Annotated in this window: 50 protein-coding genes, 1 tRNA gene and 2 pseudogenes (2 of these 53 running past the window's edge); 18 read left to right on the forward strand and 35 right to left on the reverse strand. The window is 65.1% G+C overall.

Annotation, left to right across the window (positions count from 1 at the left end):
- Nucleotides 1-2,191: the 3' portion of an alpha-mannosidase gene (locus tag ACQ651_RS12265; protein ID WP_430449422.1), read on the forward strand. It extends 947 nt beyond the left edge of the window; 2,191 of the gene's 3,138 nt are visible here — the last part of the coding sequence; its start codon lies beyond the left edge, outside the window; the stop codon is at nt 2,189-2,191.
- Between the two features lie 1,203 nt (nt 2,192-3,394).
- Here ACQ651_RS12265 and ACQ651_RS12270 read toward each other — a convergent pair.
- Nucleotides 3,395-4,414, reverse strand: coding sequence for an IS110 family transposase (locus ACQ651_RS12270; protein WP_430449423.1), 1,020 nt, complete (start codon nt 4,412-4,414; stop codon nt 3,395-3,397).
- A 276-nt stretch (nt 4,415-4,690) separates the two neighbouring features.
- Here ACQ651_RS12270 and ACQ651_RS12275 point away from each other — a divergent pair, with 276 nt between their 5' ends.
- A complete protein-coding gene (locus ACQ651_RS12275) occupies nt 4,691-5,719 on the forward strand; it encodes an NAD-dependent epimerase/dehydratase family protein (protein WP_430449424.1) in 1,029 nt (342 codons plus the stop codon).
- 76 nt (nt 5,720-5,795) lie between these two features.
- On the opposite strand, the gene ACQ651_RS12280 is transcribed toward ACQ651_RS12275, so the two are convergent.
- The 9 genes from ACQ651_RS12280 to betI all read right to left on the reverse strand — a co-directional run bounded on the left by ACQ651_RS12280 (nt 5,796) and on the right by betI (nt 19,055).
- Nucleotides 5,796-7,106 carry an NAD(P)/FAD-dependent oxidoreductase gene (locus tag ACQ651_RS12280; protein WP_430449425.1) on the reverse strand — a complete coding sequence of 437 codons (1,311 nt, stop codon included), beginning with the start codon at nt 7,104-7,106 and terminating at the stop codon, nt 5,796-5,798.
- Entirely contained in the window at nt 7,103-7,777 is a 675-nt protein-coding gene (locus ACQ651_RS12285; protein WP_375551616.1) for a TetR/AcrR family transcriptional regulator, read from the reverse strand. The genes ACQ651_RS12280 and ACQ651_RS12285 overlap by 4 nt, the downstream gene beginning before the upstream one ends.
- 3 nt (nt 7,778-7,780) lie before the next feature.
- Complete coding sequence (locus tag ACQ651_RS12290) at nt 7,781-9,313, reverse strand: trimethylamine methyltransferase family protein (RefSeq protein WP_430449426.1); 1,533 nt, start codon at nt 9,311-9,313, stop codon at nt 7,781-7,783.
- Nucleotides 9,310-11,715: a GcvT family protein gene (locus ACQ651_RS12295; RefSeq protein WP_430449427.1), complete on the reverse strand. Its 2,406-nt coding sequence runs from the start codon at nt 11,713-11,715 to the stop codon at nt 9,310-9,312. Before ACQ651_RS12295 ends, ACQ651_RS12290 begins: the two co-directional genes overlap by 4 nt.
- A 93-nt stretch (nt 11,716-11,808) precedes the next feature.
- The gene (locus ACQ651_RS12300; protein ID WP_430449428.1) at nt 11,809-12,837 is read right to left on the reverse strand and encodes an ACP S-malonyltransferase; all 1,029 of its coding nucleotides are present in this window, start codon (nt 12,835-12,837) and stop codon (nt 11,809-11,811) included.
- Entirely contained in the window at nt 12,834-15,023 is a 2,190-nt protein-coding gene (locus ACQ651_RS12305) for a thiamine pyrophosphate-dependent enzyme (RefSeq protein WP_430449429.1), read from the reverse strand. Before ACQ651_RS12305 ends, ACQ651_RS12300 begins: the two co-directional genes overlap by 4 nt.
- A gap of 184 nt (nt 15,024-15,207) precedes the next feature.
- Nucleotides 15,208-16,866, reverse strand: a complete 1,659-nt coding sequence (gene betA / locus ACQ651_RS12310; RefSeq protein ID WP_430449430.1) for a choline dehydrogenase — start codon at nt 16,864-16,866, stop codon at nt 15,208-15,210.
- 9 nt (nt 16,867-16,875) lie between these two features.
- Complete coding sequence (betB, locus tag ACQ651_RS12315; RefSeq protein WP_430449431.1) at nt 16,876-18,333, reverse strand: betaine-aldehyde dehydrogenase; 1,458 nt, start codon at nt 18,331-18,333, stop codon at nt 16,876-16,878.
- Nucleotides 18,334-18,467: 134 nt separating this feature from the next.
- Entirely contained in the window at nt 18,468-19,055 is a 588-nt protein-coding gene (gene betI, locus ACQ651_RS12320) for a choline-binding transcriptional repressor BetI (protein WP_430450328.1), read from the reverse strand.
- A gap of 79 nt (nt 19,056-19,134) precedes the next feature.
- On the opposite strand from betI, the gene choX reads away from it, so the two are divergent.
- The 3 genes from choX to choV all read left to right on the forward strand — a co-directional run bounded on the left by choX (nt 19,135) and on the right by choV (nt 22,079).
- A complete protein-coding gene (gene choX / locus ACQ651_RS12325; RefSeq protein ID WP_430449432.1) occupies nt 19,135-20,061 on the forward strand; it encodes a choline ABC transporter substrate-binding protein in 927 nt (308 codons plus the stop codon).
- A 99-nt stretch (nt 20,062-20,160) separates the two neighbouring features.
- A complete protein-coding gene (choW, locus tag ACQ651_RS12330; RefSeq protein ID WP_227287820.1) occupies nt 20,161-21,054 on the forward strand; it encodes a choline ABC transporter permease subunit in 894 nt (297 codons plus the stop codon).
- Nucleotides 21,051-22,079, forward strand: coding sequence for a choline ABC transporter ATP-binding protein (choV, locus tag ACQ651_RS12335; RefSeq protein WP_227287808.1), 1,029 nt, complete (start codon nt 21,051-21,053; stop codon nt 22,077-22,079). The genes choW and choV overlap by 4 nt, the downstream gene beginning before the upstream one ends.
- 12 nt (nt 22,080-22,091) lie before the next feature.
- Here choV and ACQ651_RS12340 read toward each other — a convergent pair whose 3' ends face one another.
- The 6 genes from ACQ651_RS12340 to ACQ651_RS12365 are packed head-to-tail and all read right to left on the reverse strand — an operon-like array spanning nt 22,092 to nt 28,634.
- The gene (locus tag ACQ651_RS12340) at nt 22,092-22,799 is read right to left on the reverse strand and encodes an RraA family protein (protein WP_430449433.1); all 708 of its coding nucleotides are present in this window, start codon (nt 22,797-22,799) and stop codon (nt 22,092-22,094) included.
- Nucleotides 22,796-23,641, reverse strand: a complete 846-nt coding sequence (locus ACQ651_RS12345; protein WP_375551608.1) for an ABC transporter permease — start codon at nt 23,639-23,641, stop codon at nt 22,796-22,798. Before ACQ651_RS12345 ends, ACQ651_RS12340 begins: the two co-directional genes overlap by 4 nt.
- Nucleotide 23,642: 1 nt before the next feature.
- On the reverse strand, nt 23,643-24,551 hold the full coding sequence (locus tag ACQ651_RS12350; RefSeq protein WP_227287805.1) for an ABC transporter permease: 909 nt from the start codon (nt 24,549-24,551) through the stop codon (nt 23,643-23,645).
- A complete protein-coding gene (locus tag ACQ651_RS12355) occupies nt 24,548-26,182 on the reverse strand; it encodes a dipeptide ABC transporter ATP-binding protein (RefSeq protein WP_430449434.1) in 1,635 nt (544 codons plus the stop codon). Before ACQ651_RS12355 ends, ACQ651_RS12350 begins: the two co-directional genes overlap by 4 nt.
- Nucleotides 26,179-27,747: an ABC transporter substrate-binding protein gene (locus tag ACQ651_RS12360; RefSeq protein WP_430449435.1), complete on the reverse strand. Its 1,569-nt coding sequence runs from the start codon at nt 27,745-27,747 to the stop codon at nt 26,179-26,181. The genes ACQ651_RS12355 and ACQ651_RS12360 overlap by 4 nt, the downstream gene beginning before the upstream one ends.
- A gap of 29 nt (nt 27,748-27,776) precedes the next feature.
- Entirely contained in the window at nt 27,777-28,634 is an 858-nt protein-coding gene (locus tag ACQ651_RS12365) for a carbon-nitrogen hydrolase family protein (protein WP_430449436.1), read from the reverse strand.
- Nucleotides 28,635-28,739: 105 nt separating this feature from the next.
- Between ACQ651_RS12365 and ACQ651_RS12370 the strand changes: the two genes are divergently transcribed.
- Nucleotides 28,740-29,681, forward strand: a complete 942-nt coding sequence (locus tag ACQ651_RS12370; protein WP_430449437.1) for a LysR family transcriptional regulator — start codon at nt 28,740-28,742, stop codon at nt 29,679-29,681.
- On the opposite strand, the gene ACQ651_RS12375 is transcribed toward ACQ651_RS12370, so the two are convergent.
- Nucleotides 29,678-30,568 carry a DUF2927 domain-containing protein gene (locus ACQ651_RS12375; RefSeq protein ID WP_430449438.1) on the reverse strand — a complete coding sequence of 297 codons (891 nt, stop codon included), beginning with the start codon at nt 30,566-30,568 and terminating at the stop codon, nt 29,678-29,680. The genes ACQ651_RS12370 and ACQ651_RS12375 overlap by 4 nt on opposite strands.
- Nucleotides 30,569-30,780: 212 nt before the next feature.
- Nucleotides 30,781-32,580 carry an ABC transporter ATP-binding protein gene (locus ACQ651_RS12380; RefSeq protein ID WP_375551604.1) on the reverse strand — a complete coding sequence of 600 codons (1,800 nt, stop codon included), beginning with the start codon at nt 32,578-32,580 and terminating at the stop codon, nt 30,781-30,783.
- 239 nt (nt 32,581-32,819) lie between these two features.
- Between ACQ651_RS12380 and ACQ651_RS12385 the strand changes: the two genes are divergently transcribed.
- The 5 genes from ACQ651_RS12385 (at nt 32,820) to ACQ651_RS12405 (ending at nt 38,002) form a co-directional block, all read left to right on the forward strand.
- A complete protein-coding gene (locus ACQ651_RS12385; protein WP_227287798.1) occupies nt 32,820-33,917 on the forward strand; it encodes an ABC transporter ATP-binding protein in 1,098 nt (365 codons plus the stop codon).
- An 84-nt stretch (nt 33,918-34,001) separates the two neighbouring features.
- The gene (locus tag ACQ651_RS12390) at nt 34,002-35,120 is read left to right on the forward strand and encodes an extracellular solute-binding protein (RefSeq protein ID WP_227287797.1); all 1,119 of its coding nucleotides are present in this window, start codon (nt 34,002-34,004) and stop codon (nt 35,118-35,120) included.
- Between the two features lie 65 nt (nt 35,121-35,185).
- Complete coding sequence (locus tag ACQ651_RS12395) at nt 35,186-35,473, forward strand: DUF1330 domain-containing protein (RefSeq protein ID WP_227287796.1); 288 nt, start codon at nt 35,186-35,188, stop codon at nt 35,471-35,473.
- Nucleotides 35,474-37,141, forward strand: a complete 1,668-nt coding sequence (locus ACQ651_RS12400; RefSeq protein WP_430449439.1) for an ABC transporter permease — start codon at nt 35,474-35,476, stop codon at nt 37,139-37,141.
- 6 nt (nt 37,142-37,147) lie between these two features.
- Nucleotides 37,148-38,002, forward strand: a complete 855-nt coding sequence (locus ACQ651_RS12405) for an ABC transporter permease (protein ID WP_430449440.1) — start codon at nt 37,148-37,150, stop codon at nt 38,000-38,002.
- 68 nt (nt 38,003-38,070) lie between these two features.
- Here the strand turns inward: ACQ651_RS12405 and ACQ651_RS12410 are convergent, their stop codons facing one another.
- Genes ACQ651_RS12410 through ACQ651_RS12440 form a run of 7 tightly spaced genes read right to left on the reverse strand, consistent with a single transcriptional unit; the run spans nt 38,071 to nt 44,443 of the window.
- On the reverse strand, nt 38,071-39,003 hold the full coding sequence (locus ACQ651_RS12410; protein WP_227287795.1) for an AEC family transporter: 933 nt from the start codon (nt 39,001-39,003) through the stop codon (nt 38,071-38,073).
- Entirely contained in the window at nt 39,004-39,804 is an 801-nt protein-coding gene (locus tag ACQ651_RS12415) for an MBL fold metallo-hydrolase (protein ID WP_227287794.1), read from the reverse strand.
- Nucleotides 39,805-40,611, reverse strand: coding sequence for a TatD family hydrolase (locus ACQ651_RS12420; RefSeq protein WP_227287793.1), 807 nt, complete (start codon nt 40,609-40,611; stop codon nt 39,805-39,807).
- 20 nt (nt 40,612-40,631) lie between these two features.
- Nucleotides 40,632-41,759 (reverse strand): DNA polymerase III subunit delta', encoded by a 1,128-nt coding sequence (locus ACQ651_RS12425; protein ID WP_430449441.1) that lies wholly within the window; start codon nt 41,757-41,759, stop codon nt 40,632-40,634.
- A complete protein-coding gene (gene tmk, locus ACQ651_RS12430) occupies nt 41,756-42,385 on the reverse strand; it encodes a dTMP kinase (RefSeq protein WP_227287791.1) in 630 nt (209 codons plus the stop codon). The genes ACQ651_RS12425 and tmk overlap by 4 nt, the downstream gene beginning before the upstream one ends.
- Nucleotides 42,385-43,557 (reverse strand): D-alanyl-D-alanine carboxypeptidase family protein, encoded by a 1,173-nt coding sequence (locus ACQ651_RS12435; RefSeq protein ID WP_430449442.1) that lies wholly within the window; start codon nt 43,555-43,557, stop codon nt 42,385-42,387. Before ACQ651_RS12435 ends, tmk begins: the two co-directional genes overlap by 1 nt.
- Before the next feature lie 16 nt (nt 43,558-43,573).
- Nucleotides 43,574-44,443 carry an SPOR domain-containing protein gene (locus ACQ651_RS12440; RefSeq protein WP_430449443.1) on the reverse strand — a complete coding sequence of 290 codons (870 nt, stop codon included), beginning with the start codon at nt 44,441-44,443 and terminating at the stop codon, nt 43,574-43,576.
- A gap of 216 nt (nt 44,444-44,659) precedes the next feature.
- On the opposite strand from ACQ651_RS12440, the gene ACQ651_RS12445 reads away from it, so the two are divergent.
- Together ACQ651_RS12445 and ACQ651_RS12450 are read left to right on the forward strand one after the other, a co-directional pair.
- Nucleotides 44,660-44,749, forward strand: a tRNA-Ser gene (locus tag ACQ651_RS12445).
- Between the two features lie 298 nt (nt 44,750-45,047).
- Nucleotides 45,048-45,584 (forward strand): hypothetical protein, encoded by a 537-nt coding sequence (locus ACQ651_RS12450; RefSeq protein WP_430449444.1) that lies wholly within the window; start codon nt 45,048-45,050, stop codon nt 45,582-45,584.
- A gap of 105 nt (nt 45,585-45,689) precedes the next feature.
- On the opposite strand, the pseudogene ACQ651_RS12455 reads toward ACQ651_RS12450, so the two are convergent.
- Together ACQ651_RS12455 and ACQ651_RS12460 are read right to left on the reverse strand one after the other, a co-directional pair.
- Nucleotides 45,690-46,823 (reverse strand): annotated as a pseudogene (locus tag ACQ651_RS12455) (IS3 family transposase).
- A 145-nt stretch (nt 46,824-46,968) separates the two neighbouring features.
- Nucleotides 46,969-47,733 (reverse strand): relaxase/mobilization nuclease domain-containing protein, encoded by a 765-nt coding sequence (locus ACQ651_RS12460; RefSeq protein WP_430449445.1) that lies wholly within the window; start codon nt 47,731-47,733, stop codon nt 46,969-46,971.
- Here ACQ651_RS12460 and ACQ651_RS12465 point away from each other — a divergent pair.
- A pseudogene (locus ACQ651_RS12465) lies at nt 47,681-48,106 on the forward strand (integrase core domain-containing protein); the annotation flags it as partial. The gene ACQ651_RS12460 and the pseudogene ACQ651_RS12465 sit on opposite strands and share 53 nt — an antisense overlap.
- Nucleotides 48,107-48,193: 87 nt before the next feature.
- Nucleotides 48,194-49,296 (forward strand): IS3 family transposase gene (locus ACQ651_RS12470; RefSeq protein ID WP_430448865.1). Its coding sequence is split into 2 segments (ribosomal slippage): nt 48,194-48,446 and nt 48,446-49,296, totalling 1,104 coding nucleotides; the frame shifts between segments, so codons are not numbered across the junction.
- Between the two features lie 292 nt (nt 49,297-49,588).
- On the opposite strand, the gene ACQ651_RS12475 is transcribed toward ACQ651_RS12470, so the two are convergent.
- The 4 genes from ACQ651_RS12475 to ACQ651_RS12490 form a co-directional block, all read right to left on the reverse strand.
- Nucleotides 49,589-49,831 (reverse strand): cupin domain-containing protein, encoded by a 243-nt coding sequence (locus tag ACQ651_RS12475; RefSeq protein WP_430449446.1) that lies wholly within the window; start codon nt 49,829-49,831, stop codon nt 49,589-49,591.
- A gap of 412 nt (nt 49,832-50,243) precedes the next feature.
- Nucleotides 50,244-51,080, reverse strand: a complete 837-nt coding sequence (locus tag ACQ651_RS12480) for an NAD-dependent epimerase/dehydratase family protein (RefSeq protein WP_227287626.1) — start codon at nt 51,078-51,080, stop codon at nt 50,244-50,246.
- Nucleotides 51,081-51,285: 205 nt separating this feature from the next.
- A complete protein-coding gene (locus ACQ651_RS12485; protein ID WP_430449447.1) occupies nt 51,286-51,981 on the reverse strand; it encodes an FkbM family methyltransferase in 696 nt (231 codons plus the stop codon).
- 47 nt (nt 51,982-52,028) lie between these two features.
- Entirely contained in the window at nt 52,029-53,057 is a 1,029-nt protein-coding gene (locus ACQ651_RS12490) for a zinc-binding dehydrogenase (protein WP_430449448.1), read from the reverse strand.
- A 119-nt stretch (nt 53,058-53,176) separates the two neighbouring features.
- Here ACQ651_RS12490 and pth point away from each other — a divergent pair, with 119 nt between their 5' ends.
- The 3 genes from pth to ACQ651_RS12505 all read left to right on the forward strand — a co-directional run bounded on the left by pth (nt 53,177) and on the right by ACQ651_RS12505 (nt 55,401).
- Nucleotides 53,177-53,917, forward strand: coding sequence for an aminoacyl-tRNA hydrolase (gene pth, locus ACQ651_RS12495; RefSeq protein ID WP_430449449.1), 741 nt, complete (start codon nt 53,177-53,179; stop codon nt 53,915-53,917).
- Nucleotides 53,914-54,945 (forward strand): DUF2332 domain-containing protein, encoded by a 1,032-nt coding sequence (locus ACQ651_RS12500; protein ID WP_430449450.1) that lies wholly within the window; start codon nt 53,914-53,916, stop codon nt 54,943-54,945. Before pth ends, ACQ651_RS12500 begins: the two co-directional genes overlap by 4 nt.
- Nucleotides 54,946-55,014: 69 nt before the next feature.
- Complete coding sequence (locus tag ACQ651_RS12505) at nt 55,015-55,401, forward strand: DUF2237 family protein (protein ID WP_227287621.1); 387 nt, start codon at nt 55,015-55,017, stop codon at nt 55,399-55,401.
- Here the strand turns inward: ACQ651_RS12505 and ACQ651_RS12510 are convergent, their stop codons facing one another.
- The 4 genes from ACQ651_RS12510 to trpB all read right to left on the reverse strand — a co-directional run.
- Nucleotides 55,402-55,914 (reverse strand): helix-turn-helix transcriptional regulator, encoded by a 513-nt coding sequence (locus ACQ651_RS12510; RefSeq protein WP_227287620.1) that lies wholly within the window; start codon nt 55,912-55,914, stop codon nt 55,402-55,404. It lies immediately after the preceding gene.
- A gap of 24 nt (nt 55,915-55,938) precedes the next feature.
- Entirely contained in the window at nt 55,939-56,340 is a 402-nt protein-coding gene (locus ACQ651_RS12515; protein WP_430449451.1) for a hypothetical protein, read from the reverse strand.
- A gap of 83 nt (nt 56,341-56,423) precedes the next feature.
- Entirely contained in the window at nt 56,424-56,900 is a 477-nt protein-coding gene (locus tag ACQ651_RS12520; RefSeq protein ID WP_430449452.1) for a hypothetical protein, read from the reverse strand.
- A gap of 265 nt (nt 56,901-57,165) precedes the next feature.
- Nucleotides 57,166-57,303, reverse strand: partial view of a tryptophan synthase subunit beta gene (trpB, locus tag ACQ651_RS12525; RefSeq protein ID WP_430449453.1) — the final stretch only. It continues 1,092 nt past the right edge of the window; the window shows 138 of its 1,230 coding nt (coding positions 1,093-1,230); its start codon lies beyond the right edge, outside the window; the stop codon is at nt 57,166-57,168.

Here is a 57,303-nt window from a genome sequence, read left to right on the forward strand (position 1 = left end):
CGAGGGGCGGTGGGAGGTTCTGGGCGGCATGTGGGTGGAGCCGGACGCGAACATGCCGGGATCGGAGGCGTTGGTGCGCCAGATCATGCTGGCACGCGCCTGGGTACGCGCGCATCTGGGACCCGGCGCGGAGACGCCGGTGTTGTGGCTGCCCGACACGTTCGGCTTTCCCGCCTGCCTGCCGCAGCTGATGAAACAGGCCGGGCTGAAATGGTTCGTCACCAACAAGGTGAACTGGAACCAGTACAACCAGATGCCCTCCTCCACCACGTGGTGGGAGGGGATCGACGGCAGCCGGGTGCTGGCGCAGTTTCTGACCACCCCGCGGGAGGTCCAGCATCTGCCCTTCCCCACCAATTACAAATCCGACCTGAGCGCGGCCGAGGTGCTGGGGACCTGGCGGCGGAGCACCTCGAAGGACGGCGTGCACGATCTGATGATCTGCTATGGCTACGGCGATGGCGGCGGCGGGCCGACCGACGGGCTGATCCGCAAGGCGCGGGCCTATCGCGCGATCCCCGGCGCGCCGCGGCTGACCCCCGGCACCGTGAAGGGCTATTTCGAGACGATCGAGGCGCTGCCGGGCCGGTTGCCGGTCTGGCGGGGGGAATTCTATCTGGAGGGGCACAGGGGTGTGCTGACCTCCCAGGGGTGGATCAAGCGCGCCAACCGACAGGCGGAGGCGCTGCTTCACGATGCGGAGTTTCTGGCCGCGCTGGCGGTGCTGGCGGGCCACGACGCCCCCGACCTGTCCGAAGCGTGGCGGCTTTTGCTGCTGAACCAGTTCCACGACATCCTGACCGGCACGTCGATCCCGGAGGTGTTCGTCGATGCCCGCAAGGATCACGCAAGGATCCGGGATCTGGCGGGCGCGGCGCTGCGGCAGGCCGCCCGCCGGCTTGGCCCGGGCGCGGAAGAAACCGGGACCGGGGCGGGGTATCTGCTGGTCGATGGCGCGCCCTTGCCCGCGCCGCGCCAGATCGTTCTGGACGGTATGGAAGGCGCGGTGGATGCGGCGACGGGCACGCCCCTGCCCTGCCAGCGGGTGGCGGACGGGCTGCTCGTCTCGCTGCCGGCGGCGGGGGGCTATCGGCTGACCCCGGTGCGGCCCGGCCCGGCCGCGCGCGTGGAGGAGACGGGGCTCACCGTGTCGGAGGCGGGCGGCTGGTTCACCATGGAAAACCGCTTTCTCCGCCTCAGGATCGGCCCGGACGGGATGCTGCACGGCATCCGCGACCGGCAGGCCGACCGCGAGGTTCTGCGCGAGGGCGCGCGGGGCAATCAGCTTCAGGCCTTCGAGGACCGGCCGATTTCATGGGACGCCTGGGATATCGACATCTTCTTCGAGGAACGTGGCGAGGTGGTGGCGGACCTGACCCGGCTGGAGATCGTCGAGACCGGCCCGCTGCGCGCGGTCATCGCGCTGGAACGGCGCTGGCGGCAAAGCGTGATCCGCCAGCGCATCGTGTTGCGCCATGACAGCCGCCGGATCGATTTCGAGACGGATGTTGACTGGAACGAGACCCATTTCCTTCTGAAAGCCGCGTTTCCGGTGGCGATCCGTGCGGCGCAGGCGACCTATGACATCCAGTGGGGCCAGATCGAGCGGCCCACCCACCGCAACACCTCCTGGGACGCGGCGCGGTTCGAGGTACCGGCGCAGAAATGGGCCGATCTCGGCGAGGCGGGATACGGCGTGGCCCTGCTGAATGACGGGAAATACGGCTATGACGTGCAGGACGACGTGCTGCGCCTGTCGCTGATCAAATCGGCCACCATGCCCGACAGCGGATCGGATCAGGGGCATCACCGCTTCACCTACGCGCTGCTGCCGCATCCGGGCGACTGGCGCGACCATGTCCCGGCGGAGGCCTATGCGCTGAACCATCCGCTGCGGGTTCTGCCGCTGCCGGGCGGCGGGACCGCGCGGATGCCGGTCAGCAGCGCGGCGCCCAATGTGGTTCTGGAGACGCTGAAACCGGCAGAGGACGGGCGCGGCGTGATCCTGCGGCTCTACGAGGGCCATTGCCGGCGCGGGCCGGTGGTGCTGGACCTGGACGCCACGATCGGCGCGGTCGAGCGCTGCGGCCTGCTGGAGGAGGAGTGCGAGCCGCTCCCGCTGGCCGGTGGCCGGGTGGAACTGACCCTGCGGCCCTATGAGATCGTGACCCTGCGGCTGATCGCCGGATGAACGCGGGGCCGCGCCCCCCGGCGCGGCCGATCAGGGGAGACGGGCCCCTCCCCGGCGCTCGGACGGAACGGCCCCGGCGTGAAACGCGGCGGGTGGGCGCGCCTGCTCCGCATGTCCGATGGCGGTATCGTCCGGCAGGCGGCTGTGCGGGGGCTTGGCGCCGAATCCGAGGTCGGCTTTGAGCCCATGTTGACCTCACTTCGCGATGCAGCCAATGTCGGCTTTTACGTTCCAGGGTTGTCGGATGGGTTCACAGAGTTTCAGCACCGGATATGTTGCCGCGTTGGTGTCGGCGTTTTGGATTTGGAGTAATCCTATTCAAGCACAGAGTTTGGTCCAAGACTTTGAGCATCTTTTTGAGCGTTGCCGCATTTACGTCGAAACAAATTCGGCTTTTGATAGCGGAGGTCTTCAGAGGCGTGATGTAGCAGATAATCACGCACGTGATTGGGGCGTGTCTTCGGCACAGACGGGTTGGTTCTCACCGGGGTCAGATTTGTACGTTGTTCTCACTGAATGGACTTCTGAAGACGGTACTGTACGGCACCTTTGTAGTGTTAGACTTGCCGAAGAGTATTTTTTGCTGGGGCCAGTTGATCAAGCGCTGCTACTTCGACGGTTTCTGTTGAAGCAAGTAGAGTTAATCAGTGCCGGGACTCACGAGATCGACAGGATGCTTTCGCCAATACCGCCTGTCGTAAACGCCGGATTCCTTCTGTTGGACAGGAACCCAAACGGGTGCATCGTAAGTAATAGCTTTGCATTCTCGCCGGACGGATCGTTCTTCTCGGCAACGTCGGGGGAAAAAGCAGTGGAGCGCTGCGAAGCGAATTAGTCGCGTGGCACCTACATTTTCGACCAGTCTCAAGCAGACATTTGACGGAAAAATTCGAAAGGCAGCTTCGTCCCGCTCTGCCGACCTCGGGCTGCGCATCGATCTCGCGGGCGCGGCGAACGGCTTGTGTGGATGGCTCCTGCATAGCAAGTCCTTTTTGATCTGATTTGTGCATTTGTCAGAAGCAGTCATGTGTCCGGCCTGTTTGCGCGGTTTTGACCGCTGGCCCTGATGGGTTCCGCAACCCAGGTCCCTAACAGCTTCGCGGGCTATGATGCCCGGGCCATTCGGCCGGGTGTCCTGGTTTTGGCGGCTGACTTATGCACCATCACATCGCAGGTCTTGCTAACTCTTTGTTCCTTCTGCCGTTATACTGTTCGCGGGTTGTAAGGTTCGTTGCGAGTTAGCACCGCCCAGACGATCCGGGCCGTCTTGTTCGCCATGGCTACGGTGGCAACGCGGGCTGGTTTGCGTTCAAGCAATGACGTCAGCCATTTGCTGGCACGTTCCGGGTGCGACCGTGTTTGTCGGACAAGTGATGTCATGCCCACGACAAGCAGTGATCGCAAATACTGGTCGCCCATCTTTGTGATCCGCCCCAGCTTCTCTTTGCCGCCGCTGGATTTGTTTGCGGGGGTCAGACCCAGCCAGGCAGCAAACTCTCTGCCGTTTCGGAACTGATGCCCGTCGCCGATACTAGCAATGATCGCGGAAGCCGTTACCGTCCCAACGCCAGGGATCGTGCGCAACAAGCGGACACGCGCATCTTCTTTAGCGACCTGCTTCAGGCGATCTTCGTACCACCGAACACGCCTGTGAAGAGCCATGAGCTGTTCGGACAGGTTGCAGACCACCTCATTGGCGATGTCTGGCAAGTCGAGGATTTCGCCCAGGGTGATGTCTTCGGCAAACCCGATCACGCGGGCCAGCCCTCTTGGAATGTAAACGCCAAACTCGGCGGCCAGACCACGCAAACCGTTGATCAATTGCGTCCTTTGACGAACAAGAAGGTCACGCGCCCGGTGCAGCGACAGCAATGCTTGTTGCTCAACCGTCTTGATAGCCACAAAACGCATTGTCGGTCTGGTTACGGCTTCGCAGATCGCCTCAGCATCAATAGCGTCTGACTTCCCGCGTTTGACATACGGCTTCACATATATCGGTGGGATCAGTCGAACCTCGTGACCCAAAGCGGTGAGTTCACGGGCCCAATGATGCGCACTGCTGCAGGACTCCATACCAATCAGACAAGGCTCTAAGTTCGCGAAGAAAGGCAGAAACTGCGTCCGCCGTAGGGGCTTGTTGAACACCACCGCTTCAGTCGCAGTGATCCCATGGACTTGGAAAACGTTCTTGGCCAGATCAACGCCGATTGTGGTAACTTGCATGGGGTGGCTCCTCTCATAAGCAGATTTTTGACACCTGCACTATGGCGCATTGCGACGCCGGTTGGAGCAGGAGCCATCCACCCCATCAGGTTCGGTGAAGCTGCACTGCGGCGCGGTCTGGCAATATGAATGGCAGGAATGGGCCGTGTGCGGCAGCCCCTTGGGCCTTGATGCTAAAGGATGCTGCGCCCGCTCCTAGGTCTGGTACGAGCCCAAAATTGACCTAGTCATCGAGCAATGGTAAGCTGTCACTTACCATTTGTTGGAGATTGCAAAATGCGATGCCTCGTCGTCGGCGGCACTGGATTCTTGGGCGGTGCAATTGTGAATGCCTTGGCCTCAGATGGTCACAGTGTATCGATACTCTCGAGGGGCAAAACGGTTTCCAACGTCGCCCCGGACGTCGAGATTATCAGGGCAGATCGATATGAAGACTTGACGGCTGTGCAGGGCCGGCAGTTTGACTGGGCATTCGACACGTGCGCTTACACCCCAGCATCCGTGGAACGTCTCTTGATTGCACTTGGCAAAGATCTGAGCCGCTACATTCTGATTTCTTCTGTATCGGTCTACGGGACCTTTGCCGAAGACGGTCTCAGCGAGACAGCCACCGTGCCAGATGCATCGGCGGAGGATCATGAAAAAGCTGCCAGTCTGCCACGTGAAAACCGTGCTTCCGCGTTTGCCTACGGGACTTCTTATGGGCCACTAAAGCGCGCTTGTGAACAAAAGGCTGAAGAGCAGTTAGGTGAGCGTGCAACGTCCCTTAGGGTTGGCCTGTTGGTTGGTGCAGGCGACTACACTGATCGTTTGACTTGGTGGGTACGGAGGCTGGACGAAGCCAAAGGAGAACGGAAGAAAGTGCCTGTACCGGCTCCTCTAGATCGCCTCGTTCAGATGATTGATGTCAGAGACGCGGCAAACTTTGCATTGCGGTGCGCAAGTGACGATCTTTCGGGCATCTGGAATGTTACAGGGAAGCCGATTTCGCTTCACGAAGCGCTTATCGAAATTGCGAGAGTAATTGGGTCAGAAGCAGAGTTTGTTCCCGTTGAGGAGGAAAGGATTGTGAAGGCGGAAATTTCGCCTTGGACGGATGTTCCTCTCATGGCGCCGCCGACACCTCAGTTTAAGTACTTCCTTTCAATCGGGACAACAAAGGCACAGGCGGCTGGCCTCGTTTGTCGACCGTTTCCCGATACGATCACGCCTCTTCTTGATTGGGACAGGGCGCGCAGAGATGTAAACCTCAAGTGTGGCATGACACCGGATCAGGAAGCCCTGCTCCTAAAAACAGGCAGATAGCGAATGGCAGCAAAGTCCCGCATTGCCTCCCCTTTCAATATATACCGCCGGTTTCCAGCGGGCCGGGCGGGCGGTCTCAGCCGAGGACCGAAAAGCTGCTTTCGGCGTTGATGTCGCGCTTGCGGGAGTAGAAGCCCACGTCGATCTCGCGCCCGATATAGGGCAGCGTGAAGCGGAGCGGCGCGGCGTCGTGATCCGCCCCGCCCTCGCAGTACTCCACGAGTGCCGCCATCATCTTGCCCGCGATCGGCGCGTTCTTGTACTGGTTTCCGCTCGTGCCGCAGGCCATGTAGAAGCCCGGCAGGCAGGAGCGGTCGTAGATCGGGATCCAGTCGGTGGAGGCGTCGTAGAGATCGACCACGCCGCGGGTCCGCGACGGGATGCCGAGCGAGGGCACCCGCTGGGCGTAGCGCATGGCCTGCGTCGTCCACTGATCGGTGAAGGCGCGATTGTAATCGGTGTCGCTGTCGGCCCAGTCATGGGGGTCGCAATCGGGGTCTTCCGAGCCGATCAGGATGTGATTGCCCTGTTCGGGGCGCACGTAGCAGGCGATATCGCTGTCGGACACGATGCAGCCGGCGGTCTCGAAATCGAACCCGGCGGGCGCGGGGACATGGGCCACCTCCTGACGGAGCGGGCGGGTCCGGATCGTCATGTCGTCAAGCACGCCGGCCATCGCATTGATCCGGGCGGAGCCCGGGCCCGCCACATTGACCACCACGGGCGCATCGACCCGGCCCCCATCCGAAAGCGTCACCCCCGCGACGCGCCCGTTCTTCCGGGCGATCCCCGCGACCTCCACCCCGGTCCGCACCTGCGCCCCGTGCAGGCGCGCCGCCGCCAGCAGGTTCTGCGCGCTGAGCGCCGGATCGGTCACATAGCCGCCATTGGGCCAGAAGACCGCCCCGTCCATGCGCCTGCCGTTCGGCTGCCCGAAACCGGGATCGTCAAGGCGCTTGGCAGGCGCGAAACTGTCCATCGCATAGATCGGCAGACGGCGCTGGACCTCTTCGGCGGTCAGTTCCTCGAACGGGCAGCCAAGCTCGGCGGAGTAGCGCATGTGCCGGGCCAGATGGCCATTCGCCTCCGTCTTCATCACCAGGCATCCCACCTCGCGGAACCGGGCCAGATCGGTGCCCTCGGGCAGGCCCAGATAGGCGGCCCAGTCGCGCCAGTAGTGGTAGCCTTCCCAGGCGAAGGCCGTTCCGTCGAAGGTGGAATAATGCATCCGGATGATCGCGCAGGATCCGGCGGTGGAGCCGTGACCGGCCTGGGTGTTGCGGTCCAGCGAGAGCGTCTTCCAGCCGGCCTTGGACATCTCGAAGGCGATGGCGGCGCCGATCACCCCGGTGCCGATGATGATCGCGTCGGGCTGGCGTTCGGTCATGAGGTCTCTCCCTGATCTATCCGGCGGGCATAGGCGGTGAAATCGGCGATCTCCGCGGGCTGCGCGTGGCGGCCGGTGAACACATAGAGGTACATCGGCACGAGGCGCAGGCGGTCTTCCACCGGTTCGCGCAGATCGGCATCGTTATAGCCGATCTGCATGTAATAGAGCACGCGCGCGCGCGTCAGCGCCTCCAGCGGGTCGTAGCCGTGGCGGGTGAACATCGCGGTCAGCGCATCGAGGCGGAGCGCCTCGGAGCGGTCGAGCACCCGGCGCACCGCACCGGAGCGGCGGGCCCAGTCGCGCACTGCGAAGTCGAAGGCGATATCGAACAGCGCCGGGTTCACCACCGCGCGGAAGACATTGCAGACCGCCGCGGTGATCGTGGCGGCCTCGGCACCCGCGAGATCCACCAGAGCCGCGGTATTGGTCTTTTCCCAGTGATCCAGAAGCGCATCGAGCAGATCCTGACGGGAGGTGAAGTACCAGTAGAAGCTGGACCGAGACACGCCGAGCCGGTCGCCGAGCGCCAACACCTTCACCTGCTCCACCCCGTCGCTGACCAGCGCGTCGAGGGCGACGTTCAGCCAATCCTCCCGGGTGACCTTCACATTGCCGATCAGGGGTTCCTTGCTTGGATCGTCGCGGTGCAGCGGACGGGCACGGACCATGGCTCAACTCTCCGGCGGGGCGCCGCCCAGGGCGCTCTGGTGGCGGATATAGGCCTGCATCGCGGCCAGCCTGTCGGGATCCGTCGCGGGCGGGGTGAAACCGGCGAGCCGGTCCTGCCAGATCGACGTGGCGCGGGTATTGGCGTCAGGCGCGCCGCGGTCGCGCCATGTCCCGAAATTGGACCGCTCGGCCAGAAGCGGTTCGTAGAATTCCGTCTGGTAGCGCGCCATGGTCTGGCCGGCGGCGAAGAAATGGCCGCCCGGATGCACCTCGGCCAGGGCGTCCAGCCCGATCTCGGCATCGCCCGCCATCGTCTCGGCGCATATCTCGGCCACCATTTGCAGCACCTCCAGATCGGTGATCAGCTTTTCGTAGGACAGGGTCAAGCCGCCCTCAAGCCATCCCGCGGCATGGATCACCACGGTGGCCCCCGCCAGCAGGCAGCCCCAGAGGCCGAACTGGGTTTCGTTGGCGGCCTGCGCATCGTTGGCATTGGCGGCCGAACCGCTGGCACAGCGCCAGGGCAGCCCGATCCGCCGGGCCAGTTGACCGGCTGCGAGCGAGGCCTTGGCATGTTCCGGCGTTCCGAACGCGGGCGCACCCGATTTCATGTCCACATTGGAGGTGAATGTGCCGTAGCAGACCGGCGCGCCCGGCCGGATGAGCTGCGTCAGGGTGATCGCGGCCAGCGCCTCCGCATGGCTGAGGGTGATGGCGCCCGCCACGGTGATCGGCGCCATCGCCCCCATCAGCGTGAAGGGCGTGACGATGGAGACCTGACCCGCGCGCGCGAAGTCGATCAGCCCCTGGGCCATGGGCGTATCGAGCGTGCGCGGGGAATTGGTGTTGATGATCGTGTAGCAATGCGGGATCGCGCGGAACCCGTCATCGGAAAGACCCCGGAAATCACGCAGCATTTCAAAGCTTTGGTCCACCTGCGGACTGCCGCGCGAGAACACGAAGGGCAGCTTGTCGCTGAGCGTCAGCTGCGCCTCCATCGTGGTGTAGTGGCGCAGATGGACGGGCGCGTCCTGCGGCTCGATCAGGGGCGGCATCATGTGCAGAACGTCGAAGGCCTGTGTCAGCATCGTCAGTTCCCGGTAGTCGCGGATCGTACCGGGCCGCCGGCCGCGCAGCAGGTCGGTGGCGTGCGGCGCCCCCGCGCCGGGCTGAAAGATCAGATTGCCCGGTTCCAGTGTCAGATCCCGGTCGCGGTGGCCGGCCCTGACCGGGATGGACCGGGGCGCGGTTTCCAGCGCGGCAGCCACGATATCCCGCCCGATGAAGACCATTTCGGTTGCGTCATCGACCTTGGCCCCACCCGAGCCGAAGGCCCGCCGCGCCTCGGGCAGCAGGACCTTCATGCCAAGCGTTTCCAGCACCGTCAGCGCGGCCTCGTGGATCGCCTCGATCCGGTCGTCGGAAAAGACGCGCATCGGCGGGAACGGGTTTTTCAGATGGCGATAGTCAACCTTGCGCCGCGGCGGGTCCGAGCGGGCGGCCTCCCGCCCCCGCCTGAGGCCCCTGCGGGTCATCCGCGCATCGCCTTGCCGGCCGGATCGTAGGGCGACGGCGCGATGACCCGTGCGGGGCGTTCGGCGCCCACCACATGCACGCTCAGCGGCGTTCCGACACCGGATCTGTCGCAGTCGACCAGGGCCATGGCGAGCGATTTGCCGATATGGTGACCGTAGCCGCCCGAGGTGACGAACCCCACCTTCTCTCCCCTGGTCCAGACCGGCTCGAACCCGCTGGCATCGGCATCCGCCGCGTCGATCTCAAGGGTCACCAGCACCTGGGCCGGGCCGTTGCCATCGCGTTCCGCAAGCGCGGCCTCCCGGCCCAGAAAACCGGGCTTGTCCCAATCGATCCAGCGGTCCATGCCCGTCATGCCAGGGGTGTAGCCCTGGGTGAATTCGGCGTTCCAGATGCCGAAGCTCTTTTCCAGCCGTGTGGACAGCATCGCGTTGAAGCCGCATTCGCGGAGCCCCTGCCCGGCGCCCGCCTCCAGAAGCGTCCGGCGCAGCACCGCATGATCGCCATAGCGGCAGTTGATCTCGAAACCCAGTTCGCCGGTGACCGACATCCGTGCGACGCGGGCCCGGATCAGCCCGATATCGGCGGCCATGCAGCCCATGAACGGCAGGCCGGAGATATCGGTTTCCGCGACCTGTCCGAGCACGGCGCGGGACCGCGGCCCGGCAAGCGCGAAGCCGCAGATCTCCTCCCCCAGATCGCGGATTGCCACACCCTCGGCGAGATGGTCCCGGAACCAGCGCATGTGCCACGCGCGCAGGTAATAGCTGCCCATGATCCACCAGCTGCCATCGCCCCAGTTGAACACGGTCAGATCGCCCTTGAGCCTGCCGGTTTCCGACAGCATCGGCGCCAGCCGCGCCCGGCCCGGCGCAGGCAGTTTCGCGGCAAGCATGCGGTCGAGCCAGCCCTCGGCATTCGGCCCGGTGACTTCGTAGCGGGCGAAGCCGGTGATATCGATCAGGCCCACGGCCCCGCGGATGGCCCTGCATTCCGCGGCCACGATGTCATGAGCGTTGGAGCGCTTAAGGCTGGGCGTTTCGCTGAACCCGGCGGGCGCGAAATAGAGCGGCACCTCCAGATCCCAGCTTACGCCCCATTGGCAGCCCGCCGCGGTCATCGCGTCATGGGCGGGCGCGGTCTTGAGCGGGCGGCCCGCCGGAAGCTGCTCGTTCGGGTAGGTCATCACGAACCGGCGGGAATAGAACTGCCCGGTGGTTTCGCGGATATAGCGCCGGTTCTGCGCGTAGGGGCCATAGCGCGCCACATCCATCGGCCAGGCGTCGGCCTCGGGCTCTCCGTGGATCATCCATTCGGCCAGCGTCTTGCCCACGCCGCCCCCTTGCAGGAAGCCCGCCATGACCGCGCAGGCACACCAGTAACCCGGTTTGCCCGGCACCGGGCCGACCAGCGGGTTGCCATCGGGCGAGAAGGTGAAGGCCCCGTTCACCCATGTCTTCACGCCCACCTCCTGCAGGACGGGGTAGCGTTCGAAGCCCAGTGTCAGTTCCCGTTCGATCCGGTCCGTGTCTTCCTGAAACAGCTCCATCCCGTAATCCCACGGCGCGCCGTCCATCGCCCAGTGTTCATGGTCGATCTCGTAGATCCCCAGCAGCACACCCTTCTGATCCTGTCTGAGATAGGTGAACCCTTCGAGATCCACGGTCATCGGCACCTCGAAGGCGAGATCTTCCAGCGCCGGGATCGTATCGGAGATCAGGTAGTGGTGCTTGAGCGGGCTGACCGGCAAGTCGATGCCCGCCATCCGGCCAAGCTGCTTGGCCCAGAGCCCGCCCGCATTGACCACATGTTCGCAGGTCACGGTGCCCTTGTCGGTGACGAGGTGCCAGCCGTCGCGCGTCTGGATCAGATCCTCCACCTTCGTGTGCTCGAAGACGGCGGCCCCGCGTTTCCGGGCCGCGCCGGCATAGGCATGCACGGTGCCGGTGGTGTCGAGATACCCCTCGCGGTCGGCCCACATGCCGCCAAGAAGGCCCTCGGCGGACATGATCGGATTGAGCGCCACCGCTTCCTCGGGTGTCACGAGGCGGCAATCCTCGATGCCGATGGACTGAAACACCCGATAGGCCGATTGCAGCCATTCCCACCGGTCGGGCGTGCCCGCCATGGTCAGACCGCCGGTCATGTGCAGGCCGATATTCTGGCCGCTCTCCTCCTGAATTTCCTCCAGCAGGTCGATCGTATAGGCCTGAAGGGCCGCCATGTTCGGATCGGCGTTCAGCGCGTGAAAGCCGCCCGCCGCGTGCCAGGACGACCCCGCCGTCAGCACCGAGCGTTCCAGAAGACAAACATCGGACCAGCCGAATTTCGCCAGATGATAAAGCACCGATGCGCCGACCACGCCGCCGCCGATGACGACGACCCTGTAATGGGATTTCATGGGCACATCTCCCCCTCGCGCCGCTGTCCGGAACGACGCTACGCAGGGATCGGGACCCTGTCTAGACAGAATTGTCCAGTTCTGCTTTCGGGGTCAGACCACCTGTTTGCGCTGATCCTCGCGGCCCATGGCGATCAGCAGCGGCGCTTCGGCCTGCCGGGACTCGAACGCCGCCTTGTCGGTGAGCCCGCGCCAGTCACACGCGACAAGCGATTGCGCGACCGCCCCGCCAAGCGTGGTCCCCGGCCCGGTGACGATGAAGAGATCGGGGGCGAACTCCCGGGCTGCGACGGTGATTGCGCGCGTGAAATCATAGGGTTCGGTGATCTGGTGGCCCAGTGTGTAGGACCAGAGCGCGGCGGTGTCGGTCGCCTTCGGCCACCAGATCGCGCCGCGCCCGTCGATCAGCGGCGCGCTGGGCTGGGTGAACATATCAGGGGGCAGGGCCGCTCGGCCCCGTTCGGCGACCGGCGCCTGCATGTCGGTATGGAAGGCGGCGTGATTGGGCAGGCGCAGGGGCGCCGGGCCATCGGGCGGCACGGCGGCCTCGAACGCGGCGAGGCCATCGGCATCTCCGGCCAGAACCAGCATGCCGCCCAGATCGATCGACAGCGCCAGCCGATGACCCTTGCGCCCGTCGATCCGCGATACCAGAGCCAGAAGCTCGGCCCTGCGCGCGGGATCCGGGCGCCAGTCCTCCCCCACGACGGGATAGACCAGTTGCAGCCCGATCGACGCGTCCTGCATCAGCCGGCCCATGGTATTGACCACCCGGAAGCCGTTTTCGGCGCTGAGCGCACCGCCCGCGGCCAGCGCGATGTACCAGCCCATGGAATTGCCGGTGACCGCCACGATCTCGATATCGGGTGCCAGCGACAACGCATCGGCATAGGCGCTGGCATAGATCAGGGGGGAGGCGATGTCGCCGCGCGTGTGTGTCACCGGCTGAAAGCGGGGCGCGCCATCAAGGGCGGTGACCGGCGCCTGCCCCGCTTCGGCGCGGATCGCATCGAACCGCGCAAGCAGCCCGACCTTGTCGCCGTGATGGCGGGCGAGATACCCAAGCTCCGCCTTGTTGTAGGTGCCGCGACCGGGGCAGACCAACACCGCGCGCCGGGTCATCGGGCCGCTCCGGCAAGGGCGAGCGCGGCCCTGACGATCCCGTCGGCGGACGGCATGGTGGCGGCGTAGGCGGGCCCGGTGGCGATGAAACTGTCCTCCGCCGTGAGTCGGGCGAAGGAGGGTGTTCCGGCCTCCGCCAGGGTCGCCATCAGCGCCTCGGCCACGCCGCCGGACCGGCGGGTTTCATCGACGACGAGTACATGGGCGCAATCGGCAACCGCCTCCACCAGGGCGGCTTCCGGCAGGGGCGAAAGCCAGCGCAGATCGATCACCCGCGCGTCAACGCCCTGATCCAGAAGCTTTTTGCGGGCCTGCAGGGACAGATAGGCGCCGTTCCCGAAACTCACGATGGCCAGATCGGTGCCGGCGCCATGCTGCCCCGGCAGGCCCAGACCGATCCGCAGATCCGGCGCGGGATAGGTGCCCATCCATGCCCCGTCGCCGGGTTCGTGCAGATCCCGCATCGGATAGAGCGCGATGGGTTCGAGGAAGACGACGACCCGTTGCTCCTCCCGGGCGAGCCGGACGCATTCGCGGAGCATCTGCACCGCATCTTCGCCATTCGACGGGCATGCGAGGATCAGCCCCGGGATATCGCGCAGAACGGCCACCGAATTGTCATTGTGGAAATGCCCGCCGAACCCCTTCTGATAGCCCAGACCCGCGATCCGCAGCACCATCGGGTTGGTGAACTGGCCCCGGCTGAAGAAGGGCAGCGTCGCGGCCTCTCCCCGGAGCTGGTCTTCGGCATTGTGGAGATAGGCGAGGAACTGGATCTCGGGCATCGGAAGAAAGCCGTTCTGACCAAGACCGATGGCGAGGCCCAGAATGGATTGCTCGTCCAGCAGCGTGTCGATCATCCGGTCGGCGCCGAAACGCTGGTGGAGCTTCTGGGTGACGCCATAGACGCCGCCCTTGCGGCCCACATCCTCGCCCATCAGCACGATCTCGCGGTGCTCCAGCATCAGATCGGTCAGCGCCCAGTTGAGCAGGCGCGACATTGGCTGGGGCGTGTCGAGTTGTTTCAGATCGGCCCCGAAAGCGGCGGCGCGCGCCGCCGGCGTGGGGCCGTTGGTGGGGCGGCAGGCCCGTTTCGGCGGGATCAGGCTGGCCATCACATCGCGGGCGGTTTCAAGCCGGGGGCGGGTCACGGCATCGGCCGCGACCGCGTCCACGCGGGCGCAGGTCTCCTCATAGATCGCCAGAGCATCCGCGCGGGTCAGCGCGCCCGCCGCGTCGAGCAGGCGGACGGAATGCAGCAGCGGGTCGTTCGCCTCCTCCGCCTCGACATGAGCTTTCGGGAGATAGGTCGTGGGCAGATCGGCACCCGCATGGCCGTAAAGCCGGACCATGTTCAGATGCAGAAAGGCGGGTTTGCGGCGGCGGCGCACATAGGCCGCAGCCTCCGCGGCGACCTGCGCGGTGTCGTAGAGGTCAAGCCCGTCGGCGGCGAAATAGCGGATCCCGGGACGATGCATCATCGAGGCCGCGACCCAACCTTTGGGGGTCTGGGTGGAGATGCCGATGCCATTGTCTTCGCAGACAAAAAGCAGGGGCAGCGGGACCGACTGGATGGCGGTCCAGCCAGCCGTGTTGATCGCGCCCTGCGCGGTGGAATGATTGATCGAGGCGTCGCCGAAGGAGCACATGGCAATCGCATCATCGGCCAGCATCCGGTGTTCCGGCGGGTGACGGCGGGCCAGCCCGATGCCATAGGCGGCGCCCACGGCCTTGGGCAGATGGCTGGCGATGGTCGAGGTCTGCGGCGGGATCATCAGCGCCTTGGAGCCCAGAACCTTGTGCCGCCCGCCCGAAATCGGATCCTCGGAGGAACAGGCGAAGCTGAGCAGCATGTCCCAGGCGATGGACTGGCCCGGCACCTGATCGGCGCGGGCGATCTGAAACGCCGCATCGCGGTAATGGAGGAAGGCGATGTCGTCGGGGCGCAGCGCATGGGCCACGGCGGCCATGCCTTCATGGCCCGACGAGCCGATGGTGTAGAAGCCCTGCCCGGCCTTCTGCATCGCGCGGCTGGTGCGGTCGAGCGCGCGGCTGAGCACCTGCGCGCGGTACAGGCGGACCGCGTCGGGCCCGCTGAGCGCACCGTTGGGGGCGGCCCCCGGCGGCAGATCGCCGGAGCCGACCCGGTTCAGGAAATTCTGATGAACGATCTCGGCGCGATCCATGCCTGCCCCTCCGCTTGCTGCGGCGACGTTACCGCCGCGGCGCGGGGGATGGAAGCCGCGCCTTGCGCGCCCGGCGGCTTCGCATGCCCGGGCAGAGCCCCTGCCCCCGGCCGTGGCGGAAGAGGACGGTTTTTCACGACAGCGCAAAGCCTTACTGGGGCGCATAAGGCGCCGTGGCGAGCAGCTAGCGCTGCGAACCGGTCCAGTCCGGATGCATCCACGGCACCATGTTGGAGGCCGGCAGGGGCGGCTTGCCGAGGATATGATCGGCCGCCTTTTCACCCACCATGATCGACGGGGCGTTCAGATTGCCGTTGGTGATCTGCGGAAAGATCGAACTGTCGGCCAGCCGCAGACGATCCACCCCGATCACGCGGGTCTCCGGGTCGACCACCGCCATCGGATCGTCGGCCCGGCCCATCCGCGCCGTGCCGCAGGGGTGATAGGCGCTTTCGGCGTGTTCACGGATGAACCCGTCAAGCTCCTCGTCGGTCTGCAGGGCGGCGCCGGGCTGAATCTCGTGCCGCACGAAGGGGGCGAAGGCCTCCTGCGCGAAGATCTCCCGGGTCAGGCGGAGGCATTGGCGGAACTCTGTCCAATCCTGCTCATGGGACATGTAGTTGAAGGTGATTTTCGGGGCCTCCGCCGGATCTGCGGAGGCAAGCCGGACATGGCCCCGGGAGCGGCTGCGCATGGGACCGACATGGGCCTGAAACCCGTGGCCTTCGGAGGCCGCCCGCCCGTCATACCGGACCGCCATGGGCAGGAAATGGTACTGGATATCGGGGTAGTCGATTCCCGCGCCCGAGCGGATGAACGCCGCGGATTCGAACTGGTTCGACGCCCCGAGGCCGGTTTTCGTCAACAGCCATTGCGCCCCGATCACCGCCTTGGAGATCAGGTTCCAATAGCGGTAAAGCGTGATCGGCTGGCGGGAGGCGATCTGGAAATAGACCTCCAGATGATCCTGCAGGTTCGCGCCCACGCCGGGCCGGTCGGCGACAACCGGGAGCCCGTGTTCGGCCAGATGCGCCGCCGGCCCGATGCCGGACAGCATCAGAAGCTTGGGGGAATTGATCGACGAGGCCGCGACGATCACCTCGCGCCGGGCGCGCACCAGCTCGATGGCGCCGCCGCGCGCCACCTCCACGCCCACGGCGCGGCCCTCTTCGATCACGACCCGGCGGGCTTCGGCCCGGATCAGATCGCAGTTGGGACGCTTCAGCGCCGGCCGCAGATAGGCATTGGCCGCCGACCAGCGCCGCCCGCGCCAGACGGTCTGCTCCATCGGGCCGAAACCTTCCTGCTTCTCGCCGTTGTAATCGTCGGTCGTCTGATAGCCGGCCTGCCGCCCGGCCTCGACAAAGGCGTGGTAGAGCGGGTTCCGCCGCGGCCCGCGGGTGACGTGCAGCGGGCCGTCGGTGCCGCGCCATGCCCGGTCGCCATCGCGGGGGCCGGGATGCCAGTGCTCCATCCGTTTGTAATAGGGCAGCACGTCGGCATAGCTCCAGCCTTCTGCCCCCATCTCGGCCCAAGTGTCGAAATCGCGGGCATGACCGCGCACATAGACCATCCCGTTGATCGAACTGGAGCCGCCCAGCACCTTGCCGCGCGGCGTGGCGAGGCGCCGGTTGTTCAGATGCGGCTCGGGTTCGGAGCGGTAGCCCCAGTCATAGCGGGCCATGTTCATCGGATAGCTGAGCGCGGCGGGCATCTGGATGAACGGGCCCGCATCGGTGCCGCCCGCTTCGATCAGCAGAACGCTGGCGCCCGCCCCGGACAGGCGATAGGCCATGGCGCAGCCAGACGAGCCGGCGCCCACGATAACAAAATCCGCTTCCATGTCAGTGCCTTAGAAAGGAGCCTCCACATCGTTCATCGCGATGTAGACGGTCCGTGTCTGGGAGTAATGATTGAGCGCCTCGGCCGAGTTTTCGCGCCCGAGGCCGGAGGCCTTGACGCCCCCGAACGGCGCCTCCACCGGGGCCAGATTGTAACAGTTCACATAGCAGGTTCCGGCCTCGAAGCTTTGCACCACACGGTGGGCGCGGGTGATATCCCGGGTGAAGACACCGGCGGCGAGGCCGAATTCGGTCTCGTTCGCGCGCGCGATGACCTCCTCCTCGGTTTCGAAATCGAGTACGCTGAGAACCGGGCCGAAGATCTCCTCCCGGGCGATGGTCATCCCGTCGGTGACATCGGCGAAAACGGTGGGCGCGAGGAAGTACCCCTCGCGATCAAGCCGGTGGCCGCCGGTCACAAGTCGCGCGCCTTCCTGCTTGCCGCTCTCGATATAGCCGAGCACGATGTTCATCTGCGCCTCGGACGCCATCGGGCCGAAGCTGGTGGCCTCGTCCAGCGGGTCGCCGATCACCGCACCGGCCAGCCGCTCGGTCAGGCGGGCGAGAAACGCATCCCTGATCCCGGATTGCACGAAGACCCGCGTGCCGTTGGAGCAGACCTGCCCGGAGGAATAGAAATTGGCCATGATCGCGCCGGAAACGGCGTTTTCCAGATCCGCGTCGTCGAAGATGACAAGGGGGGATTTGCCGCCCAGTTCCATGGTGACGTGCTTCATGCCCGCCGCCGCGGCCGCATAGACCCGGGTGCCGGTCGGCGCGGAACCGGTGAGCGACACCTTGGCCACGCGCGGATCGGTGGAGAGCGCCGCGCCCACGGGCCCGTAGCCCTGAATCACGTTCATCAGACCGGGCGGGGCCCCCGCCTCGGTCAGGATTTCGGCGATTTTCAGGGCGCAGAGCGGGGTGGTTTCGGACGGTTTGAAAACCATCGCATTGCCGCAGGCAAGCGCGGGCGCGGTTTTCCAGCAGGCGATTTGCGTGGGGTAGTTCCATGCGCCAAGGCCCGCGCAGACGCCCAGGGGCTCGCGGACAGTATAGGCGAAATCGCCGCCGGGAAGCGGGATATGCCGGCCCGTCATGGTGGCCGCATGGGCCGCGAAGTATTCCAGCGCGTCGGCGCCGGATGTGGCGTCGGCGACCAGCGTTTCCTGAAGCGGCTTGCCGGTGTCATAGGTCTCCAGCACGCTGAGATCGCGGTTGCGCGCGCGCATGATGTCGGCGGCCCTGCGCAGGATGCGGGACCGCTCCGCCCCGCTTGTCCGGGCCCAGAGCTTCTGCGCCGCCTGCGCGGCCTCCAGCGCCTGATCGACGATGGCGGGCGTCGCGGCGTGAAGCGTGCAAAGGGTCTTGCCCGTCGCCGGATAGATCACCGGGATCGGGTCGCCGGAGGTGTCCTCCACATAGGCGCCGTTGATGTAATGGCTGGCTTCGGGCGGGGTGAAGCGCATGGCGGGTCCTTATCCTCCTTGCAGCCGGGACTGCGTTTTATCTTTGAAATCAGGTATTTGGGTGCAGGGGCGCCGGTGGCGGGAGTGCCGCCTGACAGGGGCGGCGGGCGCGGGCCTGTCTGCGGCGGCTTGGGTCATTCGCCGACCCCTCGGTCGAGCGCGGTGTCGAGATACGTCATGATGAGCGTGATCGCGTCCTCCCCGCTCAACCGCTCAGTCCCAAGCGCCTGCCGGATGTAGAGCCCGTCGATCATGGCCGCGATGCCGCGGGTCAGTTGCGCGGCGCGGGGCCCGGCAAGCTTGTGCAGATCGTGATGGAGATTGCTGCGCAGCCGCGCGTGGTAAAGCCGCAAGAGCCGCGCGGCTTCGTCAGAGCGTTGCGCCTGCACATAGAAATTCAGCCATGCGGCAACGACCTCGGGCCGGAAGTGACTGGTGGAGAAACTGGCGCGGATCACCGCCTCCACCCGCGCGCGCGGGGTTCTGGCCATGCTCAGCGCACCGCGCACCTCGGCGCCGTAAAGGGTCAGCACATGGCGCATGGCGGCGGCGAACATCTGCTCCTTGCCGCCGAAATAATGATGGGCCAGAGCGCTGGACATGCCCGCACGCTTTGCAATCTGCGCCACGGTGATGTCTAACGTGCCTACACGGCCGATCTCCACGATCGTTGCCTCGACCAAAGCAGATCGACGGAGGGGTTCCATTCCGATTTTGGGCACACTCATCTCCGTTGACAGGACAGGACGTGAGACTCGTTAATGTTGACTGACGAGTCAATCAAAAACAGGGAGTAACACAATGCTGAAACTGACGACAACCTCCGCCATCGCGCTGGTGATGGGTGCGGGCCTTGCGGCCGCCGATTGCGAGACGATCACGTTCTCGGATGTGGGCTGGACCGACATCACCGCGACCACGGCGGCAACCACCTATGTGCTCGACGCGCTTGGCTACGAGACGGATATTCAGGTGCTGTCGGTGCCGGTGACCTATACCGCGCTGGCCGCCGGCGATATCGACATCTTCCTTGGCAACTGGATGCCGACGATGGAGGCCGATATCGCGCCCTATCGCGAGGCGGGCACGGTGGACACGGTCCGCGCGAACCTTGAAGGCGCAAAATACACGCTGGCCACGAACGCGGCCGGGGCGGCCCTCGGGATCACCAGCTTCGACGCCATCGCCGCCAATGCGGACGCGCTGGAGGCCGAGATCTTCGGGATCGAGCCCGGCAATGACGGCAACCGGCTGATCCTTGACATGATCGAGGCGGATGCGTTCGGGCTGAGCGGGTTCGAAGTGGTGGAAAGCTCCGAGGCGGGCATGCTGGCGCAGGTTGCCCGGGCATCGGACCGCGACGAGCCGATCGTGTTCCTGGGCTGGGAGCCGCACCCGATGAACGCGAATTTCGACCTGACCTATCTGGAGGGCGGCGACGACTGGTTCGGCCCCAATCTGGGCGGGGCGACGGTATACACCAACACCTCCGCCGGGTTCGTGGAGGCCTGCCCGAATGTGGGCGCGCTCCTGCAGAACCTGGAGTTCACGCTGGCCATGGAAAACGAGATCATGGGGGCGATCCTGAACGATGGCGAGGACCCGCGCGATGCGGCCGAGGCGTGGCTTTCGGCCAATCGCGATGTCCTGCCCGTCTGGCTGGACGGCGTGACCACCGCAGATGGCGGCGATGCGCTTGAGGCCGTCAACGCCGCGCTGGACATGTAAACCGACATTCGGGCAGGCGCACGACCTGCGCCCGCCCAGCCGGTCCCGGCCCCCCGCCTTGGGGGCCGGGCCGGTTTTTGCGAGACCGGGGGCGAGATGCTGGACTGGATAGAAGACAACAAGATCCCCGTCGGGCGGGTCGCGGGCGGTGCGTTCGACTGGCTGCAGGAAAACGGCGCATGGTTCTTCGATGGGCTGTCGATCCTGCTGGAGGCGATGATCGACGGCATTCTGGCCGTGTTGCAGGACCCGCTGGACATCTCCTGGGCGACGGGGGCGGAGGATTACCAGCCGCTTTACAGCCCCGATCTGCATCCGTTCCTGATTATCCTGATCTTCACCGCGCTCGCCTGGCTGATCCATCGCCGCTGGCAGGTTCCGGCACTTATCTTCGCGGGCTTTCTGTTCATCCTGAACCAGGGATACTGGGAGGAAACGACCGAGAGCCTGACGCTGGTTCTGTCGGCCTGCGTGGTCTGCATGGCGGTGGGTGTGCCCATCGGTATCGCCGCGGCGCACCGGCCCCGGCTTTATCAGTTCATGCGGCCGGTGCTTGACCTGATGCAGACGCTGCCGACCTTCGTCTACCTGATCCCGGCGATCGTGTTTTTCGGCATCGGCATGGTGCCGGGCCTGATCGCCACGGTGATCTTCGTGCTGCCGGCGCCGATCCGGCTGACGCATCTGGGCATCTCGTCGACGCCGCAGCCGCTGATCGAGGCGGCGGAGGCGTTCGGGGCCACGCCGCGGCAGAAGCTGTGGAAGGTGGAACTGCCCTATGCGCTGCCGCAGATCATGGCGGGGCTGAACCAGACGATCATGCTGTCGCTGTCGATGGTGGTGATCGCGGCGCTGGTGGGCGCGGACGGGTTGGGCGTGCCGGTCGTGCGCGCGCTCAATTCGGTGAACACCTCGCTCGGGTTCGAAAGCGGGTTCATCATCGTGGTCGTGGCCATCATGCTCGACCGCATGTTGCGGGTGGAGCGGAAATGAGCGTTGCGGTCGAATTCGAAAATGTCTCCATCGTCTTCGGCGACAAGCCGGAGAGCGCCCTGCCGCTGATGGACGAGGGAAAATCGCGCCATGACGTGCAGGCGGCCTGCGGGCAGGTTCTGGGCGTGCACAATTGCGATCTGTCGGTGGAGGAAGGCGAGATCCTGGTACTGATGGGGCTGTCGGGCTCGGGCAAGTCCACGCTTCTGCGGGCGGTCAACGGGCTGAACCCCGTGGTGCGCGGCGCTGTGCGGGTCAATGACGGGGCGCAGATGGTGGATGTGACCCATGCCAATGCCGCCACGCTCCGCCGGATGCGGCAAAGCCAGATCGCGATGGTGTTTCAGCAATTCGGCCTGCTGCCCTGGCGCAGTGTGCGGGAAAACGTGGGCCTTGGTCTGGAACTCGGCGGCATGTCCGCCGCCGCGCGGCGCGAGAAGGTCGACGCGCAGCTGGAGCTTGTGGGTCTTACCGACTGGGCGGAGCGCAAGGTGGGCGATCTGTCGGGCGGCATGCAACAGCGCGTGGGTCTGGCCCGTGCCTTCGTGACCGACGCGCCGATCCTGTTGATGGACGAGCCGTTTTCCGCGCTTGATCCGCTGATCCGGACCCGTCTGCAGGATGAGCTGATCGAGCTGCAACAGACCTTGAAGCGGACGATCATCTTCGTCAGCCACGATCTGGACGAGGCGTTCAAGCTGGGCGACCGGATCGCGATCATGGAGGGCGGGCGGATCGTGCAATGCGGCACGCCCAAGGAGATCTATTCGGACCCGGCGGATGCCTATGTGTCCGATTTCGTGGCCCATATGAACCCGCTTGGCGTGCTCTGCGCGCGTGACGTGATGGTGCCGGTGGAGGGCGAACCGACGCTGTGGGTCGGCCCCGATGAGGATATCCGCCAGGTGATGGAGATGATCGGCGGGGAGGATCACCCGGTGGGCGTGGAGCAGGACGGCAAGGTTCTGGGGCAGGTCACCAAGGATCGGGTGCTGGAAAAACTGCTGGACCCGCGGGCCAGCTGAGCAGGCGCGCCCTCAATCGACGGATATCGCCCCCGCCTCCACCATCGCGGTGGCGCCCGTCATCTCGCCCAGGGGCGGGATCGCATCGCCCTGATGCGCGGCGCGGCGCCCGGCCACGATCTGCCCCCGTTCCAGCGCGATGCCCGCGATCAGTTCCGCCTCTGCCGGAGCCATCGCATAGATGCCATCCGCATCGGCCAGAACCGCATCGCCGGAGGAGACCGCCACGCCGCCGCAGGAGACCGGCACCCGGGCCCGCCCGCCGAGATCGAGCAGCCGCGTGGTGATGGGCGACGTGCCCCGGCACCAGACCGGAAACCCCAGATCGGCCAGTTCGGCCGTGTCCGTGCAGGGCCCGTCGATCACCGCGGCGATGATGCCCACGCGCATGGCCGCGCCGGCCACACCATCGCCCAGACAGGCATGGCGGGTGTCGCCCAGACGGTCGATCACCAGAATATCGCCGGGCCGGGCCAGCCCGATGGCGTGATGCAGGATCGTGGAACAGGGGCCGGGGCATTGCACGGTCAGCGCGCGGCCCGCCACGCGCGGGGCCAGCCCGGCATTGGGGCGCAGCCCCGTATCCATCGCCCCCCAGTAGAGGATATGGCCCAGCATCGTGGTTTCGCATTGCATCAGCGTGTCGATCAGGCTGTCGGCAAGCGGCGCGGGCGCGGGCCCGATGCGGTATTTCGGCGGCGACGGCAAACTCTGGTTCATCTTTCTGACCTCAATGTCGGATCCAACCGGTCGCGCAGCCAGTCGCCCGTCAGGCTGACCGACAGCGCCAGAAGGAAAATGATCGCGCCCGGAAACAGCGTCAGCCACCACGCGGTCAACAGACGGTCGCGCCCCTCGCTCATGATCTGGCCGAGGCTGGTGAGCGGGGGCTGCACGCCGAGGCCCAGAAACGACAGCGCGGTTTCCAGCAGCACCGTCAGCGGCAGGTTCACGGTGAACTGCACGAGCGCCACGTTCAGGATGTTGGGCAGGACATGGCGCAGATAGATGCGCATGGGCGAGGCGCCGAGCGCGCGGACGGCGGTGACATATCCATGCTCCTTCGCCGACAGCGTGGCGCCGCGCATCAGGCGGGCATAGACCTCCCAGCCGTTCAGACCGATCAGGAGCAGGAACAGCACGAAGCTGTTGTCGAACATCGCCAGCACGAACAGCGCCACCACGATGATCGGAAGCGAGGCCTGAACGTCGATCGCGGCGACGATCACCGCTTCGGTCGGGCCGCGGCGCGCGGCGGCGAGGATACCGAGGAGCGACCCGAGAATGGCCCCGATCAACGTGCCCGCGATGGCCACGATCAGCGTGATCTGCGCACCCACGGCAAGGCGGACAAGCACATCGCGGCCGCGCGCATCCGTCCCGAGGAGATACTCGGGCGAGCCCGGCGGCAGCAGCCGGTCGAACATCGAGGTCGCGCGGAATTCATGCGGGCTGAGAAACTGGCCGAAAAGCGCGAAGAGCACGAAGGCCGCGATGAAGACCAGCGACAGCCGGACGCTCCACGGCATCGGCGGCGGGCGATATGTGGCGACCCCGCTCATCTCATTTCACCCGGATCCGCGGGTCGATGACCAGATAGAGCAGATCGACGATGAGATTGGCCATGATCATCGTGAAGGCCACGGCCAGAACCAGAAACTGCACGGTGGCGATGTCGCGCGTGGCGACCGAGCGCACCAGAAGCTGGCCCACACCGGGCCAGGCAAAGACCTGTTCGGTCACGACGGAGCCCGCGATCAGCGCGCCGAGCGACAGGCCCACGAGGGTGACCAGCGGGATCGCGGCATTGGGCGCGGCATGTAGGATCAGGCGGCGCGCGAAGGGGATGCCGCGCGCCTCGGCCGCGCGCATGAAGGGCGCGTTGATGGTCTCCAGCAGGGAGGATCGGGCGAAGCGGGCGAAACTGCCCATGGCGGCCAGCCCGAGGGTCAGCGCCGGGAACAGCACATTGGCGCTCGCGCCCGCCAGAAACACCTGAAAGACCAGCGCGCCGATCAGGATCAGGCAAAGACCGAAGAGAAAATTGGGCATCGCGAAGGCAAAGACCGAAAACCCCATCACCGCCCGGTCGAGCAGCCGGCCCCGGTTGATCGCGGCAATCGCCCCAAGGGCGATGCCGAGGACAAGCGCGATGGAGAGCGCGGTGAGCCCGAGATGCAGGGTATAGGGCAGACGGTCGAGAAAGAGCGCCTCCACCGGGCGGCCGGTATGGATCGAATAGCCGAACTCCCCCCGGAACAGGCCGCCGATATAGCTGGTGTATTGCTGCCAGAGCGGTTGATCGAGCCCCATCGCGCGGGCGTATTGGTCGATCACCTCCTGCGGGGCATCGGGGGGCGCAAGCGCGGCGGCGGGATCGCCCGAAAAGCGGATGAAGATGAAGACCAGCGAAACCGTGATCAGCAGCGTGATGATGGCGCGAAGCACGCGGGAGAGGATGTAGCCGGTCATGCCGCGCCCTCCTCCATCGCGAGGCCAAGGCCCGGCGCGGCGGCAAGCAGCGCGCGGGTATAGGCATGGGCCGGGCGGTCGAAAACCTGCCCGGTCGCGCCGCTTTCGACCACGCGGCCCTGCTGCATCACCAGAATGTCGTCGCTGATGGCGCGGGCCACGCGCAGATCATGGGTGATGAAGACCATCGCGAAGCCGAACCGGGCCTGCATGTCGCGGAAGAGATCGAGGATCTGCGCCTGGATCGAGACATCGAGCGCCGAGACGGCCTCGTCCGCGATCAGCAGTTCGGGCTCCAGCGCGAGCGCGCGCGCGATGCAGATCCGCTGCCGCTGCCCGCCGGAAAACTCATGCGGGTAGCGGTCTGCGGACTGGGCGGTGAGGCCGGTCAGTTCCAGCAGATCCTCGGCCTTCCTGCGGGCCTCGGCCACGGGCATGCCGTGGATGATCGGGCCCTCGGCGATGGCCGAGCGGATCGTCTGGCGCGGGTTCAGCGCGCTGTACGGATCCTGCAGGACCACCTGCACCGATTTGCGCAGGCGTTGCAGATCGCGGCCGGCCAGATGGGTGATGTCCGCGCCCTTGAAGCGGATCGTGCCGCGCTCCACCTCCTCCAGCCGCAGAAGGCAGCGCGCGAGGGAGGATTTGCCCGAGCCGCTTTCGCCCACCACCGCCAATGTCCGCCCCGGCGCCAGCGACAGGGAGACATCGCGCACGGCCTGCGTGACCCGCCGGTTGAAGACCGGGCCGGAGCGGTAGGTGAGATGCAGCCCGTCCGCCTCCAGAATCGGGGCTTCTTCCGCCCGCGACGGCTTGGCGCCGGTGGGCCGCGAGGCGGCGATAAGGCGCTGCGTATAGGGGTGTTGCGGGCGATCGAGCACGTCCCCCGCGCGCCCCGCCTCGACAATCCGGCCATCCTTCATCACCGCCACGCGATCGGCGATTTCGGCCACCACGCCGAAATCATGGGTGATGAACAGGACCGACGCGCCGGTGTCGGCCTTGAGCGCCGCTATCAGATCAAGGATTTCGGCCTGCGTCGTGACGTCGAGCGCCGTCGTCGGCTCGTCGGCCACCAGAAGCGCGGGCTTCAGCAAGAGCGCGCCGGCAATCACCACGCGCTGCGCCTGCCCGCCGGACAACTGATGCGGATAGGCCGCGAAAATCCGGGCCGGATCGGGCAGGCGCACGGCCTCGAACATGTCCAGCACCCGGTCGCGCCGCTCCGCCGCGGGCACGCCGTGGACCTTCAGGATCTCCTCCAGTTGCCGCCCGACGCGTTTGACCGGGTTGAGGCTGGCGCCGGCATCCTGAAAGATCATCGCCATCCTGACCGAACGCAGCGCCTGATAGGCCGCATCGCGTTGTGACGGCAGCACCTTGTCCTGCAACCGGATACTGCCGCTCGTGACCGGAAGCGCCCGCGGCAGCATGCCCAGAATGGCCTGCCCGATCACCGATTTGCCCGAGCCGCTTTCGCCGACAAGGCACAAGGTCTCGCCGGGATGGATCTGAAAGGAGATGTCGGTGACCGCCTCGGCGCGGTCCCCGCCGGGGGGCAGGCCGATGCCGAGGCCGTTCACCGACAAAAGCGGGGGCGCTGACGCATCCCCGCCCGGCGTTTTCGTCATTCGCCACCGCCCATGTAGAGGCTGTCGAAGATGGTGACGGCGGAATTGCCCGGATCCCAGTCGAGATCGGCATCCACGGCATAGCTGACCACATTGCGCCACAGATACATGCCCGGGGTGATGTTCTCCCACTCCTCCACCAGAGCCAGATAGGCGGCGTTGCGCTCCTCGAATTCCTGCGCCTGCTCGAAGGCCTCGCCCAGTTCGTAGAACCGTTCGGACGCCTCCCATGTGCGATGCGCCGCCCGCACCCGGCTCGATTCCGGGCCCCAGTCCATCCAGAGCGGACGATAGGGATCGCCGGAAAACTCGCTCGACATGGACATGTTCAGAAGATGGAACGGGCGTTCATAGGCCAGCGAGAAGTTGTCCTTGATCTCGATGGCCACGTTGATGCCGACCTCGCGCCACTGCTCCACCATGAACTCGGCGGCGATTTCGTAATTCGGGTAGAATCCGCGCACGATATGCCAGCTAAGCTCCTCCCCCGCATAGTCGCTGGCGGCCAGCAACTCGCGGGCGCGGTCGGGGTCGTAGGTGATCCGCGGCTGCCGGTCGGGGTCGTAATAGGCGCCATATTCCGGGAAGTTGAACGGCGCCGGCACAAAGGTCGCCCCGCCCCAGATCGCATCGGTGATCGACACCCGGTCGACGGCGGCCACCATCGCCTGACGCAGGTTCACATCCGTCAGCGGATTGTCCGGAAGATCCTCCGTTTCCAGCATGTTGAACGCGAACATCGGGTAGTTCTCGATGCTCTTGGTCATGACGGTCACCCCGGGTGTCCCCTCCACCTGGCCGATCTGGTCGGCCGGCACAGACACGACCACATCGAACTCGCCCGCAACCAGCCCTGCGAAGCGGGTGGAGAACTCGGGCACGATCTGGAAGGTCAGGCTGTCGGCGGGCACATCGCCGCCCCAATAGTCGTCAAACGCCTCCGCCACGACCGAGACGGAGGGATCGAAGGACACCATCCGGTAGGGCCCGGTGCCCATGGGCATCTGGCCGAAGGCATCGGTGCCGACCTCCTGATAATAATGGGCGGGCAACACGAACCCGAGCGGGGTGACAAGCCGGTAGATGAAGTTCGGATCGGGATAGCTCGTCTCCACCTCGACGGTCAGGGGGCCGGTCGCTTCCACGCGGATGATGCCGCGGGCATAGCGGGTGCCGCGCGGGGCCAGAGGCTCCTCCCCCCAGAGCCGTTCGGCGGACATGGAGAACGCCACATCCTCGGCATCCATGATATGCCCGTCATGGAACGGCACGCCCTCGCGCAGATTGATCTGCCAGACATTGGGCGACAGGCGTTCCCAGCTTTCGGCCAGCCATGGCACAAGCTCCGTCCCGTCTGGGTCTTCCCAGCGGTTCCGCCGCACGAGCGTGTCGAAGATGTTGGAATGCACCCGCGCCCCGGAGGTGGAAATGCCGATCACCGGGTCCATGGTGGGCCACAGATTGTCGACCGCGATCACCAGATCGGGGCGGTCCTGGGCGAAGGCGCCACCGGCGGTAACAAGCGCGGCGGCGGTCGTGAGCAGAAATCTGCGGAACTGGGGCATGTGGGGTCTCCTGTCGGATTGCGCCCGTATCAGGCGGACGCTGTTTCATGGGCGCTGATGCGCGTGAATGTGTAGTCGCGTTCGTTTTCGAGCGACGGGATCTGCTGGCGCGCCGCCGCGACCCTGGCGATGTCGAGCGACACGGAGATCTGGCCGGGCGTGTCGCCGCCCAGATCCGCCATCACCTCGCCCCAGGGGTCGATGATGAGGGAATGCCCCCATGTGGTGCGGCCATCCTCGTGATCGCCAACCTGTGCGGCCGCCACCACGTACGCCCCGTTTTCGATGGCGCGGGCCCGCAGCAGAACCTCCCAATGCGCGCGGCCCGTGGGAACGGTGAAGGCCGACGGGATGAACAGAACCGTCGCCCCGGCCTTGGCATAATCGCGGTAAAGATGGGGAAAGCGCAGATCGTAGCAGATGCTGAGACCCCAGGGGCCCCAGGGCGTGTCCACCAGCACCGCTTCGGTGCCGGGCGCGTAGCGGTCGGATTCGCCCGTGGGCTTGCGCCCTTCGAGAAAGACGTCGAACAGATGCACCTTGTCGTAGCGCGCGACGATCGCCCCCGACGGGTCGATCAGCGTTCCATGGTTCAGATAGCGGCCGTCGGCGGCCTTGACCGGGGTCGAACCGGGCTGGATCCAGAGCCCGTATTTGGCCGCAAGCCCCCGGCAGGTCAGCAAAAACGGATCCTCCGCCTCGGTCGTGATCTGGCGCCGCGCATCCTCCTTGTCCTTGTTCATCAGCCCCGCGGCCTCGGGCAGGGCCAGAAGATGGCACCCGTCCGCCGCAGCCCGATGCGCGGCCTCATCGACCGTCACCTGATTGACCGCATGGCGGTTGCCGGATGTCATTTGCAGCATCGAAACGCGCAGGTCTGATGTCATCACTCACCCCGGAAGCTAGCCTTATATGTCAACGATATGCAGAAAAACCCGCCCGAAAAAGCGCAATAAACTTGCGTATCGTCGAATTTCCTAACATGTTTGGGCATGACCCGCGCCCGCCGCCTCCCGCCGCTCAACGGTCTCCGCGTGCTGGAGGCCATCGGAGAGACCGGTTCGGTCACGGCGGCAGCGAAGCGATTGCATGTCTCCCATTCCGCCGTCAGCCATCATGTGAAGCAGCTGGAGGCATGGGTCGGGCAGCCGCTTTTCACCCGGCGCGGGCGCACGATCGCCCTGACCGAGGCGGGCGAAAGCCTTGCCGGTGTCGTGCATTCCTCCTTCGATGCGATCCGGCACGAGCTGGACCGCCTGCCGATCCGGTTCGAACGCTCGGTCAGCCTGTCGGCCCTGCCGATCATCGCCGAAACCGTGATCCTGCCGCAGTTGCACCGCTTCACCGAACAGCATCCGGAGATCAGCCTGCATCTGAGCCTTGCCCAGACCGACCGGCCCAAGACCCCGGCCCCCGACATCGAACTCATGTTCCGCGAACGGGGTCGGATACTGCCCGAGGAGACGATCATGCTGCCCGGAACGGCGGTGCCGGTGGCCGCGCCAGCGCTTCTGACGCGATTGGGCGGCGATCCGGTCCGGCTGCTGGAAAAGGGCCCGTTGATCGCGGATGAGGATTTTCGCATGTGGCAACGCTGGCGCGATCTGGCCAAAGACCGGATTGGAGCGCCGGATTACGCGCCGCAACTGATCCTTGAGGGATCGTTCCTGTTGCAGAAGGCCGCGCTGAACGGTCTGGGCGCGGCGATCTGCCGGACGGCCACCATTCAGGCCGATCTGGATCGGGGCGCGCTGGTGCGCCTGTCGGAGATCGCGATCGACGAAAACTGGTTCTATACGCTGCGCCTTGCCCCGCCGCGCGCCGATGCGCCGGAAGTGCTGGCGGTGCAGGACTGGCTGATATCGCTCGGCGCGGACCACCGCCCCATCTCGCAGCCTGCGTCGCGGGCCGGAGCGCCGACGGCCGCCGCCTAGCCCCGCGCGGCGACCTGCTGCGCGATGCCGGGAAGCACCGATTGCACCTGATGCGGTGCCATGCCCGGCCGCAGCGCGGGGTGATAGAGGATCTGCAGCAGCAACTCGTCATGGCGGGTGAGCACGCCGAATTCCTCGTCATCGTTGAAAATCGAAGGCCAGGCGTTCGGGCTGTCATTGGCCAGCCCCATGCCCTGCGCAAGCTCCTCCTCGATACAGGACTGGCGCATGCGCGGCGGGTGTTCGGCGCGCACGATGGCGATGGCCTGAACATAGCCCTGCGCCAGATCGCGGCCGGGCACCGCCACCACCATGCAGAAGGTATTGCGACCCATGCCGGTGACCGCGCTGACCGCGGCGCGGCTGAGGCCCGGCACCAGTTGGCGCAATGTCGGCCCGAGGCCCGCGCGTTCCGCATCGCTGACGATCAGGACGTGGAAATTGGGTGAATTGGCAGTGACCGCCACGGGATGGCCCGACGCAGTCTGCAACCGGTGCGCCACCTGGCGCACGGTGGCCATGTCGGCGCGTTGCTGGGCCCCGCCCACTGACATGCCGAAGCGCACCCCAAGCCGCACCGGTGCCACCCATCGCCGCAACGGCGCGGCGTGGCCGGTGCTGGAGACGCCGCCGCCGCGGAGACTGTATTCCGACCGCATGGCGATCTGCATGAAACTGGCACTGAGCTCGCTGGCGCCAAGCCGCGCGCCGCGCGGGCGGCGATCCTGCCGGAGACTGCCCTGCCCCACCAGCTGCTGCTCAAGCTGGCGATAATAGGCCGCCAGCCGGGAGCCCGTCGGATCGGCGGAGCGGGCGGCAATATTGGCGGGCGTCGCGGTCGAGGCGGTCACCTGCTGCGCCGCGGCCTCCCCCCATCCGAATGCCATGCCCAGAATACAGCACAGCCATACCGTCCACGGCGATCTCTTCGCTTTGGCAAGACAGGACAAGACAAATCCCTTCGCAGTCAGGCCGCCCGGTGAGGACGGCAAACGGGCACCCAGCAGCCCATGCACGCCCACCCAAGTTCGGGAGCGATTCCGCGAAAGTCAAATCAAGCTTTTGCGGCAGCGCAGCATCCCGCCCGCCTGCCCCTACGTCACAGGGCGGTCGTCACACCGGCCGATTGCAACGCATGGAGACGGGCATAGGCCCCCTCCGCCGCCATCAGACCGGCATGGGTGCCCTCTTCGACGACACGGCCCTTGTCCATCACCACGATCAGATCGGCGTCGCGGATGGTGGACAGACGGTGCGCGATGACAAGGGTGGTGCGCCCGTGCGACAGCCGGGTCAGCGCCTCCTGAACAAGCTGTTCGGATTTCGCATCGAGGGCGGAGGTCGGCTCGTCCAGCAGCAGGATCGGCGCATCGCGCAGCATCGCGCGGGCGATCGCGACGCGCTGCCGCTGCCCGCCCGAGAGCGTCGAGCCGCGGGGACCGACGGTGGTTTCCAGCCCCCCCGGCAGGGCATCGGCGAAATCGGTGACCGAAGCGGCCTCGGCGGCGGCGCGGATCTCCGCCTCACTGGCATCGAGCCGGCCAAGGCGGATGTTCTGCGCGATGCTTTGATCGAACAGCGCGGTTTCCTGCCCGACAACGGCGATACTGTCGCGCAGCCGGTCCAGCTCGGCCTCGGTCGTCGCCGTGTCGCCGATGGTGATCCGGCCCGATACCGGGTCGATCAGCCGGGTCATCAGGCCGAAGACCGTGCTTTTCCCCGCGCCCGACGGGCCGACAAGGGCAGTCGTCTTGCCTTCGGCGGCGCGAAAGCTGAGCCCGTTCAGGACCGGCGCATCCCCATAGGCGAAATGCACGTCGTCGAACACGATATCGCCGGGGCTGAGCGGTTTCGGAGTGGCCGGGTTCAGGATGGTGGGCCGGGCGTTCAGCACCTCGTAGATACGCTGCAGCGAGGCAAGCGCAGCCTGGATGCTGGCCGACAGGCTGAACAACCGGCGGACCGGATCCATGACCAGCGCCAGCGCGGTGAAAAAGGACATGAACTGCCCCACGGTCTTTTCGCCGGCCACGATTTCCGCACCGCCCACCAGCAAGACCAACATGCAGGCCAGCGCCGCCATCACATCGACCATGGCCGGGGTGCCGGCCTTGCTGCGTTCGGCGCGCATCTGCTGGCCAAGGAACTGGCCGACCTCGGACCGGAATTCCCGCGATTGATGCGCCTCCAGCCGGTTCACCTTGATCGACTGCATGCCGTGGAAAATCTCGTCCATCTGGGTCGAGAGCCGCGAGGCGGCCTCCCGCGCGGACATGGTGAAGCCCCGGATCAGGCGTTGCAGCAGAACCACGGGAAAGAACATCAGCGGCACGCCCACAAGCGCCAGAAGCGTCCATGTCCAGTCGTTCAGGAACATCACCGTCAGAAGCGAAATCAACGAAATCGTGTCGCGCCCGGCCGACATCAGCGCGGTGGAGGCGAGGCTTTGAAGGGCCGAGGTGTCGCCGCGCACCCGCTCGATCAGCGCGCCGGGCGCGTTATCCTGAAAGAACCGCCCATCGAGCGACAGGAGATGGTTCAGAAGCCGCGATTGCAGCGCGATCACGACCTTCAGGCCGATCGAGACGATGATCAGCCGCTGTCCGAACCCGGCGATCGCCTTGAGCAACAGGATGCCCGCGATGGCAAATGCCGCCCAGGTGATCATCGTGCCGTCGCCGGTGACCAGAACCTCGTCGAACAGCGGCTGGATCAGATAGGCGGCGGCGCCAAGGGTGGCGCCCTCGATGGTCATCAGGCCAAGCGCCAGCAGCATCCGCTTCCAGTAATCCGATACATGTTCGCGCCAGAGCCGCCCCAACAGCCGCTTGGCGCGCATCTCCGGGTCGGCGCCGGGCTGCGAGGATGTCAGGGCTGAGGACATGTCAGGCGCAGTCATCGGGCGGGAACACTTTTCAGATATCGGGCCTGCTGATTACGCCATGCACCGGATGGGAACAAGATCATCGCCAAACAACGGCCCGGGCCACTGCCGTGGGGTCAACCCGCCCGCCGCGCCGCAGAGCCGCAAGATCTCGGCCCGGGCCTGCATCTAATCAGTTGAAATATCATCTCAGGGTTGTTTTAGTGGCTGCTGAATTGCGGGACTACATCGCGGTCTACAACAGGGAGTGGGGCTTGACCTCGGATACAACCGACGCATTCGTCGCGTTCGACAGCGTGCAAAAGAGTTATGATGGTGAGACGCTTGTCGTCAAAGATCTGAACCTGTCCATCGGCAAGGGCGAGTTTCTGACAATGCTGGGTCCGTCGGGCTCCGGCAAGACGACCTGCCTGATGATGCTGGCGGGGTTCGAGACCGCCACCCATGGCGAGATCACGCTTGCCGGCAAACCGATCAACAATATTCCGCCCCATAAACGCGGCATCGGGATGGTGTTTCAGAATTACGCCCTGTTCCCGCATATGACGGTGGCCGAAAATCTCGCCTTCCCGCTGGAGGTGCGCAAGATCGGCAGGTCGGAGCGCGAGGAGAAGATCGCCCGCGCACTGGACATGGTGCAGATGGGCGCGTTCGGCGGCCGGCGCCCTGCCCAGTTGTCGGGCGGGCAGCAGCAGCGGATCGCGCTTGCCCGCGCGCTGGTGTTCGAGCCGGAACTGGTTCTGATGGACGAACCGCTTGGCGCGCTCGACAAGCAACTGCGCGAGACGCTGCAATTCGAGATCACGAACTTGGCCCATGAACTGGGCATCACCACGGTCTATGTCACCCATGACCAGACCGAGGCGCTGACCATGTCCGACCGGGTCGCGGTGTTCGACGATGGCCGCATCCAGCAGCTTGCCGCGCCAGATCAGCTCTACGAGCAGCCGCAGAACAGCTTCGTCGCCCAGTTCATCGGCGAGAACAATACGCTGATGGGTACGGTCAGCAAGATCGAGGGCGGTGTCGCCGAGGTGACGCTGGATGGCGGCGAGGTGATCGACACCGTGCCCGTCAATGTCAGCCAGGTGGGGGAACGCACGCTGGTTTCGATCCGGCCCGAGAGGGTGGAGTTCAACAAGGACCGGCTGCACCCCGACGCCCATACGCTGAAGGCCGAGGTCAAGGAATTCATCTATATGGGAGATATCTACCGGACCCGCCTGAGCGTGGCGGGCAACGAGGATTTCATCATCAAGACCCGCAATGCCCCCGATCAGCGCCGCCTGAACCCCGGCGAGATGATCGAGATCGGCTGGCGGCCGGAGGATTGCCGGGCGCTCGACGCCTGAGCAAAGCCAGCCCGATCTGCCGCGCGCCTTGGGGCAGCGGGCTGAAACAAAAAAGACGAACGTCCAACAAAGGAGAGACTCTCGATGAAACTCAAGACAGCAATGCTTCTGACCACGGGTGCCGTCATCGCGGTGCCGGCACTGGTTCTGGCCGAAGGTCACATGTCGGATTCGATGACGCTGGTAAGCTGGGGCGGGGCCTATCAGACCAGCCAGATCCGGGCCTATTCCGACCCCTATCAGGAGATGAACCCCGGCGTCGAGGTGATCTGGGACGAAAGCTCGAACGAGGCGGTGTCACGTCTGCGGGCGATGAACGAGGCCGGAAACGTGACCTGGGATCTGGTCGATGTGGAAGCCGCCGACGCCATCCGCCTCTGTGACGAGGGTCTGGCGATGGAGATCGACCATGACGAGGTGCTGGCGCCCGCCCCCGACGGCACGCCCGCCTCGGAGGATTTCGGCGATCTTCTGGTGAGCGACTGCTTCATCCCGCAGATCGTGTTCTCGACCACCTTCGGATATCGGACCGATCAGGTGCCCGAGGGCGTCGCCGCGCCGACCGGCGCCTGCGATGTGTTCGATCTGGAAACCTATCCGGGCCGCCGCGGTCTCAACCGGCAGCCCATCGCCAACATGGAATGGGCGCTGCTGTGTTCCGGCGTCGCCTATGAAGACGTCTACGACACGCTTGAGACCGAAGAAGGCATCGCGCAGGCCTTCGCGATGCTGGACACGATCAAGGACGAAACGATCTGGTGGAGTTCGGCCGCCGAGGCGATCCAGCTTCTGGCCGACGGGGAGGTGTTCATGGCCTCGTCCTTCAACGGGCGCCTGTTCTCGGCAATCGAGGAGCAGGGCCAGCCGATCGGGATGGCCTGGGACTGGCAGATGTTCGACATCGACGGTTGGGTGATCCCCGAGGGGCTGCCCGAAGACCGGCTGGCGCGGGTGATGGATTTCCTGCATTTCGCCACGGACACCCAGCGTCTGGCCGATCAGGCGCTTTACATCTCCTACGGTCCGGCGCGCGCATCCTCGGCGCCGCTGGTGGGCAACCATGCCGATCTGGGCATCCCGATGGCCCCGCATATGCCGACCGAGCCGGCCAATGCCGAAAACACCTTCGTCAACAACTACGAATGGTGGGCCGATTACCGCGATGATCTGGACTCGCGCTTCCAGGCCTGGCTGGCGCAGTAACCGAAGACCCCCGGGGGCGGGCAGATCCGCCTGCCCCCATCCTACCCCAAGACAGGACCACGCCCATGCCCAAAGGCTATATCATCGGCCATATCACGGTCACCGATCCCGAGGCCTACCCGGAATACGTCCGGCGCGATACGCCGATCCTGGATAATCTGGGCGGCCGGTTCATCATCCGCGGCGGCCGGTCCGAAGTGGTCGAGGGTGAGACGTTCGAGCGCCATGTGGTGATTGAGTTCCCGTCCTACGAAGAGGCGCTGGCCGCCTATAACGACCCGGATTATCAAGAGGTTGCGAATATCCGCCGAAACGCCGCGGACAGCATCATCATCGTTGTGGAAGGTGTCTGAATGACCGATGCGGCGGCCGGCATGGGGCGCGCGGCATCCGATGCGCGCAAGCTTGACGCGGCGGCCACGGGGCCGATGCTGGCCGCCGACGGTCGCCCGCTCAAGGCCAGCCTGAACCGCGCGCTTCGGGCGCAGAAACTGCGCGCGCTGGCGCTGATCGCGCCGCTGCTGCTGTTCATTCTGGTGACGTTCATCGCGCCGATCGCGGATATGCTGTTCCGCTCGGTCGAGAACCAGATCGTGTCCGAGACGCTGCCGCGCACGGTGATCGCGCTGGAGGACTGGCAGGAGACGAGCCAACTGCCCGGAGAGGACGCCTATGCGGCGCTGGCCTATGACTTCATGGAGGCGGCCGAGCGGCGGGAACATACGCGCGTCGGCTCCCGGCTGAACTATGAAACCACCGGCATGTCGTCGCTCTTTCGCCAGTCCGGCCGCGGCATCGACGATGTCGGAGAGATTTATGCCGATCAGTTCGTGGCGCTGAACCCGGCCTGGGAAGAGCCCGCGACCTGGGTCGCGCTGATGGCGTCGGAGCGCTGGCAGGACGAGGCCGCCGAGGCGGAGACCGACGCCGCTCTGCCCCGGTTCGAGCTGGCCCCGGGCATCGCCGAGGCGCTGCCGGAAACGGCGGATGCCTACCGCTCCTTCGCGCGCACCATCATGTCCGAGGATGAGGACGACCCGCGCGCGGAAGAGCCGTGGAACACGGTCTATCTTGCGCTTTACCGCGATCTGCTTGCCGGAACGGGCGGGTATGACGGGCCACAGGCCGCGCTGCTGAACGAGGCGGCGGCGGCCGTGCCCGGTTTCGAGGCCGCTTCGGTGCAGGCGCAATTCGCGGATATCAACGAAGACTGGGCCGATACCGAGGTCTGGGAAACGATCGAGGCCTTTTCCGATCCGTACACCGCCGGCTATTTCCTGACCGCGATCGACATGCAGCTGACCCCCGACGGGATCGAGACGCAGCCGGAGGAACAGCAACTCTACATCCTGCTTTTCCAGCGCACCATCTTCATGTCGCTGATGATCACCTTCAGCTGCATCCTTCTGGGCTATCCGATCGCCTATCTGCTGTCGAACCTGCCGATGCGCACATCCAACCTTCTGCTGATCCTCGTCCTCCTGCCGTTCTGGACATCGCTTCTTGTCCGCACTTCGGCCTGGAAGGTGCTGCTGCAGCAGGAGGGCGTGATCAACGACATTCTGGTCTGGATCGGGCTGGTGGCCGATGACGCGCGCCTGCAGCTGATCAACAACCAGCTGGGCACCATCATCGCGATGACCCATATCCTGCTGCCGTTCATGATCCTGCCGCTCTATTCGGTGATGAAGACCATCCCGCCCTCCTATGTGCGGGCCGCGAAATCGCTTGGCGCGACCGACTGGACTGCGTTCTGGAGGGTCTATTTCCCGCAATCGGTCCCGGGCATCGGGGCGGGCTGCATCCTCGTCTTCATCCTGGCCATCGGCTATTACATCACGCCGGAACTGGTGGGGGGGCGCACCGGCACCTTTATCTCGAACCGGATCGCGTTTCACATCTCCTCAAGCCTCAACTGGGGCCTTGCGGCGGCCCTCGGCTCGATCCTTCTGGCGCTGGTTCTGGCGCTTTACTGGCTCTACGACCGGATCGTGGGCATCGACAACGTGAAGCTGGGGTAACGCATCATGTCAGGACTTCCCCCCTATGCCTCCACCGGTCAGCGGGCCTGGTATTACGGGTTCCGTGTGATCTGCGGGCTGATCTTCTTCTTCCTGATGGCCCCGATCCTCGTGATCATCCCGCTCAGCTTCAACGCGCAGGATTTCTTCACCTTCACGCCGGAGATGCTGCGCCTCGATCCGGCGGGCTATTCGCTTCAGCATTACGAGGATTTCTTCACCAATCCGGACTGGCAACAGGCCTTGAGCAACTCGGTGCGGATCGCGCCGGCGGCCACGGTTCTGTCGGTGGTGCTGGGAACGCTGGCGGCGATCGGCCTGTCACAAAGCCATGTCCCCTTCAAGGGGGCGATCATGGCGATCCTGATCTCGCCGATGATCGTGCCGCTGATCATCTCGGCGGCGGGCATGTATTTCTTCTATTCCCGCGTCGGTCTTCAGGGCACCTATCTGGGCGTGGTTCTGGCCCATGCGGCGCTTGGCATTCCCTTCGTGATCATCACGGTCACCGCCACGCTGGTGGGCTTCGACCGTTCGCTGACCCGGGCCTCCGCCTCTCTGGGGGCCAATCCGGTCATGACATTCTTCAAGGTGCAGATGCCGCTGATCCTGCCGGGCGTGATCTCGGGCGGTCTTTTCGCCTTCATCACGTCTTTCGACGAGGTGGTGGTGGTGCTGTTCGTGGGCTCCGCCGGGCAGAAGACGCTGCCATGGCAGATGTTCACGGGCCTGCGAGACCAGATCAGCCCGACAATCCTGGCCGTGGCGACGATCCTCGTGGTGATCTCGGTCGCGCTTCTGACCGTCGTGGAGCTGCTGCGGCGCCGGTCCGAGCGGTTGCGGGGCATGTCGCCGGGGTGAGGCGCGGGCGCCCTGCCCGCGCCCCGAGCGGTCAACCGGGCCCGCGCGACAAGCCCGACGCGGCGGCCTTACGGCAGGATCGCAAGCCAGGCCGATGCGGTAAGCACGGTCAGCGCGGTGCCGATCAGAACCGCCGAGGCCGCGACCCGGCGGGCCGTGCCGTACATGTTCGCGAACAGATAGGCGTTGACCCCGGGCGCCATCGCCGCGGTGATGACAGCGGAGCGAAGCTGTTCCGCCGACAGATCGGTGACCGCGCTGCCCATGCCGAAGGCGATGGCCGGATGCAGGACCAGCGACAGCACGCAGATAAACGCGATAACCTTGGCATCGCCTTCGGGCTTGTAGCGGTAAAGGACCCCGCCCAGACCGAACAATGCAGCCGGAAGCGCGGCGCGGATCATCAGATTGATCGCTTCGGTCAGGACACCGGGCATCGGCAGGCCAGTCAGGTTCACCACGAAGCCAAGCGCCACACCGATCATCAGCGGGTTGCGGAACATGGCCCGGCCGACCGTGTTGATCAGCCGCGCGGGCGACCCGCTATCGGCGCGCACGATCTCCATCGTGGTGATGCCGAGCAGAAAGCAGAAGGCCGCATGCAATGCGACAATCGCGAAATTCGGGCCAAGCGCGTCGGCGCCATAGGCGCGCTCCATGATCGGAAGGCCAAGCAGGACGGTATTCGCGAACAGCCCGCAGAACCCGATGGCGACACTGTCCGGCCATGACCGCCCAAAGAAGAGCCGCGCGCCGAAAAGCCCCGCGAAGAAACACACCGTCGAGCCGGTGTAAAAGGAGACAAGCAGCCGCCAGTCGAAATTCTGGCCCAGATCCAGCGTCGCTATTCCCATGAAAAGCAGGCAGGGAATGGCGAACCTCTGGGTGAAATTCATCAGCCCCTCGACGCCGCTGTCGGAGAAGAGGCCCCGCCACACGGCGACATACCCCGCCCCTATGACCAGAAAGACCGGCAGGACAATTGCAATGAGATCGCCCATTCAGAGCTCGTACCGGATGGTCATTCCATCATGGGCGGGCGTGATATGCGCGGGCGTTTCATCGGCCACGGTCCGGTAGTCCAGATCGATATGCATGTTGGTCAGCACCGCGCGGCGGGGTGCGGCCCGCGCGATCCATTCAAGCGATCTGTCCAGATGGGCGTGGGACGGATGGGGCGTGCGGCGCAACGCATCGAGGATCCAGCAATCCAGCCCCTCCAGCACCGGCCAGACATTCGCCGGAATATCCGAGACATCCGGCAGGTAGGCCAGATCGCCGATGCGAAAGCCGAGACTGTCGATATTGCCATGGGTCACTTCGAACGGGGTGAAGGTGATCGGGCCGCCGGGGCCGTCGATGGTGAGATCCTCCGCGCCGATGGCATGCAGATCGAGGATCGGCGGATAGGCCGAACCGGGGGGTTGCACGAAGGCGTAGCCGAACCGGCTGAGCAGGTCGTTTTGCGTAGGCCCGTCGGCATAGACCGGCAGGCGGCGGCGCATGTTGAAGACGATCATCCGCAGATCGTCGAGCCCGTGCACATGATCCGCATGGGCATGGGTATACAGCACCGCATCAAGCCGCCCGATGCCGGTATCGAGCAATTGCTGCCGCAGGTCCGGGGAGGTGTCGATCAGCACGGTCGTGTCGGCGCCGCCATCGAACCGCTGGACCAGAAGGGAACACCGGCGGCGGCGATTTCTCGGCTCCTCCGGGTCGCAGTCGCCCCAGATGCCGCCAAGGCGCGGAACCCCGCCCGAGGACCCGCAGCCCAGGATTGTGACGACAAGCTCAGCCATTCAGGCCGCCTGCTGCCATCGGGCGGCCTTCCAGAACAGCCGGTCGAAATTGGCGCTGGTCCGGGTGGCGAATTCGGCCTCGCTCAGCCCGAAAAGCTCCGCGCCGACGCGGGCGGTATGGGCGGTATAGGCCGGCTCGTTGCGCTTGCCGCGATGGGGCGGCGGAGCCAGATAGGGCGCATCCGTTTCCACAAGGATCCGGTCCACCGGGGCGGCGGCGAAAATCTCCCGCAATTCGGCCGATTTCGGGAAGGCCGCGATACCCGACATGGAAAGGTAGAAGCCCAGGTCGAGCGCGGCGGCGGCCAGCGCCGCGCCGGAGGAGAAGCAATGCATGACGCAGCCATAGGCGCCCGCGCGGTGTTCCTCGGTCAGGATGCGGGCCATATCCTCGTCGGCGGCCCGGGCATGGATGATCAGCGGCAGCCCGGTGCGGCGCGCGGCCTCGATATGCCGGCGCAGGCTGTCCTGCTGCACGGCGGCACTGTCCGAGGTGTAATGATAATCGAGGCCGGTCTCTCCGATGCCCACGAATTTCGGATGCTCCGCAAGGGCGACCAGATCCTCGACACTGGCCATGGGTTCCTTGGCCGCGCTCATCGGGTGGGTGCCGCCCGCCCAGAAGACCGGGTCATGCGCCTCGGCGATGGCGCGAACCTGCGGCGCGTTCGCAAGCCGGGTGCAGATCGTCACCATCCGGGTCACGCCGGCGGCCTGCGCGCGCGCGATAACCTGCGGCAACTCCTCGGCAAAATCGGGGAAGTCCAGATGGCAATGGCTGTCGACGATCTGTGGCGTGGCGGGCATGAAATCCGGTGTCCGAAGGCTCAGGCAGGCAGACGCGCCGCCGTCTTTTCTAGGCTCAGACACATATCGAGGATGAGCGCGGCAGGGTCAAGGTTGACCGCCTTGCCGCGCCGCGCGCGGGCCGACAGGCCCTGCGCAAGATCCGCCCAGTCCCGCGCAGCGCGCGGATCGGGGGCTAGCCGGGTCAGCATCTGCGCCTCCCCCGGCACGATTTCGGGGGGCGGGGTGCCAGTGCTGCCGCTGCGGGCAAGCCGCGCAAGGATCCGGTCGATCAGGGCCAGCGTCAGGTCGAACCGCGCCTCCGCCCCGCGGGCACCCGCGGCTTCGGCGATCTTGCTGGCGCGCGCCCGGTCCATCCCCGGCATGGAGGCGAACAGCGCGACCAGATCGGCATAGAGCGCAAGCCCGTCCAGATCGCTCAGCCGGGCCGCCTCGCCCACGGAGCCTTCGGCAAGTTCGGACAGCGCGCCGCTGGCCCGGCTGTCTACCCCGGCCTGGGCCAGCGCGGAGGCGAGATCCTCCTCGGACAGGCGGGCAAGGCGCAAGGTGCGGCACCGAGACCGTATCGTCGGCAACAGCCGCGAGGGTTGATGCGCCACCAGAAGCAGGACCGCATTGGCGGGCGGCTCCTCCAGCACTTTCAGAAGCGCGTTGGCGGCATTCGTGTTCATCTCGTCGGCGGCATCGACGATCACCACGCGGCGGCCGCCATCGCTGGCCGAGAATGCGAAGAAATCCTTGAGCTTGCGGATCTCGTCGACCGTGATCTGCGCCTTCAGGCGCTTGGCCTTTTCGTCCCACGGGCGGCGGAGCAGCATCAGCCCGGGCTCCGACAGGGCCAGAACCCTGCGCGCCACCGGGTGATCGGCGGCGATATCGAGCGTCTCGGGCACCGGGGCCGCGAACAGCGCATCGCCGGGATCCGGGTGCGTGGCCAGCAGAAACCGGGCGATGCGCCAGGCCAGCGTGGCCTTGCCGACCCCGCGCGGGCCGGTCAGAAGCCACGCATGGTGCAGCCGGTCGGAGGTGAACGCCGCAAGAAACGCGGCCTCCGCCGCGCTCTGGCCGAAGAGGCGCGCGGTCTCGCGCGGATGGGGCGCGCCCTCCAGCCGGTCGGCCTCGGGTGGCGTGTCGCCCTCGCCGCTCATCGGATCGCGGCGGCGACGGCGGCATGAACATCGCCGGCCACCGTTTCGATGTCGCGCCCGCCGTCGATCACCCGAAATCGGTCGGGCGCGGCATGCGCCATATCCAGATAGCCCGCCCGCATGCGTTCCTGAAGGGACAGGCCGAAATCCTCGAACCGCTCCTCGGCCCCCTGCCGTCCCTTGGCGCGCGCAAGCCCCGCATCCGGCTCCATGTCGATCAGCACGGTCAGATCGGGCTCCCGGCCGATCATCAGGTCATGAAGCTGATCGACCAGTCGCCGCAGATCGCCGCGGGACAGGCCCTGATAAACGCGGGTGCTGTCGGCAAAACGGTCGCAGACGACGATCTTTCCTGCCTCCAGCGCAGGCAGGATCAGACGCTCCATATGATCCCGGCGCGCGGCGGTGAACAGCAGGATCTCGGTTTCCGCCGACCACCTGTCGGGGTCGCCCTGCAGGACAAGGGCCCGGATCTCCTCGGCCCCCGGCGACCCGCCCGGTTCCCGCGTCAGCACGACCTCGTGGCCGTCCCGCTTCAGCGCCTCCGCCAACAGCTTTGCCTGGGTCGACTTGCCCGACCCGTCGATGCCTTCCAGGCTGACGAACAGCCCCTGCCCTGCGCTCATCAGCTTGGCGCCGGGGCCGGGCCGTCACCCAGAATGCTGCGCAGGACCGAGCGGGCGGCGGTTCCAAGCCGTATGCCGATGCCGCCACGTTCCACCGTTTCGGCGGCGACCAGCGGGATCCGCCGGTCGTCAAATCCTTCCATCCGCACCACCAGCGTGCCCAGCTCCGTACCGGCCTCGACCGGGGCGGCGATCGGGCCCTGATAGACGACCTCCGCCTCGATCCCGCCGTCCTGCACGGCCGGCACCAGCATCGTGACATCCTCGGTAGGTGTCAGGCCCACGGTCGGGGCCGCGCCCATGAACACCTCCGCCTCGACCACCACATCGCCCGCCGCCACGACCTCGCGTTCCGCGAACTGGCGGAAGGCCCAGTTCACGATCCGCTCCGCCTCCCGCGCGCGGGCACCCGCGGTTTCCATGCCCGTGATCACGAAGGTCACCCGCCGGTTGCCCTGCACCGCGGAGCCAACCAGCCCGAAGCCGGCCTCCTGCGTGTGGCCCGTCTTCAGCCCATCCGCGCCGATATCCAGCGTCAGAAGCGGGTTGCGGTTGAAGCGGTTGTCGGGCGCGCGGCCATCGAACGGAAACTCGGTCTCCGCGAAATAGGTGTAGTATTGCGGAAACTCGGTGATCAGCCGTTCGGCCAGCATGCCCAGATCGCGCATGCTCATGACATGGCCCGGCGCGGGCCAGCCCGACGCGTTCCGGAAGGTCGAGTTTTCCATCCCTAGCTGCCGCGCCCGCTCGGTCATCATCGTGGCGAAGCCTTCCTCGGTCCCGTCCGGAGACAGCGCCTCGGCGAAAACCACGGATGCGTCATTGCCCGACAGCACCACGATGCCGCGGATCAGATCCTCGACGCTCACCCGGTCCCGCGTGGTCAGAAACATGGTCGACCCGCCGAAACTCATCGCATGGGCGCTGACCGGCAGGCGCGTCTCAAGGCTCAGACGGCCATCCTCAAGCGCCTCGAACACCATGTTGAGCGTCATCAGCTTGGACATCGACGCCGGCGGCAGCGGCAGCTGATCGTTATGGCTCAGCAGCACCTGTCCGGTATTGTGATCCACGACATAGGCCGCCTCGGCCTCGGTCTCGAAGGCCAGGCCGGCGGTCGTCAGCGCAAGAAGGGCGATGGCGGCAAGAACGGATCGGGCAAATGCGATCATGGGGTTCCTTTTCGGATCAGTTCGTCACGAAATACGCGTCCTGGAAACCGAGGCCGCGCACGGTTTCCAGCAATTGCTGGCGTTCCGCACGGGTGCGCGCAGGCCCCACGACAACCCGCCAGAACCGGCGCTCATTGCTGGTCTGATCGTAGATCGTGGGCACCATGCCCGCCGTGCGCAAGGCCTGCGCGGTATTGTTGGCATTGGCCTCGACGCTGAATATCCCGATCTGGATATAGGGTCGGTCCAGATTGGAGGCCGATGCGGGCTCAGCCGCGGGCGCGGGAGCCGGTGCCGCGGGGGCGGCCACGCTCGGCGCGCTGTCATCGATCGCGGCGGCGGCGGCCGCAATCGTGTCCAGCGGTTGCGTCTCGATGCTTTCCGGCGCGCCCGAGGCGGCGGCCATCTCCTCACTGGCGGGTTCCGGCAGCGGCTCCGGCTCCGCCGCCCGGCGCAGCGCGGTCACGTTCAGCGGCGTCGGCTGACCCGCGATGATGTTCAGGGCCGCCGCCGCATCGGACGAGATCTGCAGGGCGGGGCCCGGATTGTCCCTCTCGCGGCGGAACAGCGCCCCGATCACGAAGCGGTCCGTTTCGGTGTTGCGAATGATGACACGCTCGGGATCCGTCGCATCGGGATGGGCCACCCAGACGCCGCCGAGCGAGGGCCGCCCGTCCCAGAGCCCGTTCTCGGTGACCTGAAAGACCTCCGGCGCCTCGACATCGCGCTCCACCAGCCGGGTGGCGCCCGACGGGGTCAGCCCGTCCTCGCTTGCGGCACCGGCGTCACCGGCGCCTTGCCCGAACGGGAGCTGAAACCCGTCCTCACAGGCGGCCAGCCCCAGAAAACTGGCCAGAACAAGCACCATCCGGGCGCCTGATGTCATCCGAAATCGGCTTGTCATGGATACTGTCCCGCTCCGCCCTGGCGCATGTTCACACGCCTGTCTTTGGTTTTTTTCATGCCTGTTGGCGCGATGTGACGCGCCCGTGGCGGCAAGATACAGCCAAGAGACGCATCTGAAAACCCATCCTACGCGGATCGGCGGCAAACTGCATCACACTTTCAGAATCGATGGGCAGGAGATATGGGCTTGCACCGCGGAGGAGTGGCAGAGTGGTCGAATGCACCGGTCTTGAAAACCGGCGTGCGTGAACGCGTACCGTGGGTTCGAATCCCACCTCCTCCGCCATCATGATTTTATATCATTTTCAAAGGCTTAGTGGACTTTCGAATCATCTTATTGGACCCCTTATTGGACCCATAGCTGGTCCGCGTGGCGGGTCATGTATGGCTTTAGGTGATAGCCGAGCGCGAACCTGCCCCCTTAACGGGGACATTAATCGACTTCCCTGCTGAACTCCTGCCGAACTGAGGTCCGATAGCTTGTCTGTCCAAGCCGGTGCCCTGACTGCGATTGCCAACGCATCTTGATCCGAGGCCGAGTACACAATAAGAATTAGAACAAACAATGAACTTTGGGGCGAAGTATGGGGTATGCAATCAAGCTGACTAAAGAAGAGTCTGAGCTTTTATCCGGCATCGAATTGGACACCGACAAGCTGCGTTTCGACCATGAAGCCTATGAGCGCCAAGGTCCGCTTGTGCTGCGCCTCTTGAAGTCCCTGACGGAGCGTAACGCGATTCCAGAACACCGTCTCCGATACTGGTCAGACCCTGAGTATCAGATCGGTCGGGTGAAGGCTTCGCACAGAGGCCTTTTCGAAAGAAACGGCACCATGGGGCAGGATATCTACACGCACCCCCACTTTCTGAAATACCTACGCTATTTCCTCTTTGGGGCGCAGCTACCGGCGGATGTGATTGCGGAGTTTGAACGCATCGTCGGCAATCCCGAATGGGTCACCTCCGGCGACGTGACTGAGATTACCAAGGGTACGCGAAAGCTGGTTCGCGAGAAGCGTCTACGGGGCTACGAGGAAGAGTTTTATCGGCTCGCTTTGGATATTGGGCTGGATCAGTGGTTCGCCAAGTCCGTACGGGACGCGGTGAAGCAAGTTCGGTAATTCACACACATGCGTGAACATTATCGGAAGAAACTCAACAAGCTGAGCTGGTCCTAGTATCCTGCACAGTTTCTCGGCCCTGCTAAGGTATATCGGGTTGTGTACTCAGGCCGCTTTCGTCAGTTCGATCCTCACTAAGTATGCCTCATCGGGGGTCCTCAGACCAAGTGCCGAGTGCGGGCGCTGGCGGTTGTAGAAGTCGATCCAACTGTCGACGACCCGCCCAGCCTCGAAGCCATCCGCGATATCCTGAAGGTAGACGGCTTCATATTTCATCGATCGCCAAAGCCGTTCAATGAAGATGTTGTCCATGCAGCGGCCGCGGCCGTCCATGCTGATCCGCACCCCGGCCTCGGTCAGAGTCGTGATCCACGCTGACCCGGTGAACTGGCTACCTTGGTCGGTATTCACGATCTCGGGCGGGCCATGGCGACGGATCGCCTCGTTCAGCGCCTCGACGCAGAAGTCCGCGTGCATCGTGTTCGAAAGCCGCCAAGACAGCACCTTGCGCGTCGCCCAATCCATGATCGCCACAACGTAAAGGTAGCCACGGCTGACTGGAACGAACGTGATGTCAGCACACCAGACCTGGTTCGGGCGGTCGATGGTCATGGTCCGCAGCAGGTAGGGATGGATCGGATGCGCCGGGTGAGGTTGGCTGGTCTTTGGCCTGCGATAGACCGCCTCCAACCCCATTCGACGCATCAGCCGCCGGATCCGGTGCCGCCCGACCGACAGGCCGTCACGCTTAAGCATCGCAACCATTTGTCGGCTACCGAAGAACGGATAGGCCGTGAACAACCGGTCGATCGACTTCATCAATGCCAGCGTGTCGTCGCGAACCGGCACGGGTCGATAATACAGCGACGACCGGCTGATCCCCAGGATGCGGCACTGCGCGCTCAGGCTGAGCTGCGGATGATCGGGCTGGACGATATTCTTGCGACGGCAGGGGCTCATGTCTTGAGCCCTTTGGCTAAAAAATCGTTCTCCACCGCCAACCTCCCGATCTTGGCGTGCAGATCCTTCAGCTCCGCTTCTCGGTCCACCGCGCCACCCGCCTTTCCGGCGAACACATCCGACAGGCCCTCCATTGCCTGCTTCTTCCAGGCACTCACCTGTGTCGGCAGCAGCCCGTGCCGCGCCCGCGATCTCCTGCACCGTCCTGTCACCACGCAGCGCTTCCAGCGCCACCTGGGCCTTGAAATGATCCGTAAACTTCCGTCGCTTCCGCGCCATCGTCATATCCCTTCGTCGTTGGGATACACCTTAGCTCACTGTCCAGTTTTCCGGGACCAGCTCACCCTATCTCGTAGCAAAGCTGCGGGACCAACCGCTTTATCTCGAGGCCCGTTTGCTTTGGGGGCGGACCGACAACGAGGTCTCACCGGTTGGAACCTTCACCGACCAGTTCTCGGGAGAAAGGTGGTTGGCGATGCTGGGTGTGACCGGCGAGTATGAAACCGACTTCTTGACAGTCCTGCCCAACGTGACTTTGAGCCATGTGGAAGATCGACAGGATGCCTATATCGACAGTCTGTCGAATTTGGTTCCCGAGCAATCGATTGCGATAACCGAACTTGCGATTGGTCTGGACTTCGAGGCACCCTTCGTCCTTGATAGCGGCTTGGCGACCCAGTTCCAGCGTGACGATCTCGCTCGCCCGCTCGCGGATGCCATGGGCGATATAGTCGCCCGCGATGTTGAGCGCCTTGCCATGGTCGGTGACGCCGCGCAGCAGGATGTGGGTATGCGGATGACCGGTGTTGTGGTGATCGACCGCGATCCAGTCGAGCTTGGTATCGAGATCGGCCTCCATCTGGCGCATCAGATCGCGGGTGGTCTCGCGCAGATCGGACAGCTCGACGCCGTCCTCGGCCGAAACGATGAAGCGAAACTGGTGCCGGTCCTCGCGACCCCGTTCCAGGAAGGCGCGGCCGTCCTCCATATCGCGCTCGGCGGAGTAGACCTGGCCCTTCTCGCCGTCGCGGGTCACGCCGTCGTGCTTCAGATAGCGCAGATGCGCATCCACCGCCTTGGCGCTCACGAACTGCCTTCCGCGCCTGCCGCCACGCTGCGGGTTGAGCTTCACGATGCGCGCCTTCACCGCTATCCGGATCGATCGTCGGCTGAGATCGGCGGACGTCATCGACGTGCTGTCGGATCAGTTCATCCTGCGGGGCGTCCCCGACCATATCAGATCCGACAATGGTCCGGAGGTCGTCGCCAAGGCCGTGAGAGAGTGGATCGCCGCCGTCGGCGCTAGGACGGCCTACATCGAGCCAGGGTCCCCTTGGGAGAACGGATATTGCGAGAGCTTCAACGCGAAGCTCAGGGACGAACTCCTCAACGGCGAGATCTTCTACAGCCTCGCCGAGGCGAAGATCGTGATCGAGAACTGGCGCAAACATTACAACACGAAGCGCCCACACTCATCCCTGGGCTATCGCCCGCCGGCTCCCGAGGTCGTGCAGTGGCCGGCTCCGCCATCCGGAGCCGCTTCGCCGGCCACGCCAGCCGTAGCGCCAATACTTGGTCTTGCCCCCTGCAACTGGTCCGAGCTGAGTGCGAAATTTTGGGTACATTTCTGGCAACAGAGGAGTGTACCGATGCCGAAGAAACGCTTTAGCGATGAGCAGATTGCCTTTGCCTTGAGGCAGGCGGAAGCCGGAACCACGGTTGGTGAGATTTGCCGAAAGATGGGGATTGCGGAAGCGACGTTCTATCGCTGGAAGAAGGTCTATGCGGGCATGGGCGTGTCGGAGATCCGAAGGCTAAAGCAGCTCGAGGATGAGAACGGCAAGCTGAAACGTCTGGTCGCGGATCTGACCCTGGACAAGACTATGCTTCAGGATGCGCTGCGAAAAAAGTGGTGAAGCCTGTCCGCCGTCGCGAGGTTGTCCGGCACTATCAGGACGTGTTTGAGGTGTCGGAGCGCCGGGCGTGTAATGCCATGGGCTTTGGGCGGGCTTCTCACCGATATCAATCCAGGCGTGATCCGGCGGTGGAGTTGCGGATGCGCCTGAAAGAACTGGCCGAGAGCCGCGTGCGGTATGGATATCGTCGTCTGCATATCCTGCTGCAACGCGAAGGCTGGCAGGTGAACCACAAACGCCTGTATCGCCTTTACTGTGAAGAAGGCCTGTCGATCCGGACGCGAAGCCCGAAACGACGACGTGCCTGCCGATACCGATCCGGCCGATCGAATGCCGACGGCATGAACGATGTCTGGGCGATGGACTTCATGTCAGACCGGCTGTTCGACGAGAAACCCTTCCGGATTCTGACCATCGTGGATTGCTTTACGAGAGAAGCTCTCGCGACCTCTGCGAGGACGAACTTCCGGGCTTACCAGGTGATCGACGAACTGGACCGGCTCGCGCGGATCAGGGGCAAACCTCGAAGCATTCGCTCAGACAATGGACCGGAGTTCGCCGGCCGGCTGCTCGACCAGTGGGCCTACCTGAACAAGGTCGAGTTGGACTTCTCAAGACCCGGGCAACCAACAGACAATGCCTACATCGAGGCGTTCAACAGCCGCCTTCGGCAGGAATGCCTCAACGCGTCTTGGTTTCTTTCCATGGACGACGCTCGAACCCGGATCAACAGTTGGAGAACCGATTACAACGAAACCAGGCCGCATTCGTCGCTCGGAAACTTGACGCCGAACGAATTTACGGCCCAACTGAAGGAAACCCGAAAGGTCGCATGAAGACCGGACCAAAAACAGGGTGAACCCCACTTGGACTGATTGCCAAAATCTCAGCGTCCCGATTTCAGGGGGCCGGGTCAATGCAGATCACGCAGCCTGCAGTCAGCACAAGCACTGCCGAACTGGAAGTGTCTCTTGGATTCGCGCTCTTCGACCCCGTGATCGGAACTCCTATAAGAATTCCGCAATGTGTCGGACCGTCCTCAGACCGCCCCCCCGACGGGGCAGAGTTTTCCATTTGAGATCGTAACCCCGCGACCGATCGCCGGAGGACGAGCCGGATGGCGGCTTTCTACACGGCTTTTCGGTCGCCTCTTGTCGTTGGGCACGAGATGACGAGAAATCTGACATCGCTCGCGGCATCCTCGTTTCGCACCTGATGGATCTGACCGGGCCGCACATTCAACCCGTCCGACGGGCCGAGCCAATCTGTGCGTCCGTCGACCTCAATCGTGAGTGTTCCATCGAGAACGAAGAACAACTGGTTCGCCTGTCGTGAACATGCATCACTTCCGCTGCGCCGGGTGGCATGCATTCCTCAATCACGCTCAAATCGTCTCCGTCCAGCAGACGCCAGCCGTCGCAGACTTCTGCCCATTTATCGTGCGGAGCGTTTGAACGGTTCACAACAGCCACGGCGTCAGATTGCAGCATTTGCGCGCTCGTTTGCAATCTGATTTGGCCCATCGAATGGAGACCCTGGTGCAGCCGCCGCGCAGGTGCCGCTCCGGGCTGCATCCCGATCGGAGCCACCGTTTCCGGGCCTCCGGTCTCGGCCAAATACGGAAGATCCGCTTTCGGCTTCTAGGGCGCGCCGGGACGCGTGGAAGCTCATGTCGGCCCCGCACCCGATAGGGAGCAGCGTGACGCGGAGCGGTGCGGCGGCGTAATCCGTCCCCTACCGGCGGTGCAAAGAGCCGTGGTGCACACCGCCGACGGCGCGGGCATCAGGTTTTCTTGCGGTCGTCCACGATGTTCATTCCCGCCAGTCCGCTTTGACCGAGCGGTGTCGAGGCGAAGGGACCGCCATGGCGCATCTGCGCCAGATCGCCGGTGTCGGCGGGCGGCGCATCGGCAAGGATCCGTTCGGCAAACCGCTCGGCATTGTCGCGCGGCCGGTAGCCAAGGTAGCTGGCCGCGCTGTTGTCCACCGGCGTCCGGTCGTTGTCGGACACCCCGTAGACAATGCTGAACCCGGTGGTCGGCGTGTCGATGGCGCGGGTGACAAGCTGGATCAGATCGTCATAGCTCAGCCATGTTCCCAAGGCACGCGGGCTGGTGACCTGCGCGCAGGACAGGATGCGCAGACAGACCGATTCAAGCTGCCGCTTTTCCCAGTACATCCGCCCCAGATCCTCGGCGAAGCACTTGGCGAGCCCGTAGAACGTATCGGGCCGGTGCGGCACGTCGATGCCGATGAATTCATTGCGTGGATACATGCCCACCGCATGGATCGAGCTGGCATAGACCACGCGTTTCAGACCCTGCCGGAAGGCCGCCTCCCACACATTGTAGGCACCCAAGAAATTCGGGCCAAGCATCTCTTCGAACGGCACCTCATCCACGATCGCCCCGAAATGGACGACCATATCCGCCCCGTCGAGCAGGGCGTGGACCGCATCATAATCGGCGATGTCGGCGCGGATGTAGCTTTCGCCGGGATAAAGCGTGCCGATATCCTCCGCGATATCGGAGGAGACCAGCGTCCCGGCCAGCTTCGTCAGGGGCTCCCTGAGGTAGGAGCCAAGGCGGCCTGCGGCGCCGGTCAGAACGATCTTTTTCATATCACTGCCTTTTCAACGAAGGGGTGCCCTGGACGGTGCGGTGGTATTGGACGGGTGTCAGATCGCGGCTGCGACAGGGCGCATCGGTCAGATACTTCGCCCTTGCCGCGGCCATTGCGGGCGAGTGGTGCAGACCAAGGCCCGAGACCCCGCTGGCGGAAACGACGTTCTCCGCCTCCCGATGCGGGCCGGGGATTGCGGTCGATCACGGGGCCGGCCCCTCCTCCTCGTGCCAGACCCTGCGGAAGCCGAGCGTCTTGCCCCGCGACGTGCTCGGGTCATAGGTCATATGCATATCGGAGGCCCAATCGACGATCTTCTTGATGACGCGCGGGGCGTATTGCTTGGGGTGCAGTTCCAGCACCAGAAAGCGCAACGGGCATTTCCAGGGCTGGGCGAACAGATGCGCCTCGGCGCCTTCGACATCCATAATCACCACATGGGGCCGTTGCATGCGGATCAGATCGGCGATCGGCACCAGCGGCACCTCGATCGTGTCGGCCCGCACGTTTTTCCGGGCGAGGCGCGAACTGGTGAGCGCATCCCCCAGACGCAGCCGCGCGGTCTGGCCCGGCTCCGCATGGCCGGTCACGGCGCCGTGCATCAGCGTGACGCCCTCCTGCCCGTTCAGGGCCAGATTTGCGCGGATCACATCCAGCATCCGGGGATTCGCCTCCACGCTCAGCACGTTTTCCGCACCGGCCCGCATCGCGCAGATCGCGGTGACGAAGCCCATGCCCGCACCCAGCTCCAGCACCCGGAATCCGGGCCGGATACAGCGCCGCGCGGCATTGCCCTCATCGTATTCATACGTGCCGTTTTCAAGTTTTCCGACAAGGCCGGGCTTGGCCAGATCGGACGGCAGGCTGAGTTTCACGCCATGGACGGTGAATTCGGGCATCGGCGACACGGCCTTTCTTGCAGCGATATCGGGGCGTCAGGGCCGGGTTATTGCGACGGCTCGACGCCAAGGGGGAACGCCCCGGTCGAGATCAGCGTCTTGCCCGCGCTCATATCGGCGGCATAGGCGGCGGGGGCCGTCGCCGCCTCGGCCAGGTCGATGATATGGGCCACATGGCTTTGGGCGGCCCCGTCCTGCAACGCTTTGACGACCTGCCGCATGATCAGCATTTTCTGCGGCAGGGATTTCCGGGCGATCCATTTCGACACCCAGAAGCCGCGCACCACGATTTCCCTGAAGAGCAACGTTCCCGGGTTGATCTGCGAGGCCGCGCCGTCAAGCGCGCCGTAGACCAGCACCTCGCCGCGCGGCCTCAGCGCCTCCACCAGCCGGCCGGTCATCACACCGCCGATCGCGTCCAGCGCAAGGCGGCAGCCGGTGGTCTTGCAGGCGGCGGCCAGTTCCGCGTCGAAATCGGCATTCGTCAGATCCAGAACATAGGTCGCGCCCTCGGCTTTCAGCCGCTCGACCTGCTGCGCGCCGCGCACCACGTTGATCACATCGACGCCCTGCGCCTCGCCCATCCGGCGGATCATCGCGCCCAGCGCCCCGCCGGCGGCGGTGCTGATCAGCGCCCTGTGCCCGTCCTGCTTGGCGATCTGCAGAAACGCCACGGCTGTCAGCGGATTGACGACCCCCATCGCCGCCAGCCCCAGCGGCAGATCGGCAGGCAGCGGCAGGCACAGCCCCGCCTGCGTCACCATGTATTCGGCCCAGCAGCCTTGCGTATCCGCGGTGCAGGAAACCGGTTTGTCCAGCACATAGCGCCCCATGATCCCAGGCCCGGCGGCCACGACCTGCCCGCTTCCTTCCAGCCCCGGGATCAGCGGATAGGGCCAGGCCAGACCGTATTCGCCGTCAAGGAAATGCAAATCCGAGGGATTGATCGGCGAGGCGGCGAGTTTGACCAGAACCTCGCCCGGGCCGGGTTTGGGCACGGGCACCTCGCGCAGTTCCAGCGCGGCGCGGGGCGCGGTCAACACAAGGGCTTGCATGGTCTCGGGCAGATCTGGCATCGGCGTCTCCTCGTGTTTCTGGCCCGATCCTGACACGCGCCGCGCCAGCATTCCAGCTTGGCAAATGGCGCGGGGGCTGGCATCACCACCCCCAATCACCAGATCGGGAGCATTATGCGATGCGCCTTTTTGTCGGGCTTGGCAATCCGGGCGGCAAATACGCCGGGAACCGCCATAATATCGGCTACATGGCTCTGGACAAGATCGCCGAAGATCATGGCTTCGGCCCGTGGCGATCCAAGTTTCAGGGCGTGATCGCCGAAGGCCGTCTTGGCGGCGAGAAGGTTCTGGCGCTGAAGCCGGAAACCTTCATGAACCTGTCCGGCCAGTCGGTCGGCGAGGCCATGCGGTTCTACAAGCTCGAGCCCGGCGACGTGACCGTGTTCTACGACGAGTTGGATCTGGCCCCCGGCAAGCTGCGCGTCAAGACCGGCGGCGGGCTGGCCGGGCATAACGGGTTGCGGTCGATCAATGCCCATATCGGTGCCGATTTCACCCGCGTGCGCATGGGCATCGGACATCCCGGACACAAGGACCGGGTTTCGGGCTATGTCCTGTCGGATTTCGCCAAGGCGGATCAGGACTGGCTGGCCGGCCTGCTGCAAGGTGTCAGCGATGGCGCGGGCGAGCTGGCCGCTGGGGACCCGGGCAAGTTCATGAATGCCGTGGCGTTGCACACGGCCCCGCCCAGATCGTCGAAAACGGATGCCAAACCTCGACCGGCTATGGCCCCATCGGCACCCGCGCCAGTCCCCACGCCCACGTCCCCGGCCAAGTCCGGGCCTGATACCGCCCCGCGCACCGAAGCGGAGCCGGATAGCCGCACCCCCCTGCAAAAACTCATGGACCGGTTCAGATGAGCGAGCGATTGCGAGAGGCCTTTCTCGGGCAGGCGAAAAGCTGCGCCATCCTTGGCTCGCCCTTCATGGAGCGGCTGATGACCCTGATGGCCAAGCGGCTGGCACCGGGCGGCGCGGTGGCCGATCGCCTGCTTGAGTGGCCCGGCGATCTGACGTCTGCGGGGCAGTCCGTCCCGCTCAGAACCGCCGGTAGCCTGCACGGGCTGGTGCTGGATGGCGAAGATGCAGGCCTCGCCCGGGTCTATCCCCCGAACGAGGCCAGCGACGACGCGCTTTGGGGCGAGATCACCCGGGCGTTCCGCGAGCACGAGACGCGGCTGATGAGCTGGCTGGATCTGCCGCCGCAAACCAACGAAGTGCGCCGCAGCGTCGCCCTGATCCCCGCGGCGTTGCATCTGACCGAAAGGTTCGGCCTGCCGCTGACCCTGTCGGAGCTGGGGGCGAGCGCGGGCCTGAACCTTGCCTTCGACCACTTCATGCTGGAGACAGGGGCGGGGCCGCGCGGCGCGGCGGGCAGCCCGGTGACGCTGACGCCGGAGTGGACGGGCGGAAGCCCGCCGGATCTTCCGCTCCGCATCGCGGAACGCGCCGGCGTCGATCTGCACCCTCTGGACCCCGGCCAGCCCGATCAGGCCCTGCGGCTTCTGGCCTATCTGTGGCCGGATCAGCCCGACCGGCTGCGCCTGACCCGGCTTGCGATGGATCTGGCCACGACACGGCCCGAGCCGGGCGACGCCGCGGCATGGCTGCACGGCAGGTTGGCCACACCCTGCCCCGGCACCACCCATCTGGTCTATCACACGGTCGCGTGGCAGTACTTCCCGCCCGAAACGCAGAAGGCCTGCACAAGAGCCATCGAGGACGCGGGCGCCCGCGCCACGGAAGACGCTCCAGTCGCCCATTTCTCGATGGAGGCGGACGGACGCGGGCGCGGGGCGGGGATGACCCTGCGCATCTGGCCCGACGGCACCGAGATCAACGCCGGGCGCGTGGATTTTCACGGCAGATGGATCGACTGGCGCCTGTAGCATATAATCTTTGCATTCGATAAGACCTGCCCTAGGTGTAGGAAAAACGGAACGGCAAGGGGCGACGCTATGGGATTAGAGATGGCACCATCGGTGAATGTGCTGGGCGGAGAGCTGCAAAGCTGCTCGCAGGATCCGGTGACCGGTTTTTTCCGAAATGGCTGCTGCGACACCGGGCCCACCGATCAGGGATCACACACGATCTGCGCCGTGATGACCGCCGAGTTCCTCGCCTTCTCGAAATATGTGGGCAACGATCTGAGCACGCCGCGGCCCGAATACGGGTTTGCGGGGCTGAAACCGGGCGATCAGTGGTGCCTCTGCGCCTCTCGCTTCATGCAGGCCCATGAGGACGGCGTGGCCCCGCTGGTCAATCTGGCCGCCACCCATCATGCGGCTCTGGAAATCGTTCCGCTTTCGGTACTCCAGCTTTACGACCTGAACCAGGAAGCGTAGCTAGCCGGTGCTGCCGCCATCGGGCAGCACCCCGTCGCTCATCAGATCGTCGACAAAGACGCTGAGCAGTTGCGGCCGCCCGGTCACGCCCGCCTTGCGATAGATCGCGTTGGTCTGAGCCTTGACCGTGCCCTCGGATGTGGCGCGGAGCCGGGCGATCTCGGCAAGGCTCATGCCCTTCAGCGCGAAGAGGGCCACATCCCGCTCCGCCGGCGTCAGGCCCCATTCGTCAAACCGGTCTTCGACCAGTTCCATGAACGCACCCGATGCGGCGCGCAGGGCCTGTTCCGCAGCGCGCGTGCGCCGTAGCGCCGAACGCAGCAACAGCGCGCCCAGCACCACCCCCATGATCAGCCCGATCGCGGCCCCGATCTCGATCAACTCATGCACTTGCCACGGGATCGGCGCGAACGGCAGCCCGAGGACGGTCAACATGATCTCGGACACGAAGAAAACCGCACAGACAAGTTGCACCACCAGGATGATGACAAAAACACCAGGGCGTTTCAGCATGCCGCGGGCTCCGATCCGGTGGGGTCAATCGTCGTCATCATCCCCGCCGTCATCGTCATCCCCCCCATCATCGTCATCATCGTCGTCGTCATCATCATCGTCATCATCGCCGCCGCTGTCACCGCCGTCGTTTCCGGAACCGGTGCCGCCGCTCCCGCGATCGTCGGAATCGTCGCCCTGACGCGAGGCGTAATCCCGCAGGATCGCGCCGTTGCGGGGGTCCAGCACGATTTCACGAACTTCATCGCCCCTGCGGGCAACGATCCGTACACGGCCCAGAAGGGTCCGGCTCACCTGTTCGATGCTGTAATTCAGCGCTCTCAACTGGGCGACGACCTGATCGGCCGCGCTGGCTTGCGCCATCGCCGCCCCGGTTCCAAGGAGGAACGCGCTCGCGGCCGCAAGCAATTCTCTTCGCGTTATCATCTGCCTCCGATCCCGTTGATGCAATCCCCCCGACGCCGGGACGCCGGGGGGATCCGCAATGATCTTAGCGCCGGACGACGGGCTTAGTCGTCGTCATAATCGTCGTCATCGTCATCGTAATCGCCGCTGTCATCGCTGCTGTCATCGCCATAATCACCATCGTCATCATCATCATAGTCATCATCGTCATCGTCGTAGCTGCTGTCGTCGTCATCATCGTCGCGATAATCGTCATCATCATAATCGTCATCATCATCATCGTCGTCGTCATAGCTGTCATCGCTGTTCCAGCGGCCGCTGTCATCATCCGCGTATTCGTCGATATCGGAATCCAGCAACTGGCCGTCGCGCGAATAGGTGAAATCGCCCTCGAACCCGGCGCCATAGGCATCCACGTCGATTTCGTTGCGCTCGATGTCGATCTCGATGCGCTGGAAGCCCTGCGCGCTCAACTCGGCGACAATGCTGTCGATCACCGATTGCGGCACGGCAAGTGCGGGTGCTGCGCCGATCAGAAGGGCGGCGGTGGAGGCGGTCATGAACTTGGCGGTCTTGGTCATCGGTCTGTCTCCTTTTTGTCGGGTTTCGGCCTGACCGGTGCACGGTCATGGCATGCAGACAGGATGGCCTTTCCACCGGCACCCTTCGATCCGCGGCAGGTTTATCCGCCGCCGATTAAACTTCAGGCCCAGAATAGGCCGGGGCATTCCGCAGCCCCATAGACCGCAGGTTTATGCGCCCCCGGACCGCGCAAAGACAAACGGCGCCCCGGGGGAGCGCCGCTTTCAACCTTTGATCTATGAGACCGGCAGGGGTTGGGGCGGCCTAGCCGGCCTCCATCTCCCAGCCCAGCGCCTTTGCGACGGTGAAAATGTCCTTATCGCCGCGCCCGCACATGTTCATGATGATCAGATGATCCCGGGGCAGTTCCGGCGCGATCTTCATCACATGGGCCAGCGCGTG

The sequence above is a fragment of the Rhodophyticola sp. genome (genome assembly GCF_965284195.1).
Classification (GTDB): domain Bacteria; phylum Pseudomonadota; class Alphaproteobacteria; order Rhodobacterales; family Rhodobacteraceae; genus Rhodophyticola.

Coding starts and splice junctions, on each gene's coding strand:
- ACQ651_RS12355 (WP_430449434.1), bottom strand. CDS start 26,182: ATGACGAAAACGCCGGGCGGGGATGCGTCAGCGCCCCCGCTTTTGTCG.
- ACQ651_RS12390 (WP_227287797.1), top strand. CDS start 34,002: ATGAAACTCAAGACAGCAATGCTTCTGACCACGGGTGCCGTCATCGCG.
- ACQ651_RS12425 (WP_430449441.1), bottom strand. CDS start 41,759: ATGAGCGGCGAGGGCGACACGCCACCCGAGGCCGACCGGCTGGAGGGC.
- ACQ651_RS12510 (WP_227287620.1), bottom strand. CDS start 55,914: ATGCTGAAACGCCCTGGTGTTTTTGTCATCATCCTGGTGGTGCAACTT.
- ACQ651_RS12350 (WP_227287805.1), bottom strand. CDS start 24,551: ATGACCGGCTACATCCTCTCCCGCGTGCTTCGCGCCATCATCACGCTG.
- ACQ651_RS12360 (WP_430449435.1), bottom strand. CDS start 27,747: ATGCCCCAGTTCCGCAGATTTCTGCTCACGACCGCCGCCGCGCTTGTT.
- ACQ651_RS12415 (WP_227287794.1), bottom strand. CDS start 39,804: ATGGCTGAGCTTGTCGTCACAATCCTGGGCTGCGGGTCCTCGGGCGGG.
- ACQ651_RS12290 (WP_430449426.1), bottom strand. CDS start 9,313: ATGACCCGCAGGGGCCTCAGGCGGGGGCGGGAGGCCGCCCGCTCGGAC.
- ACQ651_RS12275 (WP_430449424.1), top strand. CDS start 4,691: ATGCGATGCCTCGTCGTCGGCGGCACTGGATTCTTGGGCGGTGCAATT.
- betA (WP_430449430.1), bottom strand. CDS start 16,866: ATGGAAGCGGATTTTGTTATCGTGGGCGCCGGCTCGTCTGGCTGCGCC.
- ACQ651_RS12365 (WP_430449436.1), bottom strand. CDS start 28,634: ATGACATCAGACCTGCGCGTTTCGATGCTGCAAATGACATCCGGCAAC.
- ACQ651_RS12475 (WP_430449446.1), bottom strand. CDS start 49,831: ATGCATGCCACCCGGCGCAGCGGAAGTGATGCATGTTCACGACAGGCG.
- ACQ651_RS12515 (WP_430449451.1), bottom strand. CDS start 56,340: ATGATAACGCGAAGAGAATTGCTTGCGGCCGCGAGCGCGTTCCTCCTT.
- ACQ651_RS12280 (WP_430449425.1), bottom strand. CDS start 7,106: ATGACCGAACGCCAGCCCGACGCGATCATCATCGGCACCGGGGTGATC.
- choV (WP_227287808.1), top strand. CDS start 21,051: ATGAGCGTTGCGGTCGAATTCGAAAATGTCTCCATCGTCTTCGGCGAC.
- ACQ651_RS12380 (WP_375551604.1), bottom strand. CDS start 32,580: ATGACTGCGCCTGACATGTCCTCAGCCCTGACATCCTCGCAGCCCGGC.
- ACQ651_RS12440 (WP_430449443.1), bottom strand. CDS start 44,443: ATGACATCAGGCGCCCGGATGGTGCTTGTTCTGGCCAGTTTTCTGGGG.
- choX (WP_430449432.1), top strand. CDS start 19,135: ATGCTGAAACTGACGACAACCTCCGCCATCGCGCTGGTGATGGGTGCG.
- ACQ651_RS12400 (WP_430449439.1), top strand. CDS start 35,474: ATGACCGATGCGGCGGCCGGCATGGGGCGCGCGGCATCCGATGCGCGC.
- ACQ651_RS12345 (WP_375551608.1), bottom strand. CDS start 23,641: ATGAGCGGGGTCGCCACATATCGCCCGCCGCCGATGCCGTGGAGCGTC.
- ACQ651_RS12450 (WP_430449444.1), top strand. CDS start 45,048: ATGGGGTATGCAATCAAGCTGACTAAAGAAGAGTCTGAGCTTTTATCC.
- ACQ651_RS12340 (WP_430449433.1), bottom strand. CDS start 22,799: ATGAACCAGAGTTTGCCGTCGCCGCCGAAATACCGCATCGGGCCCGCG.
- ACQ651_RS12300 (WP_430449428.1), bottom strand. CDS start 12,837: ATGACCCGGCGCGCGGTGTTGGTCTGCCCCGGTCGCGGCACCTACAAC.
- ACQ651_RS12375 (WP_430449438.1), bottom strand. CDS start 30,568: ATGGCATTCGGATGGGGGGAGGCCGCGGCGCAGCAGGTGACCGCCTCG.
- ACQ651_RS12285 (WP_375551616.1), bottom strand. CDS start 7,777: ATGGTCCGTGCCCGTCCGCTGCACCGCGACGATCCAAGCAAGGAACCC.
- pth (WP_430449449.1), top strand. CDS start 53,177: ATGCGCCTTTTTGTCGGGCTTGGCAATCCGGGCGGCAAATACGCCGGG.
- ACQ651_RS12395 (WP_227287796.1), top strand. CDS start 35,186: ATGCCCAAAGGCTATATCATCGGCCATATCACGGTCACCGATCCCGAG.
- ACQ651_RS12460 (WP_430449445.1), bottom strand. CDS start 47,733: ATGACGTCCGCCGATCTCAGCCGACGATCGATCCGGATAGCGGTGAAG.
- ACQ651_RS12480 (WP_227287626.1), bottom strand. CDS start 51,080: ATGAAAAAGATCGTTCTGACCGGCGCCGCAGGCCGCCTTGGCTCCTAC.
- ACQ651_RS12505 (WP_227287621.1), top strand. CDS start 55,015: ATGGGATTAGAGATGGCACCATCGGTGAATGTGCTGGGCGGAGAGCTG.
- ACQ651_RS12270 (WP_430449423.1), bottom strand. CDS start 4,414: ATGCAAGTTACCACAATCGGCGTTGATCTGGCCAAGAACGTTTTCCAA.
- ACQ651_RS12410 (WP_227287795.1), bottom strand. CDS start 39,003: ATGGGCGATCTCATTGCAATTGTCCTGCCGGTCTTTCTGGTCATAGGG.
- ACQ651_RS12500 (WP_430449450.1), top strand. CDS start 53,914: ATGAGCGAGCGATTGCGAGAGGCCTTTCTCGGGCAGGCGAAAAGCTGC.
- betB (WP_430449431.1), bottom strand. CDS start 18,333: ATGCGCTTCACCCCGCCCGAAGCCAGCCATTACATCAACGGCGCCTAT.
- ACQ651_RS12435 (WP_430449442.1), bottom strand. CDS start 43,557: ATGATCGCATTTGCCCGATCCGTTCTTGCCGCCATCGCCCTTCTTGCG.
- ACQ651_RS12370 (WP_430449437.1), top strand. CDS start 28,740: ATGACCCGCGCCCGCCGCCTCCCGCCGCTCAACGGTCTCCGCGTGCTG.
- ACQ651_RS12490 (WP_430449448.1), bottom strand. CDS start 53,057: ATGCCAGATCTGCCCGAGACCATGCAAGCCCTTGTGTTGACCGCGCCC.
- ACQ651_RS12305 (WP_430449429.1), bottom strand. CDS start 15,023: ATGGATCGCGCCGAGATCGTTCATCAGAATTTCCTGAACCGGGTCGGC.
- ACQ651_RS12520 (WP_430449452.1), bottom strand. CDS start 56,900: ATGACCAAGACCGCCAAGTTCATGACCGCCTCCACCGCCGCCCTTCTG.
- ACQ651_RS12295 (WP_430449427.1), bottom strand. CDS start 11,715: ATGAAATCCCATTACAGGGTCGTCGTCATCGGCGGCGGCGTGGTCGGC.
- ACQ651_RS12405 (WP_430449440.1), top strand. CDS start 37,148: ATGTCAGGACTTCCCCCCTATGCCTCCACCGGTCAGCGGGCCTGGTAT.
- ACQ651_RS12420 (WP_227287793.1), bottom strand. CDS start 40,611: ATGCCCGCCACGCCACAGATCGTCGACAGCCATTGCCATCTGGACTTC.
- ACQ651_RS12485 (WP_430449447.1), bottom strand. CDS start 51,981: ATGCCCGAATTCACCGTCCATGGCGTGAAACTCAGCCTGCCGTCCGAT.
- tmk (WP_227287791.1), bottom strand. CDS start 42,385: ATGAGCGCAGGGCAGGGGCTGTTCGTCAGCCTGGAAGGCATCGACGGG.